Source organism: Prescottella agglutinans (assembly GCF_004011865.1).
Classification (GTDB): domain Bacteria; phylum Actinomycetota; class Actinomycetes; order Mycobacteriales; family Mycobacteriaceae; genus Prescottella; species Prescottella agglutinans.
In genome coordinates this window covers 1-57,671 of the sequence record NZ_RKLP01000017.1, presented here as the reverse complement: position 1 = coordinate 57,671, position 57,671 = coordinate 1, and the positions used below count along the sequence as shown (strand labels likewise).

Below are 57,671 nucleotides of genomic sequence, written 5' to 3'. Positions count from 1 at the left end.
GGACCTTGTCGGTCGCGGGGTAGGCCTGGATGACCTTGCCCTTCGCGCCCTTGTCCTTGCCGGAGACGACCAGCACGGTGTCACCCTTGTGCACCTTCATCACAGCACCTCCGGGGCGAGCGAGACGATCTTCATGAAGCGCTTCTCGCGCAGCTCACGACCGACGGGTCCGAAGATACGGGTGCCGCGCGGATCGTTGTCCGCCTTGATGATGACGGCAGCGTTCTCGTCGAACTTGATGTACGAGCCGTCCGGACGACGACGCTCCTTGGTGGTGCGGACGACGACAGCCTTGACGACCTCGCCCTTCTTCACGTTTCCACCCGGGGTTGCGTCCTTGACGGTGGCGACGATGATGTCGCCGATCCCGGCGTAGCGACGAGACGAGCCACCGAGAACGCGGATGCAGAGAATCTCCTTGGCACCCGTGTTGTCGGCGACGCGCAGTCGCGACTCCTGCTGAATCACTAACTTCTCCTTGACCTGGCTTGTTTCGACCCGGCGACTCGCGTGCGAATCGCCAAATCGTGCGCGGCAGATTTCCGACCCGACGCGCGCGGTCCGTACCCGCCGATGGTGGGGCTGCCACTGCTTTCACAGGGCAACCCCACCATCGTACTGGATACACTCTTCGGCTCTTACTTGGCCTTCTCGAGGACCTCGACCAGACGCCAGCGCTTGGTCGCCGACAGCGGTCGGGTCTCCATGAGCTGGACGCGGTCGCCGATGCCGGCGACGCCGTTCTCGTCGTGCGCCTTGACCTTCGAGGTGCGTCGGATGATCTTGCCGTAGAGCGGGTGCTTCACCCGGTCCTCCAGCTCGACCACGATGGTCTTCTCCATCTTGTCCGAGACCACGTAGCCGATGCGGACCTTGCGGCTGCCGCGCTCTTCGGTGCTGTTGGTGCTCACTGCCTTATCCTCACTCATGCCGCGTCACCTGCGTCCGGACCGGAGGCCAGGCCGAGCTCGCGCTCGCGCAGGACGGTGTAGATGCGCGCAATCTCGTGACGGACCGTGCGCAGCCGGCGGTTGTTGTCCAGCTGACCGGTGGCCATCTGGAAACGAAGGTTGAACAGTTCTTCCTTCGACTCGCGGAGCTTGGTGACCAACTCGTCGTCGGTCAGCTCGCGGAGCTCTGCAGCAGGGCTGGTGGTCGCCATCAGAACTGCTCCTCCCTCGTCACGATCCGGCACTTGCACGGGAGCTTGTGCATCGCGCGACGCAGAGCCTCGCGGGCGATCTCCTCGTTCGGGTAGCTCATCTCGAACATGACCCGTCCGGGCTTGATGTTCGCGACCCACCACTCCGGCGAACCCTTACCGGAACCCATGCGGGTCTCGGCAGGCTTCTTCGTGAGCGGGCGATCCGGGAAGATGTTGATCCAGATCTTGCCGCCACGCTTGATGTGGCGAGTCATGGCGATACGAGCGGACTCGATCTGCCGGTTGGTGATGTAGGCCGGCTCGAGAGCCTGGATGCCGTACTCACCGAAGGCCACCTGGGTACCGCCCTTGGCGGCACCCGAACGGCTCGGGTGGTGCTGCTTGCGGTGCTTGACCCGGCGCGGGATCAACATGCGTCAGCCCTCCTTCTGCTCGGTAGAAGCGGGAGCATCGGCGGTTGCGGTCGCAGCGCGACCGGCCTCGGTGCTGGTCGCCGTGGTGCCGGCAGCACCGGAGCGACGCGGACGGCTCGGACGCTCGCGACGCGGGCGCTCGGCCGGCGCAGCAGCAGCCAGCTCACGCTTGCCGCCGACGATGTCGCCCTTGTAGATCCAGACCTTCACGCCGATGCGACCGAAGGTGGTCTTGGCCTCGTACAGGCCGTAGTCGATGTCGGCACGCAGCGTGTGCAGCGGGACACGACCCTCACGGTAGAACTCCGAGCGGCTCATCTCGGCGCCGCCGAGGCGGCCCGAGCACTGCACGCGGATGCCCTTGACGTTCGGCTGACGCATGGCCGACTGGATGGCCTTGCGCATGGCGCGACGGAACGCGACGCGGTTCGAGAGCTGCTCGGCGACACCCTGTGCCACCAGCTGGGCCTCGGCCTCGGCGTTCTTGACCTCGAGGATGTTCAGCTGGACCTGCTTGCCGGTCAGCTTCTCGAGCTCGGCGCGGATGCGATCGGCCTCGGCGCCACGGCGACCGATGACGATGCCCGGACGCGCGGTGTGGATGTCCACACGCACACGGTCACGGGTGCGCTCGATCTCGACCTTCGCGATGCCCGCGCGCTCCATGCCGGTGGCGAGGAGCTTACGGATCGCGACGTCTTCCTTGACGTACTCCGCGTACTGCTTGTCTGCGTACCAGCGCGACTTCCAGTCGGTCGTGATGCCGAGACGGAAGCCGTGCGGGTTGATCTTCTGGCCCACTACTGACCACTTCCCTTCCGGCGGTTACGACCCGAGGCGGAACCCCGGCTGGCCACACTTTCCACGATGACCGTGATGTGGCTCGAACGCTTGCGGATCCGGAAGGCCCGGCCCTGTGCGCGCGGCTGGAACCGCTTGAGGGTCGCACCCTCGTCCACGAACGCCGTCGCGACGACGAGGGTGGCGGGATCCAGGTTCAGGTTGTTCTGCGCGTTGGCAGCGGCGCTGGCGATCACCTTGGCGACCGGCTCGGCCGCGGCCTGCGGTGCGAACTTGAGGATCGCGAGAGCCTCGTCGACCGACTTGCCGCGGACGATGTCCACGACGCGGCGCGCCTTCATCGGCGTCACGCGCACGTGGCGCGCGACCGCCTTCGCGGTGGGGTTCTGGGTTTCAGTACTCATCGACGCTTGCTCTTCCGGTCGTCCTTGATGTGGCCCTTGAACGTCCTGGTCGGTGCAAACTCTCCGAGCTTGTGGCCAACCATCGAATCCGAAACGAACACCGGAACGTGCTTGCGTCCGTCGTGGACGGCAAACGTGTGACCGATGAAGTCCGGAATGATCGTGGAACGACGGCTCCAGGTCTTGATGACCTGCTTGGTGCCCTTCTCGTTCTGCACGTCCACCTTCGCAAGGAGGTGGTCATCGACGAACGGGCCCTTCTTCAGGCTGCGTGGCATCCTTCACTCCCTCCTTGACTAGCGCTTCTTGCCGGTACGGCGACGACGGACGATGAGCTTGTCGCTCGCCTTGTTCTTGCGGGTGCGGCCCTCGGGCTTGCCCCAGGGGCTGACCGGGTGGCGACCACCGGAGGTCTTGCCCTCACCACCACCGTGCGGGTGGTCGACGGGGTTCATGACCACACCACGGACGGTCGGGCGGACGCCCTTCCAGCGCATGCGGCCGGCCTTGCCCCAGTTGATGTTCGACTGCTCGGCGTTGCCGACCTCGCCGACGGTGGCGCGGCAGCGCACGTCGACGCGACGGATCTCACCGGACGGCATACGCAGCGTGGCGTAGGTGCCTTCCTTGCCCAGCAGCTGGATGCTGGCACCGGCGGAGCGGGCCATCTTGGCGCCGCCGCCCGGACGCAGCTCCACCGCGTGGATGGTGGTACCGGTGGGGATGTTGCGCAGCGGCAGGTTGTTACCCGGCTTGATGTCGGCGCCTGCGCCGGACTCGATCGGGGCGCCCTGCACCAGGCCCTTGGGGGCGATGATGTAGCGCTTCTCGCCGTCCGCGTAGTGCAGCAGCGCGATGCGAGCGGTGCGGTTGGGGTCGTACTCGATGTGAGCGACCTTGGCCGGCACGCCGTCCTTGTCGTTGCGACGGAAGTCGATCAACCGGTAGGCGCGCTTGTGACCGCCACCCTTGTGACGGGTGGTGATGCGACCGTGGGCGTTACGACCACCGCGACCGTGCAGCGGGCGAACCAGCGACTTCTCGGGCGTCGACCGAGTGATCTCGGCGAAGTCCGAGACGCTCGAGCCGCGGCGGCCCGGGGTAGTCGGCTTGTACTTACGGATTGCCATGAGTCTTCTCGTCCTCTATATCTCGTCAAGTCCCAGACGCTTACGCGACCGGGCCTCCGAAGATCTCGATGGGCTTGCTGTCGGCCGAGAGGGTCACGAGCGCGCGCTTGGTGTCCTTGCGCTTGCCGTAACCGAAGCGGGTCCGCTTGCGCTTGCCCTGACGGTTGGCGGTGTTGACGCTGGTCACGGTCACACCGAAGATCTTCTCCACGGCGATCTTGATCTGCGTCTTGTTCGAGTCCGGGTGCACCAGGAAGGTGTAGGTGCCTTCCTCGATCAGACCGTAGGACTTCTCCGAGATGACCGGAGCCAGCAAGATGTCGCGAGGGTCGGCGATGGTGCTCACTTGCTCTCCTCCTCATTCTTGGCCGGGCCCGCGATGAAGGTGTTCAGAGCCTCGAGGCTGAACACGACGTCATCGCTGTTGAGCACGTCGTAGGTGTTGAGCTGGTCGGGTGCAATGGGGTGCACGCCTTCCAGGTTCTGGACGCTCTTCCACGCTGCGATGTCCTCGCGGCCGACGACCAGCAGGAACTTCTTGCGGTCGGACAGCTCGCCCAGGAACGACTTCGCCGTCTTGGTGGACGGGACCTGCCCGGCGACCAGCTCGGTGATGACGTGGATGCGCTCGTTGCGGGCCCGGTCGGAGAGGGCGCCACGCAGGGCGGCAGCCTTCATCTTCTTGGGGGTGCGCTGCGAGTAGTCACGCGGCTGCGGGCCGTGGACGGTGCCACCGCCGGCGAACTGCGGCGCACGGGTCGAGCCCTGACGTGCGCGGCCGGTGCCCTTCTGGCGGTACGGCTTCTTGCCACCGCCGCGGACCTCGCCGCGGGTCTTGGTGGAGTGCGTGCCCTGACGTGCCGCAGCGAGCTGCGCGACGACGACCTGGTGCATCAGAGCGATGTTCGCGGTCGCGTCGAAGATCTCGGCGGGGAGATCGACGGTGCCGTTGGTGTTGCCACCGGCAGCCTTGACGTCGAGGGTCAGCTTGGTTGCGGTCTCGGTCATGCCGAAGCACCACCCTTCACTGCGGTCTTGACGATCACGAGGCCACCCTTGCGGCCGGGGATCGCACCCTTGATCAGCAGCAGACCGTTCTCGGCGTCCACCTTGTGGACCGAGAGGTTCTGCGTCGTGATGCGGTCGGAGCCCATGCGGCCCGACATGCGCATGCCCTTGAACACGCGGCCGGGGGTGGCGCAGCCACCGATGGAACCCGGGCGACGGTGGACAGCCTGCGCACCGTGGGAGGCGCCCTGACCGGCGAAGCCGTGACGCTTCATGGTGCCGGCGAAGCCCTTGCCCTTGCTGGTGCCGGTGACGTCGACGTATGCGCCGTCCTCGAAGACCTCGGCGGTGAGCTCCTGGCCGACCTCGTAAGCGGAGGCATCGGCGACGCGAAGCTCGACGACGTGGCGACGCGGGGTGACGCCGGCCTTGGCGAACTGGCCCGAGGTGGGCTTGTTCACCTTGCGCGGGTCGATGGCGCCGAACGCCAGCTGCACGGCGCTGTAGCCGTCACGCTCTTCGGTACGGATCTGGGTGACGACGTTCGGCCCTGCCTTGACGACGGTGACCGGGACGACCCGGTTGTTCTCGTCGAAGACCTGGGTCATGCCGAGCTTGGTGCCCAGGATTCCCTTGATCTGATTAGTCATTTGATATCTCCGCTGCGTCTTCCCAAGCTCACTGGATGTTCACGTCGACGCTTGCCGGAAGGTCGATGCGCATGAGCGCGTCGACCGTCTTCGGCGTCGGGTCGAGGATGTCGATCAGCCGCTTGTGAGTACGCATCTCGAAGTGCTCGCGCGAGTCCTTGTACTTGTGCGGCGAGCGGATGACGCAGTACACGTTCTTCTCGGTGGGCAACGGCACCGGGCCGACCACGCGGGCCCCGGTCCGGGTCACCGTCTCGACGATCTTGCGCGCTGACGCGTCGATCGCCTCATGGTCATAGGCCTTGAGCCTGATGCGGATCTTCTGTCCCGCCACGCTTAGTGTCCTTTTCTTGCCGCGTTTCGTAGAACCCGAACGAGCCGGGGACTACCTCGTCTGCACAGCCCCGAGCTGAAACACGACACGAACAACACTGGCGACCGAGACATCACTCGATCCGCTGCCGCTGTTCATCTGTCATGGTTCTCCGGTCCACGCGGTCGGGCGTGTCGCCTGGCCGCTCATTCCCCGGCCCCGGAAATCCCTTCCCAGGAGCCACGAGAACCGCACCGGATGCGCCCACGAGGGGGCGCAAACGTTGGGTACTGCTTCCGTCTTGCATCGTCGCGACCAGGCATTTCGGCCCGATACTCGACTTTCATCCAGCCCGACTCGGGTCGCAACGGATCGCGTCCCAGTCAAGGCAACCCGATCAGTATGCCGTAGCCGACCCGAGAGTTCAAATCGCACCCCCGGGAACGTTCGAGGTCAGCGGGCGTGCGCACCGCACTTCCGCGACGTAGAACTTACCGAAGAGTAAGGTCGCTGGGATGACTATGCCCGCGACCGCCGCCTACCGAAGCTGGCAGAAGTTGCCCGCCAACAGATTCGGCCGCGCACTGTTCTCCGCCGGCATGTGCCTGCGCGTCCCCTTCTTCGCGACGGTGCTGCCGACCGTCGAGCGCATGGAGCCCGGGCGGTGCGACGTCTCGGCCCCCAAGTGGTGGGGCGTGCACAACCACCTCGGGACCTTCCACGCGATCGCCGCGTGCAATCTCGCCGAGATCGCGATGGGCATGCTCGCCGAGGCGACGGTCCCCTCGACGCACCGCTGGATTCCCAAGGCGATGAACGTGCGTTACCTGGCGAAGGCCGAAACACGCCTGCGCGCGAGCGCGACCCTCGACGCCGTCCCCGACTTCGGTGCGATCACCGCGGGGACGGAACTGACGATCCCCGTCTCGATCACCGACCGTGCGGGCGCCGAGGTGGTCCACGCGGACATCACGGTCTGGGTCACGCCCGCCTGACGCCCGCCGGGCTCACGGGTGGCGACCGACCTCGGCGCGCAGATCTCCGCGCGAGCCACCCGATATATTCGTCCGGATCTGGTTGTTACACGCATCACACCAGCGGGTCCGGTCTCGGACACGCCACTGCCGGTCGCGGATGCAGACGACGGCGGGCACGTGCGTGTCCCGCGAAGGAGTACTCGATGGCCCCGTCCGCCGCCTCTCGTTCTGCATCGGCCCGCTCGCTGGGCCGACGCCCCCAACTGTCCGACGACGTCGCCGTGCACGTCCGGAACCTGATCATGTCGGGCGGGGTGCGACCGGGCGAGTTCATCCGGTTGGACGAGACGGCGGCGGACCTGGGCGTCAGTGTCACACCGGTCCGGGAGGCGCTGCTGACGCTGCGCGGCGAGGGACTCGTCGAACTGGTCCCCCACCGCGGGTATGTCGTCGCACCCCTGAGCCGGGACGACGTGAACGACATCTTCTGGCTGCAGGGGCAGATCGCCGAGGAGCTGGCGATCCGGGCCGTCGAGCGTGTCGACGACGAGGTCGCCGCGGAACTGACTGAGCTCAACGACCGGCTGCGGCGTGCCGTCGACGTCGGGGACGCGGCCAGGATCGAGGAACTCGAGTTCGGCTTCCACCGGTACCTCAACCGGCTGGTGGGGGCGCGCAAGTTGTCGTGGTTCCTGCTGGGCGCCACCCGCTACACGCCGGTGCACTTCTATTCGTCGGATCGGCACTGGGGCGACGGCGCGGTGGCGAGTCACACACGTCTGATCTCCGCGTTGCTCACGCGGGACCACGCGGCGGTCGCCGCGGAGACGAGAGCCCACTTCGACGACGGCGCAAAGCGCCTGGTGCGGCACCTCGAGACGACCGGGATCTGGGATTGATCCGGCGTCGGCACGCACACCGGCACGGGCTCCCCGCGCGACCCGGGCGGCCCCGCGGCTGCGCCTGAAAGGACCGATGCGGCGCCGTCGCCGGGTAACATTTCCCCGAAGCGGAGGGAATACACGTCGACGGATGGACGAGTGGACCCTGAGAGACGGTCACCCATCCAACCCAGGTGAACTAGCGGAGTGTCGATGCCCATATTCCAGGACGCAGCTGTGCTGGTCGACGACGTCCACAAATCCTTCGGCGACGTGAAGGCCTTGCAGGGTGTCAGTTTCGAAGCCAAGCGCGGCACGGTCCTGGGGATCCTCGGGCCCAACGGCGCCGGCAAGACCACGACGGTGAAGGTGCTGTCCACGCTCCTGCGCCCCGACAGCGGGCGCGCGGTGGTCGCGGGGCACGACGTCGTCACCCATGCCGCCGATGTCCGGCGCTCGATCATGATGACCGGCCAATACGCTGCACTCGACGAGACCCTGTCCGGCCGCGAGAACATCGAACTGTTCGGCCGTCTGATGGGCCTGGACCGCGCTTCGGCCAAGCAACGGGCGCAGGCGCTGCTCACCGAGTTCGATCTCCTCGACGCCGGCAAGCGAGCGGTCCGCAACTACTCCGGCGGTATGCGGCGACGGATCGACATCGCGTGCGGACTCGTCGTCCGCCCCGAGGTCGTGTTCCTGGACGAGCCGACGACCGGTCTCGATCCGCGCAGCCGTCAGGGCGTCTGGTCCCTCGTCACCTCGCTGAAGGAACAGGGCATCACGGTGCTGCTGACCACGCAGTATCTCGAGGAGGCCGACCTGCTCAGCGACAACATCATCGTCATCGACCGCGGCACCGTGATCGCGGAGGGCACGGCGGACCAGTTGAAGGCGCGGACCGGCGGCAGCTACTGCGAGGTGGTGCCGCTCGATCCGCAGAAGCTGCCGTGGGCCGTGCATGCGCTCGGCAATCTCGTTCCGCCGGAGGTGCGTGCCGAGGTCGCCGAGGGCGGTGAGGGCATCGATCGCGTCTCGGTCCCGGCACCCGACGGCGCCGCGACGCTGTCGGAGGCGCTGCGCCGGCTGGACGCCGCGGGCATCGAGCTCGCCGACATCGCGCTGCGCCGCCCGTCGCTCGACGACGTCTTCCTGTCTCTGACGGGTCATTCCGCGCCGGAGACCAAGCGATGAGCACCCCGGCGAACAGTGCCGCCAAGGGCCTGTCGGTCTCGGCGGCATCGGAGCGGGCGACCCTGACGGTGCCGGCGAAGCGGGTCGGCTCGCACCGGCGCCCGGATCCCAACGGCTTCCAGCAGTGGCTCGCGCTGACCGGGCGCACGCTCAAGTCGATGGTGAAGACCGGTGAGCTCGCGGTCGCGGTCATCGCACCGCTGATCTTCACGATCGGCTTCTACCTGCCGCTGCGGTTCGTGATGAAGCTGCAGGGCATCGACTACGCGCAGTTCCTGATGCCGATCATCGTGCTGCAGGCGATGGCTTTCACCGCGATCTCGGCGTCACAGTTGGCGTCGGTCGAGGCGCTGCACGGCTTGACCACACGCCTGAAAACGATGCCCGTGGCCGGTCCGGTGCCGCTGATATCGCGCATGACGAGCGGCCTGGTGCGGTCCACGATCACGCTGACGGCGGCTCTCGTGTACGGCTATGTCATCGGATTCCGGTTCAGCGCCGGGGTGGCTCAGGCCGTGCTGTTCTGCGTCTTGGCGCTCGCGATCAGTCTCACGTTGTCTCTCGGCGCCGACGCGATCGGCACGATGGCGAAGTCTCCCGAGGCGACGGCGCAGGCGCTCGCACTGCCCCAGCTGATCCTCGGCATGCTGTCGAGCGGCTTCGTTCCGGAGTCCGGGTTTCCCGAGTGGATCCGCCCGTTCGTGCGCAACCAGCCGATCTCCCAGTTCTCCTACGCCATGCGCGACATGGCGGAGGGCGGAGTGACCGCGTCTTCCCTGTTCCCCGCGGCCGCGTGGTGTGTCGGGCTGATGGTGATCTTCGCTCCCCTGGCCTGGTGGGCAAGCGTGAGGCGCAAATGAGCAACTCCCCGAAGTCCACGATCCCCGGCGCCACGCTGATGTCGGAGCAGGCCGCGGGCGGCATGTTCGCGTTCCCGAGGCCGACCGAGACGTGGCCCGAGTCGTCCGCCAGGGCGTTGTGGACGCACAGCCTCATCCAGAGCAAGCGGTTGCTGATGCGCTGGTCCCGTGATCCGTCCACGATGATCCAGGCGCTGCTGTACCCGGCTCTGACGCTCGTGATGTTCCGGATCGTCATCGGTAACACGGTCACCGCGGCGACGGGGCAGCCCGCCGTCTACGGGCAGGTTCCGATGATCATCCTCATCGGCGCGATGTTCGGCTCGATCGTCAGTGCCGTCGGCTTGCGGGCGGAACGAAAGACGGGCCTGCTGTCACGGTTCTGGACGCTGCCGATCCACCGCGCCGCGGGTCTCGTCGGCCGCATGATGGCGGAGGCCGTGCGCGTCTTCGTCACGACCCTGGTGATCCTGATGGTCGGATTCATGCTCGGGTTCCGTCTGACGCAGGGCATCCTGCCGAGCATCCTGCTGGTGCTCCTGCCGATCGTCTTCGGCATGGGCTTCGCGATGATGGTGACGGCGTTGGCGACGGTCGCCGGCGATGCACCGCTCGTCGAACTGGTCTCCATCAGTTGCACGCTGCTGATGTTCTTCAACTCCGGATTCGTACCGGTGATGGCGTACCCGACGTGGCTGCAACCGATCGTCGCGGCGCAGCCGATGTCGTGTGCGATCGATGCGATGCGGGCACTCGCGCTGGGCGGACCGACCCTGGTGCCGGTGCTGCAGACACTCGCCTGGTCGTTCGGGATGATCGCGGTGTTCCTCTACCCCGCCATCCGTGGGTACCGGCGCGCTGCCGAGACCGGCTGAGCGAGGCTCGTTCCGCGTACTCGTCCGGGGCACGGCGCGCGGGTGCGCCTCGTCGCTGTCGGTATCGATCTGTCACGCCGAATCATCCTGATTTTCACCTTCTCTTTGGGGTAGGTATGCCCCTTTCGTCTGATATCAATCTCAGCGAATCACCTCGTTCCTCCCCTCTTCCAGGAGCACCCCGAATGGTTCTTCGACGCCGCCGTCTGGCGGGTCTCCTCGTGACTGCCGCTGCGGTCCTGTTCGGCGCGGTCGGCCTCCAGCCCGCCGTCGCGACCGCCGATCCGGTGGCGTCTCCTGCCGGGGCACCCGCCGGCGCCAACGACTGGTCCTGCCGCCCCTCCGCGCAGCACCCGCGACCGGTGGTCCTCGTCCACGGCACCGGTATGAGCATGCAGGAGACCTGGGGCACGCTCTCCCCGTTGCTGCGGAGCGAGGGGTACTGCGTGTTCGCCCTGAACTACGGGGTCGCCGCGCAGTCGTGGGGCAGCGGCGACATCCGCAACTCGGCCCGCGAACTGGCCGGATTCGTCGAGACCGTCCGCGCCCGTACCGGCGCCGCTCAGGTCGACATCGTCGGTCACTCCCAGGGCGGCACGATGACCCGGCAGTACCTGCGGTTCGAGGGTGGTGCCGACCCGGTCGATCCGTCGCGCAACAAGGTGCACCGACTCGTGATGCTGGGACCGACCACCCACGGCACCACGTTCAACGGCCAGCAGCGTCTCATCGACGCGTTCACGTCGCTGCGGATCACCGACGAACGCACGAACGAGGTGCTCGCCGGGCTCAGCATCGGGCTCGCCTCGTACCAGCAGCTGATCGGATCCCGGTTCCTCGCCGACCTCAACGCCGGCCGTGAGACGATGCCGGGCGTCGACTACCGGGTCATCGCGTCGAGGACCGATGCGGTCATCACTCCACCCGAGGGGTCGTTCCTCGTTCCCGCCGCCGGGTCGTCGGTCCGCAACGAATGGGTGCAGGACAGCTGCCCGGGCGCGGCGATCTCGCACGTGGGGCTCACCGAGGACCCCCGGGCGACCTTCCTGGTACGGCGTGCGCTCGACCCGAGCACGCCCGGCGCCCCCTGCTGATCGAGCCTTGAAACACCGTGGCCGGTCCTCTCCCGGAGAGGACCGGCCACGGTGTTCGTTCAGCGATTCAGGTAGCGATCGAGTTCGGGTCCGATCACCTCGAGCGCGTCCGGTGAGGTCATCTGCAGGTGTCCGGCCGCCACCGGGACCACTGCGACCGATCCGCGGACGGACTCGCGCCAACCGTCGGCGCCGGCGAGTTCGCCCCCGCTCGCGCGGAAGTACAGCAGGTCCCCGTCGAAGTCGCCCGGGCGGTAGCGATCGAGCAGCGCGAACGAGTGCGAGATGCCCTCGACGATGCGTTCCCATCCGCGGTGGGTGATCCGGTCGAACGGTGCGGGCAGCCTGCGCAGGATGGTCTCGACGCGCTCGGGATCCAACTCCCGGAGCGCGACGTCCCCGCCGGCGAGTTCGGCTGCGAACTCGCCGAGGAGGTCGGCGAGCGACGGATCCTCGTGCTCGACGACGTCCGCCGACGGATCGACCACGTGGCTGTCGAGCATCGCGAGGGTCGGCACCGTCTCCCCCTGGCCGCGCAGCTGTACCGCCATGGCGTGGGCGATCGATCCGCCCAGGGACCAGCCGACCAGGTGGTAGGGGCCGCTCGGCTGGATCCGCCGGATGCGTTCGACGTACAGGGCGGCCCAGTCCTCGATGGTGGCGGGAAGCTCGATGTCCTCGGTCAGCGCGGGCGACTGGACGCCGTAGATCGGGCGGTCCTCGCTCAGGTGCCCCGCGAGTCCGGCGAAGCCCCACGACAATCCGGTGACCGGGTGGATGCAGAACAGCGGCTCCGAGGTTCCCGAGGTCCGCACCGGCAGTACCACGTCGAGACCGGCGGACTCGTCCTCGCCCGCGGCGGAGTGCGCACCGGATTCGATCCGCGCGGCGATGCTCTCGACGGAGGGATCGACGAACATCCACTGGAGCGGCACCGGGACGCCGAGGGCGTCGCGCAGCGCGGACACGACGGTCACCGCGACGAGCGAATTGCCGCCGAGGTCGAAGAAGTCGTCGTCCAGCCCGACCTTGTCGGCCCCGAGCGCCTCCGCGAAGGCACCCGCGACCGCGATCTCGTACGGCGTCACCGGGGCACGGAACTGCCGCGGCTCGACCGCCGGCGCCGGGAGGGCCTTGCGGTCGATCTTGCCGTTCACGTTCAGCGGCAGGGCGTCGAGTTCGACGAACACCGACGGCACCATGTACGACGGCAGGCTCGCCGCGAGGTCCGCCTCGAGCTCGGCGGTGTCGAGGGCCTGCCCGTCCGCCGACACGACGTACGCCACCAGTCGGTCGCCGGACCGGTCGTCGCGGCGCACGGTGACGGCCGCCTCGGCGAGGTCCGCGCGTGACCGCAGCGCGGCCTCGATCTCGCCGAGTTCGATGCGGAACCCACGCAGCTTCACCTGGAAGTCGGCGCGGCCCACGTAGTCGAGGGTGCCGTCGGCGCGCCACGCGACGACGTCACCGGTCCGGTACATCCGGGTGCCGGCGGGTCCGTACGGGTCCGCGACGAAGCGGTCTGCGGTGAGGGCGGCGCGTCCGTGGTAGCCGCGGGCCAGCTGGGCACCGGCCAGGTAGAGCTCGCCGGGGACGCCGACGGGCACCGGGCGCAGGCGGTCGTCGAGCACGAGCAGGCGGCTGTTCCACTCGGGGCCGCCGATGGGGACCGCGGAGCCGTCGACGTCGCCGACGCGCTGTGCGGTCACCGAGACGGCCGCCTCGGTCGGGCCGTAGAGGTTGACCAGTTCGGCGGTGCCGGCGGCGGCGAACCGTGCCGCGGTGTCGGCCGGCAGTACCTCGCCGATCGCCAGCACGCGGCGCAGCGACTCCGGAAGCCGGTCCCCCGATTCGACGAGCAGTGCCTGGAGCATCGACGGCACGACGTGCAGGGTCGTCACCTGCTCGCGTCGCATCAGTGCGTTCAGGTAGCCGGGATCCCGGTGTCCGTCCGCGGCGGCGACGACGAGTCGTCCGCCCGACGTCAGCGCGGACCAGAACTCCCACACCGACAGGTCGAACGTCGCCGCCGTCTTGAGGAGGGCCGCGTCGGACGCGTCCAGGCCGTACTCGGCGCGCTTCCACTCGAGCTGGTTGACGACGGCCGCGTGGCTGACGGCGACGCCCTTCGGCCGCCCCGTCGAGCCGGACGTGAAGATCACGTAGGCGGTGTTGTCGGCGCGCAGCGGGGCGGCGCGTTCGTGGTCCGAGACCGGCCCGGCGTCGAACCGGCTGTAGTCGAAGGTGTCCAGGTGCAGCACGGGGGTGTGTTCGTCGGCCGCGAAACCGTCTCGCGCCGTGGTCAGTACACAGACCGGCTGTGCCGTCTCGAGGATGTGGCCGGTGCGGTCGGCGGGATGGTCCGGGTCGATCGGCACGTAGGCGCCGCCGGCCTTCGCCACCGCGTACATGCCGACGAGCAACTCGACGGACCGGCGCATCGCGAGCGCGACCCGGGTCTCGGGTCCGACGCCCATCGCGATCAGGCAGCGCGCGAGGCGATTGACCCGGGCGTCGAACTCGGCGTAGGTCAGGCGCTCGGCCTCGGCCACCAGCGCCGGCGCGTGCGGTGCCGCGGCGACACTCGCGTCGAACAGGTCGACGAGCGTCACCCCCGCCTGCAGTGGGCGGTCCGTGGCGTTCCACTCGACGAGTGTCCGGTCGCGTTCGGCCGGATCGATCATGTCGAGGTCGCCGACGGGCGTGGACGGGTCGGCGACCACGGCACGCAGGATCCGCACGTACATCTGCGCGATCCTCCGCACGGTCGCCTCGGTGAAGAGGTCGGTCGCGTAGGTGAAGTTGACCGCGAACTCCGCCGGGTTCCCCTGGTCGTCGGTGCTGTCGGCGATCGTCGCGTGCAGGTCGAACTTCGCGAGGTCGAGGTCGACGTCGAGCGGGGCCACCTCGAGTCCGGGAAGTGCGAGCGCGCCGATGCGCATGTTCTGGAAGGAGAACCCGACCTGGAAGATCGGGTGCCGCGAGGTCGAGCGCACGGGGTTGAGGACCTCGACGAGACGCTCGAACGGCACGTCGTCGTTGGCGAAGGCATCGAGGTCGGCGGTGCGTACCCGCGCGAGCAGGTCGGCGAACGGTTCGGCGGGATCGATCCGGGCCCGCAGCGCCAGGGTGTTGACGAACATGCCGACGAGGTCGTCGAGGGCGGCATCACCGCGACCGGCGATGGGCGTGCCGACGACGATGTCGTCGGACCGGGACAGCCGCGCCAACAGCACCGCGAGTGCCGCGTGCATCACCATGAACGGGCTCGCGCCCTGGACCCGACCGAGTTCGACCAGCGCCCGGTGCGTGGCCGCGTCCACGTCGGCCCCCACCGTCGCACCCGCGTACGACTGGTGGGCCGGTCGCGGATGGTCCGTGGGGAGGTCGAGTTGGTCCGGGACTCCGGCCAGTCGCTCCTGCCAGAAGCCGATCTGACGGGACAGCAGCGACTGCGGATCGGTCTCGGCGCCCAGCACGCGGCGCTGCCACAGCGCGTAGTCCGCGTACTGCACGGGCAGCGGCGCCCACTGCGGCGCCGCGCCCGCGGCACGCGCCGTGTACGCCGTGATGACGTCGCGGACCAGCGGGCCCATCGAGGAACCGTCGGCGGCGATGTGGTGGACGGACATCGCGAGGACGTGTTCGGTCGGCGACACCGCGAACAGGCGCACCCGCAGCGGCACGTCGACCGAGACGTCGAACCGGCTCGTCGCGACGTCCACGACACGGGCGGCGACGGCGTCGGCCGGGACGGCGACCGGATCGAGGTCGACGCCCGGCAGCGGCTCTCCGACCGGGAGGATCACCTGGTGCCCGACGCCCGCCCGGTCGGGGTAGACGGTGCGAAGCGATTCGTGGCGCGCGATCAGGTCGAGCACGGCGGCACGCAGTGCGGCCACGTCGAGGTCGCCCGACAACCGGACCGCGATCGGGATGTTGTTCACCGCGGATTCGGGCTCGAGCCGGTTGAGGAACCACATCCGCTGCTGCGCCAGCGACAACGGAATCCGTTCGGGGCGTGCGTCGGCGACGAGCGCCGGACGGGCGTCGCCGCCGGAGGCCTCGGCGACGTGCGCGGCGAGGGCCTCGACGGTGGACGCCTCGAACACCGCGCGCACGGGGATCTGCGCGCCGACGGCCGCGGACAGGCGCGAGACGACCTGCGTCGCGATCAGCGAGTTGCCACCGAGTTCGAAGAAGTCGTCGCCCCGTCCCACCCGCGGGGTGTCGAGGATGTCCGCGAACACGGACGCGACGAGTTCCTCGGTCGCGGTCGCGGGTGCCCGGAACTCCTTGGCCTCGAACACCGGCGCCGGCAGCGCCTGCCGGTCCAGCTTGCCGACCGGGGTGAGCGGGATCTCGTCCAGCACCATGACCGTCGCCGGCACCATGTGCCGCGGCAGGGAACGGCCGACGAACTCGAGCAGTGCCGCGGTGTCGACCTCACGGCCGGCGACGGGGCGCACGTAGGAGACGAGAACCTTGCTGCCCGTGGCGGATTCGTGGGCGACGGTGGCGGCGAAGTCGACGTCGTCGTGGTCGGCGAGGGCGGCGTCGATCTCGCCGAGTTCGATGCGGAAGCCGCGGATCTTGACCTGGAAGTCGGAGCGCCCGACGTACTCGATCTGCTGGTTCGCGTTCCACCGCACCACGTCACCGGTGCGGTACATGCGCTGTCCGGGTTCCCCGAACGGGCACGCGACGAATCGTTCCGCGGTGAGGGCGAACCGGCCGTGGTAGCCGCGGGCGACACCCGGCCCCCACGCGTACAGTTCACCGGCCACACCGACGGGGGCGGGGCGCAGGCGGTCGTCGAGCACCACCAGCGACATGCCCTGGGTGGCGGCACCGATCGTGATGGGCTCGCCGGGCGACAGCGGATCCGAGATCGCCGTCATGATCGTGGTCTCGGTGGGCCCGTAGCCGTTGAAGAAGCGGCGGCCCGGCGCGGCCCACCGCGTCACGAGGTCGGGCGGGCACGCCTCGCCGCCGACCACCACGTCGCAGAAGGTGTCGAGTCCGGTCGGGTCGACGGACGCGAGCGCGGCGGGCGTCACGAATCCGTGGGTGACACGTTGCGTCGCAACGAGTTCGGCGAGGTCGTCGCCGCCGTAGACGGTGGGCGACGCGATCACCATCGTCGATCCGGCGCCGATCGCGAGGAGCAGTTCGAGCACGGAGGCGTCGAAACTCGGCGACGCGAAGTGCAGCGTCCGGGACTGCGGGGTCAGCTGGTATCGGCGGACCTGCTCGGCGCAGAAGTCGCCCAGTCCGGCCTGCGTGACGACGACACCCTTGGGCTTGCCGGTCGAACCGGACGTGTAGATCACGTACGCGGGGTCGGCGTCCGTCAGTGTGCGGGTGCGGTCGGCGAACGTGACCGGGTCCGCGGAGCGTTCGGCGAGGAGGCGGTCGAATTCGTCGCCCAGGACGAGCCATTCGACCGTGTCCGGCAGCGATTCGCGCGCCTCTGCGGTCGTCAGCCCCACCACGACACCGGAATCGGTCACCATGTGGGCGACCCGATCGGCCGGGTAGTTCGGGTCGACCGGCACGAACGCGGCGCCCGACTTCGCGACACCCCAGACCGACGACACCGACTCGATGGAACGGGGCACGGCGACGGCGACGAGATCGCCCGGGCCGACACCCCGTTCGATCAGGACGCGGGCGAGTCGCGAGGACCACACGTCGAGGTCCTCGTACGAGCGGGAACGGTCGCCGCAGACGAGGGCGGTGGCCGACGGATCACGTTCGACGGCGGCGGCCAGGAGCTGAGGCAGCGTCGTCGAGCGGGAACGGCTCCGGCGTGCCGGTCGTTCCCTGCGCTCGGGCCGCGGACGCCTCGCCCGCTTGCCCTCGCTACTGCCCGTGTCCTCTGCGCTCAGCTCCCGACTCCGCTCGCTCATGCGTTCCGAACACCTCGCGTACCGCTCGTCGGCACTTCACAACGCACCACAGTGACTCTTTCCCTCACACCTACATCGCCGGGCAAACAAACCATCATTATCGCCTCACACCGACCACGCCTCCGCGTCGGCAACGACCCGCGCGACGTCCGGGAGCGCCCCGGCGGGTCGTCCACCGGTCAGCACCAGAACCTCGAGATCCTCGAGTTCCTCCACGTCGAGGTCCTGCACGCAGGCGCCCGACAGGAAGGCGTGGGTCACCCATTCGTCGGCCAGAACATCGGTGGCGTTACCGTCCGGTAGCTCGGTGACGACCGTCACGGCACCCGCGGTCGCGGATACGAGCAGTTCCGTCACGGCCCACACGCTGGTCATCGGTTCGCTGCACACGGTCCGCGATTCGTAGGTGATGCCGTACCGCTCGCGGTCGCGCTCGGCGAGCGCGACCGCCTGCCCGTGGGTGAGCGTGAGCGTTCCGTCGGCCGTGACGACTGCCGGATCCTCGGGCGCGAGGCGTCGGATCCGCTCGGCGTATGTGACCGGTCGGCCGGACTGCTCGTCGATGCGGGCACCATCGGTGTCGAGGACGATCCACTCCACCGTGTCGGGCAGCGTCTCGACGTGCGTCGACGTCGTGATGCCGACCTTCATGGACAGATCGGACAGATCCGACCACGCGTCCACGCTCGCGTCCCGGACGTCGACCGGGGTGAGCGCCGCACCGGACTCGAGTACCGCCCACACCGCGACCACCGCGTCGACGGACCGCGGCAGCGCGACCGGGACCCGGTGGCCGGGACCCACGCCCTCGGCGATGAGCACCCGAGCCAGGCGGGAGGCCCGCGCGGCGAGTTCGCTGTAGGCGGTCTCCTCCCCGTCCTCCGAGACGGCCGGCGCCTCGGGATCCGCCTCGACCACCGCCGCCAGCGCCTGCGGCACCGTCGTGTCGCTCGGCGCCACCGCACCGGCCGCATCGGCCGGTGCGCGACCGGACGCCGAGCCGCCGAGCAGCTGAGCGCGCTCCTCGTCGGACGCGATCTCGATGTCGCCCACCACGGTCCGCGGATCGGCGACGACGGCCTCGAGGACGCGCACGAAGCGCTGTCCGATCAGTCGCGCCGTCGCCTCGTCGAACAGGTCGGTGGCGTACGTCAGCAGCGCCTCGAGTTCGCCGGACGGCATCGGAACCAGCGTGAACTGCAGGTCGAACTTCGCCGCCGACTCGACGCCGGGGACGCCGTCGACCGTCAGCCCCGGCAGCTCGAGCGCCGCCTGCTGCTGGTTCTGGAACGACAGCACCGTCTGGAACAGCGGATGCCGGGCCGTCGAGCGTGCCGGCGCGACGGCCTCCACGACACGCTCGAACGGGATGTCCGCGTGGGCGAACGCCGACAGGTCCGTCTCCCGTGCCCGGGCCACGACCTCCGCGAACGTCATCGACGACGTCAGTTCGGTGCGCAGCGCCAGCGTGTTGACGAACATGCCGACCAGGTCGTCGAGGGCGGCCTCGCCGCGACCCGCGATCGGGGTGCCGACGGTGACGTCCCAGGTGCCACCGAGCCGGGCCAACAACACCGCCAACGCGCTGTGCGTGACCATGAACAGCGACGAACCCTGCTCACGCGCAATCGATTCGAGCGCGGTGTGCAGACCCTCCGGGATCGTGAATCCGATCTCGGCGCCCCGCATGGACTGCACCGGCGGACGCGGGCGGTCCGTCGGCAGCTCGAGCAGATCGGGCGCACCGGACAGGGCGCGGACCCAGAACTCGAGCTGTTCGGCGGCCACGGTTCCCGGCTCGTCGGCCGAACCGACGACGTCGTGCTGCCACAGGCTGTAGTCGGCGTACTGCACCGCGAGCGGTGCCCACTGCGGGGCCTGCCCCTGGCTGCGGGCGGCGTACGCCGCCATCAGGTCCCGTGCCATCGGTGCCATCGAGACACCGTCGGCGCTGATGTGGTGGACCACGAACGCGAACACGTGGACTGCGTCCGAGAGCCGGAACAGTGCGGCGCGCAGCGGAACTTCGGCGGTGACGTCGAAGCCGCGGCCGAGCAGTCCGGCCACCCGCGCCTGCACGTCGGCCTCGCCCTCGACGGCCACCGGGTCGAGGTCCACGTCGACGCCGTCGACGGGGAGGATCGCCTGGTACGCACCGTCGGGACCCTCCGGGTAGTACGTGCGCAGCACCTCGTGCCGCGCCAGCACGTCCCGCAGGGCGGCCCGCAGCGCCTCGGTGTCGAGGGTGCCCGTGAGCTGCATCGCGAGTGGGATGTTGTACGCCGCCGACTCCGGATCGAGGCGGCTCAGGAACCACATCCGCTGCTGCGCGAGCGACAGCGGAATCCGCTCCGGACGCGGACCCGCGGTCAACGCCTGCCGCGCTCCCCCACCGATGAGGGACTGGACGTGTCCGGCGACGCCTTCCACGGTCGACACCTCGAACAGCACCCGCACCGGCACCTGCGCGTCCAGCGCCGCACCCAACCGCGACACCACCTGCGTCGCGACCAGCGAATTGCCGCCCAGCGCGAAGAAGTCGTCGTCGCGCCCCACACGGTCGACACCGAGGACCTCCGCGAACACGCCCGCGACGATCTCCTCCACCGGCGACGTCGGCGCCCGGAAGTCCCGAGCCTCGAACACCGGCTCCGGCAACGCCTTCCGGTCCAACTTGCCCGACGCGTTCAGCGGGAACACGTCCAGCACGACGAACACCGCCGGCACCATGTACGACGCCAACGACTTCGCCAACGCGGCCTTCGCGACCTCGGCATCGAACGGCCCGTCGGCCACCACGTAGGCAACCAACTGGTCCGACTTCACCAAGACCACCGACTGTGTGATCGACGGCAGTTCGAGCAGCGCGGACTCGATCTCGCCCAACTCGATCCGCAGACCACGCAGCTTCACCTGGAAGTCCGTGCGCCCGATGTACTCCAGTTCGCCCGACGCGTTCCAGCGCACCAGGTCACCCGTGCGGTACATCCGCTCCCCGGCCTTCCCGAACGGGCTGGCCACGAACCGATCCGCCGTCAGATCACTGCGGCCGACGTACCCGCGCGCCAACTGCGCACCCGCCAGATACAACTCACCCGGAACCCCCACCGGCACCGGTGACAGCCGACCGTCCAGGACGAACAACTGCGTGTTCCACACCGGCGCACCGATCGGCACACTTGCCGCATCGGCCCCGGTCACCTCGTGGAACGTCACATCCACCGCAGCCTCGGTCGGACCGTAGAGATTGTGCAACGCCGCACCCGGCACCACGTCACGCAAGCGCGCCGCCGTCTGCGCCGGCAACGCCTCACCCGACGCGAACACCAGGCGAAGCAAATCGACCCGACGCACCGCAGGTTCGGCCACGAACACCGACAGCATCGACGGCACGAAATGCGCCGTCGTCACCGACTGCTCCACCATCACCCGCGCCAGATACCCCGGATCCCGATGACCGTCCGGGGCGGCGATCACCAGACGCGCACCCACCTGCAACGGCCAGAAGAACTCCCACACCGACACATCGAACGTGAACGGCGTCTTCTGCAACACCACATCGCCAGCCGCCAAACCGTACTCGGCCTGCATCCACACCAAACGATTCACGATCGCCGCATGCTCGACCGCCACACCTTTCGGGCGCCCCGTCGAACCCGACGTGAAGATCACATACGCCGTGTTCGAACCACGCAGCGGTGCACCACGATCCGCATCGGCCACAGGCGCATCCGAGAATCCGGACACGTCTGCCGTGTCGAGTTCGACAACCGGTGCGCCGCCGGGCAGGTCCCCGCCGTCGCGCGAGGTCGTGAGGACCAGTACCGGTTTCGCGGTGTCCAGGATGTAGCCGTTGCGTTCCGCCGGCTGATCCGGATCCACCGGCACGTACCCGCCACCCGCGGTCAGCACCGCATACATGCCCACCAGCAGATCCACCGAACGCCGCATCCCCAGGCCGACAAGGGAATCCGGGCCCACACCGGCCTCGATCAGCAACCGCGCCGTCCGGTTCACGCGGGACGCGAACTCGCCGTACGTCAGCGACTCACCCTCGAACACGAGCGCCGTCGCATCCGGCGTCCGCGCCACCTGCGCCTCGAACAGATCCACCAACGTCGCGTCCGGCACCTCATGCGACGTCGCGTTCCACTCGTCCAGAACGCGCGTGCGCTCCGCGCCCTCCAGCAACTCCACGTCGCCGACCACCACGGCCGGATCCGCCGTCACCGACTCCAGCACGCGCACGAACCGCTCCCCGAACACCCGCATCGTCGACGCGTCGAACAGGTCGGTGGCGTAGGTGAGCGTCACCGCGTAGCCGTCGTCGGCGGCTTCTTGGACCGTCACCTGGAGGTCGAACTTGGCGGTCCCGTCGTCGTGCGCGAACTCGGAGACGGTGAGGTCGCCGAGTGCGAACTCGGCGCGCGCCAGGTTCTGGAACGTCAGCATTACCTGGAACAGCGGATGCCGCCCCTGCGACCGCGCCGGGTCGAGGATCTCGACCAGACGCTCGAACGGCAGGTCGGCATGGCCGAACGCCGCCAGATCGGTCGCGCGCACATCGCCGAGCAGGTCGGCGAACGCGCGGCCGCCGTCCACCTCGGTGCGCAGCACCAACGTGTTGACGAACATGCCGACCAGGTCGTCGAGTGCCGCGTCGCCGCGACCGGCGACCGGGGTGCCGACCGCGATGTCCGACGTCCCGCTCAGCCGCGCCAGCAGCACCGACAGCGCCGCGTGCACCACCATGAACGGCGTCGCGCCGTGCGCCCGCGCGATCCGATCGACAGCGGCCCGCAGATCCGCGCCGATCGGGAACCGGTGTGCGCCGCCGCGGTTCGATGCCACCGCGGGCCGCGCACGGTCGGTGGGCAGATCCAACTGCTCGGGCAGCCCGGCCAGCGAGGTCTTCCAGTACTCGGCCTGGCGGGCGATCACCGACTGCGGATCGTCGTCCGCCCCCAGCGCGGCCCGCTGCCACAGCGTGTAGTCCGCGTACTGCACCGCGAGCGGCGCCCACACCGGGGCGGCGCCGTTGACGCGGGCCGCGTAGGCCGTCATCACGTCCCGTGCGAGGGGTGCGACCGAGAAGCCGTCCGCCGCAATGTGATGCACGACGAGGACGAGGACGTGCTCGGTGGCCGACACCGCGAACACCCGCGCCCGCATCGGCAGGGACCGGGTCAGGTCGAATCCCGTCCCGGCGAGTCCGGCGATCCGGCCGGGAAGGGCGTCCGCGGCCACGGCCTCCAGCGGCAGCAGGTCCCCCGGCCCGTTCGACGCGCGCACGTCCTGATACCCGACGCCGTCGACATCGACGAACACGGTGCGCAGGGACTCGTGCCGGTCGACGACGTCGGCGACCGCGGCCTGCAGCGCCGCGACATCGAGCGCGCCCGTCAGCCGGAGCACGAGCGGAATGTTGTCGACCACCGAGTCGGGATCGAGGCGGTTGAGGAACCACATCCGCTGCTGCGCCAACGACAGCGGGATCCGCTCCGGACGCGGCTGCGGCACCAGCGCGGGCCGACCGTCACCGGAGAGCGCGGTGAGCCGCGCCGCGAGTGCCTCGACGGTCGAGGTCTCGAACAGCTCACGCACGGGCACGCGCACGCCCAGTGCCGCACCGAGTCGGGAGGCGACCCGCGTCGCGACGAGCGAGTTGCCACCGAGATCGAAGAAGTCGTCGTCCAGGCCCACCCGCGGGGCGTCGAGGACGTCCGCGAACACCGACGCGACGAGTTCCTCCGTCGCGGTGCCCGGTGCCCGGAACTCCTTCGTCTCGAACACCGGCGCCGGCAGCGCCTGCCGGTCCAGCTTGCCGACCGGCGTGAGCGGGACCGTGTCAAGGACGATGATCGACGCCGGCACCATGTACGACGGCAGCAGCGACGCGACGTGGGCCGTCAGCACCGCCGGGTCCGCGGCGTCGGCCTGCACGTACGACACCAGCGCCGTCTGCCCGGACGGCAGCGTGTGGCCGACGGTGGTCGCGAACGACACCGCCGGATGGTCGGTGAGCGCCGCGTCGATCTCGCCGAGTTCGATGCGGAAGCCGCGCACCTTCACCTGGAAGTCGGACCGTCCCACGTATTCGATGGACAGGTCTCCGGACGGATCCTCCGCCCACCGGACGACGTCACCGGTGCGGTACATCCGCTCCCCGGCACCGCCGAACGGGTTCGCGACGAAGCGGTCCGCGGTCAGTTCGGCGCGACCGTGGTAGCCACGGGCCAGGGCCTCGCCCGCGAGGTACAGCTCACCCGCGACACCGACCGGGACGGGCCGCAGCCGCGCGTCGAGGATCACCGCGCCGACACCCGGGGTGGGGCCACCGATCGTGATCGGCTTGCCCGCGAAGAGTTCTCCGCGGGTGGAGACGATCGTCGTCTCGGTCGGACCGTACGCGTTGAAGAAGCGGCGCCCGGGTGCCCATCGGCCGAGCAGCTCGGTGGTCGAGGCGTCGCCACCGACCGACAGCAGCCGCAGCTCGTCGAGTCCCTCGGCGTCCATCGACCCGAGCACCGCCGGCGTGATGATCGCGACCGTCACCGCGTGCTCCGCGAGCAGCGCGTGCAACTCGTCGCCGCCGAGGATGGACGGCGGCACCACGACCAGTTCGGCACCGGCGGTCGCCGCCAGTGCCCACTCGAGCACCGACGGGTCGAAGCTCGGCGAGCAGACGTGCAGCACCCGGTCCGCCGCGGTCACCTCGTACAGCTCGGCGGACTGGTTCACCAGGCCCGACAGTCCGCGGTGGGTGACCTCGACGCCCTTCGGCTTGCCGGTCGAACCCGAGGTGTAGATGACGTACGCCACGTGATCGAGGCGCAGCGCCCGAAGTCGGTCGATGTCACGAACCGCGGCCGTCGAGCGACCGGCCGCCGAGGCCGCCTGCTCGAGTGCGGTCAGTGAGGACCACGAGACCGCGTCGGGCAGGGACTCGACCGCGTCCGCGATACCGAGCACCGCCGCCGAGTCGGTCACCATGTGGGCGATCCGGTCGGCGGGGTAGGTCGGGTCCACGGGCACGTAGGCGGCACCGGTCTTCGCGACCGCCCATACGCACAGCACCATCTCCCACGAGCGCGGGAACGACAGCGCCACAACCGTTTCCGGTCCGACACCACGGTCGATCAGTTCGCGGGCGAGGGCACTGGACCGTTCGTCGAGTTCCCGGTAGGTGAGCGTCGTCCCGTCGCAACTCACCGCGGGTGCGGCCGGATCCGACTCGACTCGACCGGTGAGGATCTCGGCCAGGGTGCGCAGCGGCGGCACCGGGCCGCCGTCGACGGAGGTCAGCCGCGCGTGCTCGTCGTCGTCGAGGATCGGGGCGTCGCCGACGGGCGCCGCCGGGTCCGCCGTCAGCGCCGCGAGCAGGCGGACGAATCGCGTCCCGAACGTGCGCACGGTCGGCTCGTCGAACAGGTCCGTCGCATAGGTCAATTCGACCGCCAGGCCCGATCCCGTGGTGTCGTCGGCGACGGTGACCTGCAGGTCGAACTTCGCCAGCGCCACCTCGATGTCGACACCGGAGACGGTGAGTCCCGGCAGCGTCCGCGGCCCGGCATCCAGGCCCCGCTGGAACGCCAGCGCCACCTGGAACAGCGGGTGCCGCGCCTGCGACCGCTCCGGGTCGAGGATCTCGACGAGACGCTCGAACGGCAGGTCCGCGTGCTCGAACGCGTCGAGGTCGACGGACCGGACGGACCCGAGCAGGTCGGCGAACGACCGGGCGCCGTCGACCTCGGTCCGCAGCACCAGCGTGTTGACGAACATGCCGACCACGTCGTCGAGCGCGGCCTCGCCGCGGCCCGCGACCGGGGTGCCGACCGCGATGTCGGAGGTGCCGCTCAGCCGCGCCAGCAGCACCGACAGCGCCGCGTGCACCACCATGAACGGCGTCGCACCGTGTGCGCGCGCCACCGCGTCGATCGCGCCGTGCAACTCGGTGTCGATCGAGAAGCGGTACGACGCACCACGATTGGATGCCACGACCGGACGCGGGCGATCCGACGGTAGGTCCAGCTGCTCGGGCAGACCGGCGAGCGCCGACGTCCAGAATTCGGCCTGCCGGGCGATCAGCGACTCCGGGTCGTCTTCGTTGCCGAGGGTCGCCCGCTGCCACAGCGCGTAGTCGGCGTACTGCACCGCGAGCGGCGCCCAGCCCGGCGCCTCCCCCGCCGTGCGGGCCGCGTAGGCGACGATCACGTCGCGGGTCAGCGGTCCCATCGAGAAGCCGTCCGCCGCGATGTGGTGCACCACGATGACGAGGACGTGCTGGTCCGGTGCGACCCGGAACAACTCGGCGCGCACCGGTACGTCGGCGGAGAGGTCGAAGCCGGCGGTGGCGAGGGCCCCGATCCGCGAGACCAGTTCGGTCTCGGACACCGCCACCGGCGTGAGGTCCGGCGCGACGGTGTCGGCGGGCAGGATCACCTGCGTGCCCACCCCGTCGACGTCCGGGAACACCGTGCGCAGCGACTCGTGCCGTCCGAGGACGTCGCCGAGCGCGCCACGCAGCGCCGCGGTGTCGAGATCCCCGGTGAGCCGGATGGCGACCGGGACGTTGTTGACCGCCGAGTCCGGATCCAGCCGGCTCAGGAACCACATGCGCTGCTGCGCGAGCGACAGCGGGATCCGGGCCGGGCGGTCCTGCGGGACCAGCGGCGTCCGGCCACCGGATCCGAGCCGCGCGACCCGTGCCGCCAGCGCCTCCACCGTGGGCGCCTCGAACAGCACCCGGACCGGCACCTGCGCGTCCAGCGCCGCGCCCAGCCGGGCGGCGACCTGCGTCGCGACCAGCGAGTTGCCGCCGAGCGCGAAGAAGTCGTCATCCAGGCCCACCCGGTCGACGCCGAGGACGCCGCCGAACACGCCCGCGACGATCTCCTCCACCGGCGACGTCGGTGCCCGGAACTCGCGGGCCTCGAGCACCGGCTCGGGCAGCGCGCGCCGATCCACCTTGCCCGACGCGTTCAGCGGGAACGCGTCCAGCACGACGAACGTCGACGGGACCATGTACGACGGCAGCGACCGCGACAGCTCGGCCGTGACCGCGGCCGTGTCCAGCCCTTGGTCGGCCACCACGTACGCGACCAACCGATCGGACCTGGCCAGCACCGCGGCCTGCCGGATCGGCTCCTGGGCCAGCAGCGCCGATTCGATCTCGCCGAGTTCGATCCGCAGACCCCGCAGCTTCACCTGGAAGTCGGTGCGGCCGAGGTACTCCAGCTCGCCCGACGCGCCCCAGCGCACCAGGTCGCCGGTGCGGTACATCCGCTCGCCGGCGGCACCGAACGGGTCGGCCACGAACCGCTCCGCCGTCAGATCCGCGCGGTGGACGTACCCCCGCGCGACCTGCGCACCCGCGAGGTAGAGCTCGCCCGGAACGCCGGCCGGCACCGGACGCAACCGCGAATCCAGCACGTAGGCAGCGGTGTTCCACACCGGGGCACCGATCGGTACGCCGGCGACGTCCGACGCCCCCACCTCGTGCCGGGTCGCCTGCACGGTCACCTCGGTCGGCCCGTAGACGTTGTGCACCGACGCGCCGGTCACCCGGTGCAGCCGCGACACGGTGCGCGGCGACAACGCTTCACCACCGCAGAACACCCGGGTGAGCGACGCCGCCGCGGCCGCGTCCAGATGGTCGATCGTCGCGTCCAGGACGGACGGCACGAACTGGGCCACCGTCACCGCCTGCTCGCGGATCGCCCGGGCCAGGGCGGCCGGATCCCGATGCGCATCCCGCGACGCCACCGCCACGCTCGCACCGGTCTGCAACGGCCAGAACAACTCCCACACCGACGCGTCGAACGTGAACGGTGTCTTCAGCAGCACCCGGTCGACCGCGCCGAGCGCGTACTCGGCCTGCATCCACGACGACAGATTCACGACCGCCGCGTGGGGCACGGTCACGCCCTTCGGCCGCCCGGTCGAGCCCGACGTGAACAGCACGTACGCCGCCGAGGCGGCCCGCAGCGGCGCCGACCGGTCGGCGTCGGCGATCGGCGCCTCCGAGTATGCGGACAAGTCGAGCGTGTCCACGTCGACCACCGGGACCCCGCCGGCCTCGACGCCCGCGTCGCCGGTCGTGCTCAGCACCAGCACCGGGCGCGCGGCCTCGAGCACGTACCCGGTCCGCTCGGCGGGCTGGTCCGGATCGAGCGGAACGTAACCGCCACCGGCGGCCAGCACCGCGTGAACCGCGACGAGCAGATCCACCGAGCGCCCCATCGCGACCGCCACCAGCGATTCGGGGCCCACTCCGAGGTCGATCAGGTGACGGGCGAGACGCCGCACCCGGGCGGCGAATTCGCCGTAGGTCAGTGTCTCCGCCGCGGACACCACGGCCGTCGCGTCCGGCGTCCGGACGACCTGCTGCTCGAACAGATCCACCAGCGTCGCATCCGACACCGCATGTGCGGTCGCGTTCCACTCGCCCAGAACCTGCGTCCGCTCCGCGCCGTCCAACAACTCCACGTCGCCGACCACGACGTCCGGATCCGCCGTCACCGATTCCAGGACCCGCACGAAACGCTCGCCGAACGAACGCATCGTGGGCTCGTCGAACAGATCCGTGGCGTAGGTCAGGTCCACGGACAGCCCGTCCGACGCCGCCTCCGACAGGGTCACCTGCAGGTCGAACTTCGCGACGGCGGAGTCGAGGTCCACCCCGGACACGGTCAGGCGCGGAAGCTCGAGGGCGGCCTGCCCGAGGTTCTGCAGGGTCAGCATCACCTGGAACAGGGGGTGGCGCGACTGCGAACGCTCGACGTCGAGGATCTCGACGAGTCGCTCGAACGGCAGGTCGGCGTGATCGAACGCGGCGAGGTCCGAGGCCCGAACGTCGGTGAGCAACTGGGTGAACGTGCGATCCGATCGGACGTCGGCCCGCAGCACCAGGGTGCCGACGAACATACCGATCAGGTCGTCGAGCGCCGCCTCGCCGCGGCCCGCGACCGGCGTGCCGACCGCGATGTCCGAGGTACCGCTCAACCGCGCCAGCAGCACCGACAGCGCCGCGTGCACCACCATGAACGGCGTGGCACCGTGTGCCGCCGCAACCGAGTCGATCGCTGCGCGCAGCTCGGATCCGATCGTGAAACGGTGCGAGGCACCGCGGTTGGAGGCTGCCGCGGGACGGGGACGGTCGGACGGCAGGTCGAGCTGACCGGGCAGACCGTCCAGCGCCGTCGTCCAGTACCCGATCTGCCGGGAGATCGCCGACTCGGGATCGTCCTCGGAACCGAGGACGTCGCGCTGCCACAGCGTGTAGTCGGCGTACTGCACCGCGAGCGGCGTCCAGGCCGGGAGGTGACCGTTCGTCCGCGCCGCGTACGCCGTCACGACGTCGCGGGTCAGGGGGCCCATCGAGAATCCGTCGGCCGCGATGTGGTGCACCACGAGGACGAGCACGTGCTCGGTGGGCGACACGGCCAACAGGCGCACCCGTACGGGGATGTCGGTGGTCAGGTCGAAGCCGGCGGTGACCATCTGCTCGATGTGCGCCGGCAACTCGGACTCGGCGATCGGTTCCGCCGACACCGCCGCCGCGATCTCGGACACCGGCCGGATCGACTGGTAGCCGATGCCGTCGACCTCCGGGAACACGGTGCGCAGCGACTCGTGCCTCTCGAGGACGTCACCGATCGCCGCCGAGAGGGATTCGACGTCGAGCGCTCCGGACAGCCGGATCCCGAGCGGGATGTTGTTCACCGCCGACTCCGGTTCGAACCGGTTCAGGAACCACATGCGCTGCTGTGCGAGCGAGAGCGGGATCCGGTCGGGACGGGGACCGGCGGCGAGGGCCTTCGCCCTACCCGCGGTCGAAGCGGAGACCCGGGCCGCGAGGGCTTCGACGGTCGAGGCGTCGAAAAGCACGCGAACCGGAATCGTGGTGCCGAGGGCCGCGCCGAGACGCGCCGCCACCTGCGTGGCCAGGAGCGAGTTGCCTCCGAGCGCGAAGAAGTCGTCGCCGCGTCCCACCTGTGGGGCGTCGAGGACCTCCGCGAACACCGACGCGACCGCCTGCTCGGCGGGCGTGGCGGGCGCCTGGAACTCCGCCGTCTCGAACTCCGGTTCCGGCAACGCCTTCCGGTCGAGCTTGCCGCTGCCCGAGAGCGGGAGGCGCTCCAGCACCAGCACTGCCGCCGGCACCATGTACGACGTGAGCGAGCGGGCCGCGAACTCCTTCAGTTCGGCGGCGTCGACCGATCGGCCGTCGGCCGCGGCGACGTACGCCACCAACTGCTCACGGATCACCAGGACCGCCACCTGGGCCACGGCCTCGTGGGCGGACAGGACCGACTCGATCTCGCCGAGTTCGATGCGGAAGCCGCGCAGCTTCACCTGGTCGTCGGCGCGGCCGACGTACTCGATCACCCGGTCGGCGCTCGCGCGGACGACGTCGCCGGTGCGGTACAGGCGGGAGCCGGGCTCCCCGAACGGGTTCGCCACGAACCGTTCCGCGGTGAGCGCGGGACGACCGAGATAGCCGCGCGCCACACCGGTGCCGGCGAGATAGAGCTCACCGGGCACGCCGGCGGGTACGGGCCGCAGGCGGGAATCGAGCACGTACGCGGTGGCCCCGCGGATCGCGCGACCGATCGTGACGGCCTCGCCCGGCACCAGCGCGTCGGAGATGTTGGAGGCCACGGTCGCCTCGGTGGGGCCGTACGCGTTGAACATCCGCCGGCCACCGGTCGCCCAGCGGGCCACCAGATCAGCCGAGCACGCCTCGCCGCCGACGACGACCGCACCCAGCGCGTCCAGACCGGCCGGATCCACCGACGCCAGCGCCGCCGGCGTCACGAACGCGTGCGTCACGCGCTGCGTCGCCAGCAGATCGGCCAGCTCGACACCGCCGTAGATCGACGTGGGCGCGACCACCATCGTCGCCCCCGCACCGAACGCCATCAACAGCTCGAGGATCGACGCGTCGAAGCTCGGCGACGCGAAATGCAGAGTCCGCGAACCCGACTCGACGCCGTACCGCTCCACCTGCTCGGCCGCGAACGCCGCCAGACCGGCGTGCGTCACCACCACGCCCTTCGGCACACCCGTCGACCCCGACGTGTAGATGACGTAGGCGGGATCGGCGACGCGCAGCGGGCGCACCCGGTCCGCGTCGGTCACCGGCGCGGACGACGCCGAGGCGATCTCCGCCGCCGTCGACTGGTCGTCGAGCACGAGCCACGGCAGCGCGGCCGGCAGGCCCGGCGCGTGCTCGGCGAGCGTGACGCCGAGGACCGCGCGCGAGTCCGAGACCATGTGCGCCACCCGGTCCGCCGGGTAGTGCGGGTCGACGGGCACGAACGCGGCACCGGTCTTCGCGACGGCCCACACGGCGACGACGGATTCGATCGAGCGGGTCAGCGCGATCGCGACCACGTCCTCGGGTCCGGCGCCCCGCGCGATCAGGGCCCGCGCCAGCCGGGACGAGCGCTCGTCCAGTTCGCGGTAGGTCACCGTCTCGTCGGCCGCGACGAGCGCGACCGACGACGGATCCGTGCTCGCGGCGGCCGCGAGGATCTGCGGCAGCAGCACCGGTTCCGGGCCGGTGCCGTCGGTCGCGGCGGTCAGCGCGGACGACTCGGTCGCGTCGAGGACGTCGATGTCGCCGACGACCACGTCGGCGTCGGCGGCCACGGCCGCCAGCACCCGCACGAAGCGGTCGGCGAACGTGCGCATCGTCGACTCGTCGAACAGGTCGGTCGCGTACGTGAGGTCCACATCCAGACCGCTTGCCCCCGAATCGGACTCGGCCAGGGTGACGGCCAGGTCGAACTTGGCGACGGCGGCATCGAAGTCGACGCCCGCGACGGTCAGGTCGCCCAGCACGAGCTCGGTGCGGTCCATGTTCTGGAACGACAGCACCACCTGGAACAGCGGGTGCCGTGCCTGGGAGCGCGCGGGGCCCAGCACCTCGACCAGGCGCTCGAAGGGCACGTCGGCGTGGGCGAACGCCTCGAGGTCGGAGGCGCGGACCGCCGCCAGCAGGTCGGCGAACGACCGCTCGGCCGGCACCTCGGCGCGCAGGACGAGGGTGTTCACGAACATGCCGATCAGGTCGTCGAGCGCGGCCTCACCACGGCCCGCGACCGGGGTGCCGATCACGATGTCCGACGTGCCGCTCAGCCGGGCCAGCAGCACCGACAGCGCCGCGTGAACCACCATGAACGTGGTCGCGCCGTGCTCGCGCGCGACGGCATCGAGCCGAGACGACAGGTCCGCGTCGATCGAGAACCGGTACGACGCACCGGCGTTCGTCGCCACCGTCGGCCGCGGGCGATCCGCGGGCAGGTCGAGACGGTCGGGCAGGTCGGCGAGCGCGCCGCGCCAGTAGTCCACCTGGCGAGCGATGAGCGATTCCGGGTCGTCCTCGCTGCCGAGGATCTCGCGCTGCCACAGCGCGAAGTCGGCGTACTGCACCGCGAGCGGCGCCCACGTCGGGGCGGCACCGGCCGAGCGGGCCGCGTACGCAGTGACGATGTCGCGGGTGAGCGGGCCCATCGAGAAGCCGTCGGCGCTGATGTGGTGGACGACGACCACGAGCACGTGCTCGGTGGGCGCGACCGCGAGCAGGCGCACCCGCAGCGGCACCTCGGCGGTGACGTCGAATCCGCTCGAGATGGTCTCGGCGACAGCGGCGGCGACGTCCGACTCGTCCACCGGCACCGCGTCGAGTTCCACGGCGGCCGCATCGGCCGGGAGGATCACCTGGTGCGCCGAACCGTCGTGCTCGGGGAAGACGGTCCGCAGTGCCTCGTGGCGCTCGACGACGTCGGCGACGGCGCCGCGCAGCGCGTCGACGTCCAGGGCGCCCGACAGGCGGATCGCGACGACGATGTTGTTGACCGCGGACGCGGTGTCGAACCGGTTGAGGAACCACATCCGCTGCTGCGCGAGCGACAGCGGAACCGTCTCGGGGCGGGCCTGCGCGACCAGCGGCGCGCGGGTGTCCCCACCCGCCGCGACGAGGGCGTCGACCAGCGACGCCAGCTGTGCGACGGTCGGTGCGTCGAAGAAGTCGCGGACGTCGATACGGATGCCGAGGTCGGCACTGACGCGGGCCAGGACGCGGGTGGCACTGAGCGAGTTGCCGCCGAGCGCGAAGTAGTCGTCGTCGACGCCGATGCGCTCGGCGCCGAGGACCTCCGCGAAGGTCGCCGCGAGCCTTTCCTCGGTCGGCGTGCTCGGGGCCCGGTACTCGCGGGCGAGCGACGAGAAGTCCGGCGCGGGAAGTGCCTTGCGGTCGAGCTTGCCGCTGGCGTTCAGCGGGAACTCGGCCAGCGCGACGAACAGCGACGGAATCATGTACTCCGGCAAGCGGGCACCCACCGCGGCCGCGAGTTCGTCGCGGTCGACCGGCGCGCCGCCGTCGGTGACGACGTACGCCACCAGGTGGTCGCCGAGGTCGGGGTCCGAGTGGACGATCACGACGGACTGCGACACCGCGTCGTGGTCGAGCAGTGCCGACTCGATTTCCCCGAGTTCGATGCGCAGACCGCGCAGCTTCACCTGGAAGTCGGTGCGGCCCACGTACTCCAGCTCGCCGGAGGCCCCGATCTTCACGAGGTCACCGGTGCGGTACATGCGGTCACCGGGCGCGCCGTACGGGTCGGCGACGAACCGGTCGGCGGTCAGGTCCGGTCGCTGCAGGTAGCCGCGCGCCAACTGGACGCCCGCAAGGTACAGCTCGCCCTCGGAACCGACCGGAGTGCGGCGCAGGCCCTCGTCGAGGACGTACAGGTCGGTGTCGGCGACGGCGCGACCGATCGGCACCGTCGCGGTGTCGGCGGCGGTCGCCTCGTGGTAGGTGACGTCGACGGCAGCCTCGGTGGGGCCGTACAGGTTGTGCAGCGCCGCACCCGAGATCTCCCGGAACCGCGCGGCGGTCTGCGGCGGCAGGGCCTCACCGGACGCGAACACGTTGCGCAGGGTGGTGACGGTGCTTGCGGTCGGCTCGCCAACGAACACCGACAGCATCGACGGCACGAAGTGCGCAACGGTCACACCACGATCGACCATGATCCGCGCGAGGTACGCCGGATCGCGGTGCCCGTCCGGGGCGGCGATCACCAGGCGCGCACCGGCCTGCAACGGCCAGAAGAACTCCCACACCGACACGTCGAACGTGAACGGCGTCTTCTGCAGCACCACGTCGGCGGCGGTCATCGGGTACATGCTCTGCCGCCACCGCAGGTTGGCGACGATCGCACGGTGCCCCACCGCCACGCCCTTGGGGCGGCCGGTGGAGCCGGATGTGAAGATCACGTAGGCGACGTTGTCCTCCGACAGCGGCGCGAGTCGGTCGTCGTCGGTGACCGGGTCGGCCGAGAGTCCGTCGAGGTCCAGGGTGTCGATCGAGAGAACGGGCGTCGCGGTATCGACCGTCAGCCCGTCCCGGGTGGTCGTGAGGATCACGGTCGGGCAGGCGATGTCGAGCACGTAGCCGAGACGATCGGCCGGGTGGTCGGGGTCGAGCGGGACGTACGCGCCGCCGGCCTTGATGATCGCGTACATCCCGACCAGGAGGTCGAACGAACGGCGGATGCCGAGGCCCACCATCGAATCCGGGCCGACGCCGAGCGAGATCAGGTGCCGGGCGAGGCGGTTGGCGCGGGCGTCGAACTCGGCGTAGGTCAGGGACTCGCCGTCGAACTCGAGAGCCACCGCGTCGGGAGTCGCGGCAACCTGGAGATCGAAGAGCGACGCGAGCGTGTCGGCGGTCGGCGCAGGTGCGGACGCACCGTCGCCGAGGACCTCGGCGGCGTCCGCGAACAGGCGATCGAGCACACCCGACAGTCCCCCGTGCTCGGCCGACTCGAGCAGGCCCGGAACCAGGTTGGAGAGCACGACGGGCACCAGCGAGTCGATCCCGAGCACGCCGCCCATCGCGGCGTCGAGCGTCTCGATCTCGGACTTCAGCTGCACGTAGGTGACCGTCGAGTCGCCGAGTACGAGTGCGACTCGCTCGGGCTCGACCGAGGCCACCCCGGCGAGCAACCGGGGCAGGTCCTCCACCGTCATCGCGCCGACTCCAGCGTTGTTCGCCGCCATGTGTTTTCGTCCTCCCGACATCTACCTCGACTGAGACCGCGTGATTCGGGGGAGCCGATTCTCGACTCCCCCGGTTCATCCGAACGCGATCACTCGATTCCGCCCTCGACGGCCGCCGCACCGTCAGCCAGCGCCGCGGCGTCCTCGATCATCTTGCCGATCACCGCGCCGTAGCCGTCGGCACCGAGCGCCGGCAGGATTCCCGGAAGCAGACCCGACAACGCCACCGTCATCAGCGCCTCCGGCTTCAGGGCGCCGCCCGTGGCCTTCGCCGTCGTGTCGATCTTCACGTGCAGTTCGCCGAACGTGACGTCGGTGCCGCCGTGCGAGACGGCCACCGTGTCGGGCGCGACCTGGGCGGCGCCCGCAACCAGTGCGGGAAGGTCCTCGACCGTCAGTTCCTTCTTCGGCGCCAGTGCCTCGCGCTCGGCGTCGGTCGTCACGTCGACGGCCCGCAGCACGATCGCCGGGTTGTCGGTCACCGCGTCGAGGATCCGCACGAACCGCTCCGCGAACGTGGCCACGGTGTCCCGGTCGAACAGGTCGGTCGCGTACGTGAACATCGCCCGGAACCCGGTGAGGGCCCCGTCGGCACCGAACTGCTCCACCGCGGTGAGCTGCAGGTCGAACTTGGCCTGGTCGTCGCCCAGGTCGAGCGCCGACACCTCGAGGCCCGGCAGCGCGAACGTGCCGGTGTCCATGTTCTGGAACGTCAGCATCACCTGGAAGAGCGGGGTGTAGGCGCTGGACCGCCGGACCCCGGCCGCCTCCACCACCTGCTCGAACGGCACGTCGGCGTTGCCGAACGCGGCGAGGTCCTGGGTCCGCGCGTGCGCCAGCAGGTCCGCGAACGTCGCCGCCGGCTCGACGCGGGTGCGCAGCGCCAGCGTGTTGACGAACATGCCGATCAGGTCGTCGAGCGCAGCCTCACCGCGGCCGGCGACCGGCGTGCCGATCGTGACGTCGTTCGAGCCGCCCAACCGGGACAGCAGCACCGCCAGCGCCGCATGGAACACCATGAACGTCGTCGCGCCCTGCTCACGAGCCGTGTTCTCCACGCGCGCAGCGAGTTCCGCATCGATGCCGATGTCGACCGAGGCGCCGGCCATCGACGGCCGGGACGGGCGCGGTCGGTCCGTCGGCAGCGCCGACAACTCGGGTGCGTCCTGCAGTTCGTCCGCCCAGTACGCGATCTGACGCGACACCGCCGCGGACGGGTCGGACTCGTCGCCGAGCACCTCCCGCTGCCACAGGCTGTAGTCGGCGTACTGCACGGTCAGCGGCTGCCACTGCGGCGCACCGCCGTCGACCCGCGCCACGTACGCGAGCATCACGTCCCGGATCAGCGGGCCCATCGAGAAGCCGTCCGCACTGATGTGGTGCGCCACGAACACGAGCACGCGCTCACCGGCGCCCAGGTCGAACAACGCCGCACGCACCGGCACCTCGGTGGTGACGTCGAAGCCGCGTCCGACGAACTCGGTGAGCCGGTCCACGATCTCGGTCTCGGTGACCGCGATCGGATCCAACCGCGGCACCGCCTGCTCGGCCGGAACCACCTGCTGGGCAGGTCCGTCGGCGGTGTCCGGGTACATCGTGCGCAGCACCTCGTGCCGCGCGATCACGTCGGCGACGGCGTCCCGCAGGACGTCGACGTCGAGTGCTCCGGACAGTCGGACGGCGACCGGAATGTTGTAGGCGGCCGACGCCGGATCCACCCGGTTGAGCGTCCACATCCGCTGCTGCGCGAGCGACAGCGGAATCCGGTCGGGGCGCGTCCGCGCCGTGAGCGGGGCCCGTGCGCCGCGGCCCACGAGCGGCGTCACCGCGGCGACGACCCCGGCCACCGTGGAGTCCTCGAACACGACGCGCACCGGCACCTGCGTGTCGAGCGCGGCGCCGAGTCGGGCCACCAACTGCGTCGCGACCAGCGAGTTGCCGCCGAGCGCGAAGAAGTCGTCGTCGAGGCCGACCCGCTCCACCCCGAGCACGTCCGCGAACGCACCGGTCACGATCTCCTCGAGCGGAGTGGTCGCGGCCCGGAAGTCCCGGGCCTCGAACACCGGCGCGGGGAGCGCCTTGCGGTCGAGCTTGCCGTTCGCGTTGAGCGGCAACGCCTCGAGCACCACGAACGCCGACGGCACCATGTACGACGGCAACGTCCGCGACAGTTCCGATCGAACGTGCTCGGTGTCGAGGTCCGGGGCGGCAGCGGGCACCAGGTAGGCGACCAGACGGTCACCGGTGCGGTCGTCGCTGTGCGCGGTGACCGCCGCGGCCGCCACGACCGGCAACTCCCGCAGCGCGGCCTCGATCTCGCCGAGTTCGATGCGGAAGCCACGAACCTTGACCTGGAAGTCCGCGCGCTCGACGTACTCGAGTTCGCCCGCGGTCGACCATCGGACCACGTCGCCCGTGCGGTACATCCGCTCGCCGCCGGCCCACGGGTTCGCGACGAACCGGTCGGCGGTCAGGTCGGACCGGCCGAAGTAGCCGCGCGCCAACTGCTCGCCGGCGAGGTACAGCTCGCCGGTCACACCCGCGGGCACCGGGCTCAACCGCGAGTCCAGCACGTACACCTGGGTGTTCCACTCGGGGACGCCGATCGGGACCACGGTGGTGTCGGCGGCGGTCACCTCGTGGTGGGTCACCGACACCGCGGCCTCGGTGGGGCCGTACAGGTTGTGCAGGGTCGCGGTGTTCCGCTCCCGGAACGCCTGCGCCGTCGCCGCCGGCAGCGCCTCGCCGATCGCGAAGATGTGCCGCAACGACGGGGGCAACACCCCGTCCGCGGTGGTCAGCAGCATCGACAGCATCGACGGCACCACGTGGAACGCGGTCACCTGTTCGGTGCGCAGCACCTCCAGCAGGTAGCCGGGATCGCGGTGCCCGTCCGGTGCCGCGATGACGAGGCGGCCACCGCACGTGGCCATCGACCAGAATTCCCACACCGACAGGTCGAACGTGGCCGCGGTCTTGAGCAGTGCCGCGTCCGACGCACCCAGGTCGTATTCGTCCCGCATCCAACGCAACTGGTTGACGATCGCACCGTGCGGGACGGCGACGCCCTTGGGTCGGCCCGTCGAACCGGACGTGAAGATCACGTACGCGGTGTTCCGGGAATCCAGTGGCCGCAGTCGATCGGTGTCGGCGATCGGCGCTCCCGAGTACGCACCGAGGTCGACCGTGTCGACCTCGACGACCGGCCACTCCACGACGGCGGTGCCGTCGCGTGACGTGGTCAGCACGCACACCGGCTGCGCCGCGTCCAGGATGTAACCGGTCCGTTCGGCAGGCTGGTCCGGGTCCACCGGCACGTAGGCGCCACCGGTCTTCGCGACCGCGTACATGGCGACCAGCAGGTCGACGGATCGACGGATCGCCAGGGCCACGGATGATTCCGGACCGACACCGCGCCCGATCAGGTGCCGCGCGAGACGGTTCACGCGCGCGTCGAACTCGGCGTAGGTGAGGCGCTCGGCGCCCGACACCAGGGCGACGGCGTCGGGTGTCGCCGCGACCTGGGCGTCGAAGAGATCGACCAGCGTCGCCGCCTCGGCCGGGCGGACGGTCGCGTTCCAGTCCGTCAGCAACTGCGCACGCTCGTCGGCACCGAGCAGGTCGACATCACCCACCGGCAGCGTCGGCTTGACCACGACGGTGGCGAGCAGTCGGCCGAAGCGATCCGCGAAGGAACGGACGGTCGCCTCGTCGAACAGGTCGGTCGCGTACGTCATGGACGCCTTCATGCCGACCGGATCACCGCTGTCGTCGTAGCGGTCCTCGACGATGAGGTGCAGATCGAACTGCGCCACACCCGATTCCACCTCGGCCACGTCCACGGTGAGCCCCGGCAGTTCGAGGCTGCCGCGATCGTGGTTCTGGAACGAGAAGCCCACCTGGAACAGCGGGTGGCGGGCGGTGGACCGAGCCGGGTTGAGGACCTCGACCAGTCGCTCGAACGGAACGTCCGCGTTCGCGAACGCCTGCAGGTCGCCCTCGCGAACGTCCGCGAGGGTGTCCACGAACGAACGCCCACCGTCGATCCGCGTCCGGAACACGAGCGTGTTGACGAACATGCCGACGAGATCGTCGAGCGCGGACTCGCCACGGCCGGCGATCGGGGTACCGACCGCGATGTCGTCGGTACCCGAGAGCCGCGACAGCAGCACCGCGAACGCCGAGTGCACCGCCATGAACAGCGTCGCGTTCCGGGTGCGGGCGAGGTCGCGCAGACCGCGATGGGTCGGGGCGTCGATCTCGAACTCGACCAGCCCGCCGCGGAACGTCTGCACCGCGGGACGGGGGTGATCGGTCGGCAGGCTCAGCTGATCCGGCAGCTCCGCCAGGCGCTGCGTCCAGTACGAGAGCTGCTGCGCCGAAAGCGATTCCGGATCGGCCTCGTCGCCGAGGACCTCGCGCTGCCAGAGCGCGTAGTCGGCGTACTGCACGGCCAGCGGCGCCCACGTCGGGGCGGCACCGGACGAGCGCGCGGCGTACGCGGTCATGACGTCCCGCGTCAGCGGTGCGAGGGACGCACCGTCCGCGCTGATGTGGTGCACCACCATGCCGAGCACGTACTCGCCGGGAGCCGTGCGGTACAACTCCACCTGGATCGGGACGTCGGTCGTCACGTCGAAGCGGGTCGACGCGAGTGCGCGCAGCCGCTCGGGCACGTCGCTCGGGTCGACGTCGATCGCCTCGAGCGCGAGCACCGCCCGGTCGGCGGGCAGGATCACCTGCTGCGGGCCGTCGTCCGTTGCCGGGAACACCGTGCGCAGCGACTCGTGCCGGGCCGTCACGTCGGCGACGGCCTGTTCCAGCGCCGCCACGTCGAGGTCACCGGACAGTCGCAGTGCCATCGGGATGTTGTAGGCGGTCGATTCGGTGTCGAACCGGTTGAGGAACCACATCCGCTGCTGCGCGAGCGACAGCGGAATCCGCTCCGGGCGGGTCCGTGCGACCAGCGCCTCACGGCCGCCGCCGGACTGCTCCGCCAGCCGCGCCGCCAGCGTCTCCACCGTGGACGCCTCGAACAACTCCCGCACCGGGACCCGTGCGTCGAGCGCGGCCCCCAGCCGGGAGACCACCTGCGTCGCGACCAACGAGTTGCCGCCGAGCGCGAAGAAGTCGTCGTCGAGACCGACCCGGTCGAGATCGAGGACCTCGGCGAACACACCCGCGACGATCTCCTCCAGCGGTGTCCTCGGCGCCCGGAACTCGCGGGTCTCGAACACCGGCTCCGGCAGGCCCTTCCGGTCGAGCTTGCCGGACGCGTTCAGCGGGAAGGCGTCGAGGACGACGAACGTCGACGGCACCATGTACGACGCCAGCGACCGCGACAGCGCGGCCTTGACCTCGGCGACGTCGAGCGATGCGTCGGCCACCACGTAGGCGACCAGCTGATCGCTGTGGACCAGCACCACGGACTGGGTGATCCCCGGCCGAGCCAGCAGCGCGGTCTCGATCTCGCCCAGTTCGATGCGCAGACCGCGCAGCTTGACCTGGAAGTCGGTGCGACCCAGGTACTCCAACTCGCCGTGGGCAGTCCACCTGACGAGGTCACCGGTGCGGTACATCCGCTCGCCGGCGGCCCCGAACGGGTTCGCCACGAAGCGGTCCGCCGTGAGGTCACCGCGGCCGAAGTAGCCGCGCGCCAACTGGGTTCCCGCCAGGTACAGCTCACCGGCGACGCCGGCCGGCACCGGACGCAGGCGCCCGTCGAGCACGTGCGCCCGGCTGTTCCAGACCGGCGATCCCATCGGGACACTCGAACCGGTGGTGCCCGCGACCGGGCGCGCGGTGGCATGCACCGCGAACTCGGTCGGGCCGTACAGGTTGTGCAACGCCGCGCCGTTCACTGCCGCGAACGCCTCGGCCGCCGCCGTCGGGAACGCCTCACCGGCCACCAGCACCGCACGCAGCGTCCCGCAGTCGCCGTCGTTCAGTTCGGCGGTGAACGCCGAGAGCATCGACGGCACGAACGACGTCGTCGTCACCGCCTGCTCTTCGATCACGCGCTTCAGATAGGCCGGGTCGCGATGTCCATCGGGGGCCGCGATCACCAGGCGGCCACCGACCGCGAGCGTGCCGAACAACTCCCACAGCGACACGTCGAACGTGAACGGCGACTTCTGCAGCACCACATCGGCGGCGGACAGCGCGTATTCGGCGCACAGCCAGCCGATCTGGTTGACGATCGCCGCATGCGCGACGGCCACACCCTTGGGGCGGCCCGTCGACCCGGACGTGAAGATCACGTACGCCGCGTTGTCGGGACGCAGCGGCGAGCGCCGGTCGGCGTCGGTGACGGGAGCATCCGGGAAAGGCGTCAGGTCGACGTCGTCGAGCGACACGATGCGCCGGGCGACCGGCAGATCCGCGCTGTCGCGCGTGGTGCTCAGCAACAGAACCGGATTCGCCGTCTCCAGGATGTGGGCGTTGCGGTCGGCCGGCTGATCCGGATCCACCGGCACGTACCCGCCACCGGCGGCCAGCACCGCGTACATGCCCACCAGCAAGTCCAGCGACCGACGCATGCCGAGGCCGACGAGCGCATCCGGGCCTACACCCTCCGCGATCAGGAACCGGGCCGTGCGGTGCACCCGGGCCGCGAACTCCGCGTAGGTCAGCGACTGCCCCTCGAACGCCAGCGCCGTGGCGTCGGGCGTACGGACGGCCTGCGCCTCGAACAGATCCACCAGGGTCGAACCCTCGACGGTGTGCTCGGTCGCGTTCCAACCGTCGAGGACACGCGCCCGCTCGGCGCCGTCGAGCAGGTCGATGTCGCCGACGACCGCCGACGCGTCCGCGGTGACCGCCTCGAGGACCCGCACGAACCGCTCGCCGAACACCCGCATCGACGACTCGTCGAACATGTCCGTCGCATACGTGAGTTCGACCGTGTAGCCGCGCTCCGTCGGTTCGACGGTCACCTGCAGGTCGAACTTCGCGACTGCCGCGTCGAAGTCGACGGCGGCGACCTTCAGGCCGGCCATCTCGAGCGACGCGCGATCGAGGTTCTGGAAGGCCAGCATCACCTGGAACAGCGGGTGCCGCGCCTGCGACCGCTCCGGGTCCAGGATCTCGACGAGACGCTCGAACGGGAGGTCGGCGTGCTCGAACGCGGCCAGGTCGGTCGACCGGACCTGCGCGAGCAGGTCGGCGAACGACTGGCCGCCGTCGATCGCGGTCCGCAGCACGAGCGTGCCGACGAACATGCCGATCAGGTCGTCGAGGGCGGCCTCACCGCGACCCGCGACCGGGGTGCCGATCGCGACGTCGGAGGTGCCGCCGAGCCGGGCCAACAGCACCGACAGCGCCGCGTGCACCACCATGAACGGGGTGGCGCCCCGGGCACGGGCCACCGACTCGATCGCGTCGTGCAGGTCCGGTCCGATCGGGAACCGATAGGACGCACCATGATTCGTGGCGACCACCGGTCGCGGGCGATCCGACGGAAGATCCAACTGCTCGGGCAGGTCGGCGAGCTGCTCGGTCCAGTACGAGACCTGCCGGGAGATCACCGACTCCGGGTCGTCCTCGCTGCCGAGGACTTCCCGCTGCCACACCGCGTAGTCGGCGTACTGCACATCGAGCGGCAGCCAGCCCGGAACCTCACCGGCCGCGCGCGCCGCATAGGCGAGCATGACGTCGTTGGTCAGCGGGCCCATCGAGAATCCGTCGGCCGCGATGTGGTGCACTACGAGGACGAGCACGTGCTCGTCGTTCGCCAGCCGGAACAGCTTGGCGCGCAGCGGAACATCCGACGTGAGGTCGAACCCGGCCGACGCCAGCTCCTCGATCCGGGCGACGAGTTCGGTGTCGGTCGCAGACTCGGCGACGAGTTCGAACGCCACCTCCCCTGCCGGCAGGATCGTCTGTGCGCCCAGGCCGTCCACGTCCGGGAACACCGTGCGCAGCGACTCGTGGCGGGCGACGACGTCGCGGACCGCGGCGTCGAGCGCGCCGACGTCCAGCGCGCCGGTGAGCCGGATCGCAACCGGGATGTTGTTCACGGCCGAATCGGGCTCGAACCTGTTGAGGAACCACATGCGCTGCTGCGCGAGCGACAACGGAATCCGATCGGGGCGCGGCGCGGCCGCGAGCGCCTTCCGGGCACCCGCCCCCGCCAACTGTTGAACCTTCGAGGCCATTGCCTCGACGGTCGATGCCTCGAACAGGACCCGCACCGGCACCTGCGCGTCCAGCGCCGCACCCAGACGTGCCACGACCTGCGTCGCGACCAGCGAATTGCCGCCCAGCGCGAAGAAGTCGTCGTCGCGCCCCACACGGTCGACACCGAGGACCTCCGCGAACACGCCCGCGACGATCTCCTCCACCGGCGACGTCGGCGCCCGGAAGTCCCGAGCCTCGAACACCGGCTCCGGCAACGCCTTCCGGTCCAACTTGCCCGACGCGTTCAGCGGGAACACGTCCAGCACGACGAACACCGCCGGCACCATGTACGACGCCAACGACTTCGCCAACGCGGCCTTCGCGACCTCGGCATCGAACGGCCCGTCGGCCACCACGTAGGCAACCAACTGGTCCGACTTCACCAAGACCACCGACTGTGTGATCGACGGCAGTTCGAGCAGCGCGGACTCGATCTCGCCCAACTCGATCCGCAGACCACGCAGCTTCACCTGGAAGTCGGTGCGCCCGATGTACTCCAGTTCGCCCGACGCGTTCCAGCGCACCAGGTCACCCGTGCGGTACATCCGACCCCCGGCCTCCCCGAACGGGCTGGCCACGAACCTGTCCGCCGTCAGATCCGCACGCGAGACGTACCCGCGCGCCAACTGCACACCCGCCAGATACAACTCACCCGGAACCCCCACCGGCACCGGACGCAGCCGACCGTCGAGCACGAACAACTGCGTGTTCCACACCGGCGCACCGATCGGCACGCTCGCCGCATCGGCCCCGGTCACCTCGTGGAACGTCACATCCACCGCAGCCTCGGTCGGACCGTAGAGATTGTGCAACGCCGCACCCGAGATCGCCCGGAACCGCTCCGCGGTCTGCACCGGCAATGCCTCACCCGACGCGAAGACGTTCCGCAGGGTGGCCACGTTCCTCGCGGTCGACTGTGCCGGATCCCCCGTCGCTCCGCTCGCCAGGTACGCCACGAACACCGACAGCATCGACGGCACGAAATGCGCCGTCGTCACCGACTGCTCCACCATCACCCGCGCCAGATACGCCGGATCCCGATGACCGTCCGGGGCGGCGATCACCAGACGCGCACCCACCTGCAACGGCCAGAAGAACTCCCACACCGACACATCGAACGTGAACGGCGTCTTCTGCAACACCACATCGTCAGCCGACAAACCGTACTCGGCCTGCATCCACACCAGACGATTCACGATCGCCGCATGCTCGACCGCCACACCCTTCGGGCGCCCCGTCGAACCCGACGTGAAGATCACATACGCCGTGTTCGAACCACGCAGCGGTGCGCTCCGGTCGGCATCGGCCACAGGCGCATCCGAGAACCCGGTGACATCCGCCTCGTCGAGATTCACGACGGAGACAGACCTCTCCCCCGCAACCTCGAAGCCGTCTCGCGACGTGGACAGCACCAGGGTCGGCGCCGCAGTGTCCAGGATGTAGCCGTTGCGCTCCGCCGGCTGATCCGGATCCACCGGCACGTACCCGCCACCCGCGGTCAGCACCGCGTACATGCCCACCAGCAGATCCACCGAACGCCGCATCCCCAGGCCGACAAGGGAATCCGGGCCCACACCGACCTCGATCAGCAACCGCGCCGTCCGGTTCACGCGGGACGCGAACTCGCCGTACGTCAGCGACTCACCCTCGAACACGAGCGCCGTCGCGTCCGGCGTCCGCGCCACCTGCGCCTCGAACAGATCCACCAGCGTCGTGCCCTCGACGGCGTGACGGGTGTCGTTCCAGCGCTCGAGGACCAGCGCACGCTCGGACGCATCCACCAGGTCCATGTCGCCGACCGCGGTCGACGGGTCCGTGGTCGCGGCCTCGAGGACGCGCACGAACCGCTCCCCGAACACCCGCATCGTCGACGCGTCGAACAGGTCGGTGGCGTAGGTCAGTTCGACGGAAAGCCCCGCCGCCGAGCCGGACTCCTCGATCGATTCGGCCACCGTCACCTGGAGGTCGAACTTCGCGGTCGCGGCGTCGACGTCGATCGCGGACACCGACAGCCCCTGCAGTTCGAGCGCCAGCGGGCCCAGGTTCTGGAACGTCAGCATCACCTGGAACAGCGGATGCCGCGCCTGCGACCGCTCCGGGTCCAGGACCTCGACGAGACGCTCGAACGGGACGTCCGCGTGCGCGAACGCGGCGAGGTCGGTCTCCCGCGTCCGGGCCAGCAGATCCTCGAACGAGCTACCGCCGTCCACGTCGGTCCGCAGGACCAGGGTGCCGACGAACATGCCGATGACGTCGTCGAGTGCGCGCTCACCGCGGCCGGCGATGGGGGTGCCGACCGCGATGTCCGACGTTCCGCTCAGCCGCGCGAGCAGCACCGACAGCGCCGCGTGCACCACCATGAACGGCGTGGTGTTCGTCCGCTGCGCCAGCGCTGCGATCGCCTGGTGCGTCTGCGCGTCGACCGTGAAGCGATGGGTCGCACCGCGGCCGGAGGCGATCACGGGCCGCGGGCGGTCCGCCGGCAGATCGAGCTGCTCGGGCAGACCGGAGAGCGATTCGGCCCAGTACGAGATCTGCTGGGAGATCAGCGAGTCCGGGTCGTCCTCGCTGCCGAGCAGGTCCCGCTGCCACAGCGCGAAGTCGGCGTACTGCACCGCGAGCGGCGCCCACGCCGGGACGCTCCCCGCACAGCGTGCGGTGTACGCGACCATGATGTCTCGCGTGAGCGGCCCCATCGAGAAACCGTCGGCCGCGATGTGGTGGACGACCAGTGCGAGCACGTGCTCGGTGGGACTCAGCTCGAACAGCGCCGCGCGCAGCGGCACGTCGCACGTCACGTCGAACGCCGACCGCGCGAGATCGTCCAGCGCGGTGGCGAGTTCGTCCGCGGCGACCGGCACGGGCTCGAGCACGATCCCGACCCGGGACGGCGGGAGAACCACCTGGCTGCCGACGCCGTCGACCTCCGGGTACACGGTGCGCAGGGACTCGTGGCGGGCGATCACGTCGGCCACCGCCGCCTTCATCGCGGTGCGGTCGAGCAGCCCGGACAGCCGGACGGCGACGGGGATGTTGTTGCCGGCCGACGACGTGTCGAAGCGGTTCAGGAACCACATGCGCTGCTGCGCGTACGAGAGCGGCACGACATCCGGTCGGGTGCGCGCGACCAGTCGGGTCCGGCCACCGCTGCCGGCGACCTGCTCGATCCGGGCCGCGAGACCGTGGACGCTGGAGGCCTCGAACAGCACGCGAACCGGGACGGCGGTCTCGAGTGCCTCACCGAGGCGGGCCACCGCCCGCGTCGCGACGAGCGAGTTGCCGCCGAGCTCGAAGAAGTCGTCGTCGCGTCCCACGCGGGCGACTCCGAGAAGGTCGGCGAACACCTCGGCGACGATCTCCTCGATCGGCGTCTCCGGGGCCCGGAACTCGCGGACGTCGAACTCGGGTTCGGGCAGCGCCTGACGGTTGAGCTTGCCGCTCCCGCTGATCGGCAGTTCGTCGAGCACGACGACGGCCGCGGGGACCATGTACGACGGCAGCGCCCGCCCCACCGCGTCCTTCACCGCGGCCGGGTCGATCGAGGCACCCGGCGCGGCAACGAGATACGCGACGAGCTGCTCGTGCTTGACCACGACCACCGCCTGCGCGACGGCGTCCAGCCGGTGCAGGACGGCCTCGATCTCGCCGAGTTCGATGCGGAAGCCGCGCAGCTTCACCTGATCGTCGGCGCGGCCGACGTACTCGATCACCCGGTCCGCGCTCGTCCGCACGACGTCGCCGGTGCGATACAGGCGCGAGCCGGGCGCCCCGAACGGGTTCGCCACGAACCGCTCGGCGGTGAGCCCGGCGCGCTCGTGGTATCCCCGGGCCAGGCCGGGCCCCTCGAGGTACAGCTCACCCACGACCCCGGCCGGAACCGGACGCAGGCGCGCGTCGAGCACGTAGGTATTCGCCCCGCGGATCGCGCGGCCGATCGTCACTGGCTCGCCCGGCACCAGCGGGTCCGAGATGTTCGACGCCACGGTCGCCTCGGTCGGCCCGTACGCGTTGAACATCCGCCGGCCCCCGGTCGCCCAGCGGGCCACCAGATCCGCCGAACACGCCTCGCCACCGACGACGACCACACCCAGCGCGTCCAGCCCGGACGGATCCACCGACGCCAACGCCGCCGGCGTCACGAACGCGTGCGTCACGCGACGGGCCGCCAGCAGTTCCGTGAGCTCCTGCCCGCCGTAGATCGACGTGGGCGCGACCACCATCGTCGCCCCCGCACCGAACGCCATCAGCAACTCGAGGATCGACGCGTCGAAGCTCGGCGACGCGAAATGCAGAGTCCGCGAACCGGACTCGATACCGTACCGCTCCACCTGCTCGGCCGCGAACGCCGCCAGACCGGAGTGCGTCACCACCACGCCCTTCGGCACACCCGTCGATCCCGACGTGTAGATGACGTAGGCGGGGTGGCTCGGGGTGAGGATCCGTACCCGATCGGCGTTCGACGGCCGTGCCACCGATTGCTCGTCGAGCGCGGCGGAGACCGCGGCGTCGTCGAGGACCAACCAGGGAATACCGTCCGGGAGGCCGTCGGCGTGCTCGGCGGTGGTCACACCCAGCACGGCGCCCGAGTCGGAAACCATGTGCGCCACCCGGTCACCCGGGTAGTTCGGGTCGACCGGCACGAACGCGGCACCGGACTTGGCGACCGCCCACACCGCGGTCACCGATTCGACGGACCGGGTCAGGGCCACCGCGATGACATCCTCGGGGCCCGCGCCGCGAGACACCAACAGCCGCGCCAGGCGGGTGGACCGCTCGTCGAGTTCGCGGTAGGTGATCTCCTCGGCCCCGGAGACCAGCGCGAGCGCATCGGGGTCGATGTCCGCCGCGGCCGCCAACAGATCCGGCAGCAGCCTCGGCTCGGGCGCGGCGGGTCCGGTCGGGCGGGTCAGCTGCGCAGCCTCGTCGGCGCCGAGCAGGTCGATGTCGCCGATGACGGTGTCGGGCGAGGCGACGACCGCCGCGAGCACGCGGAGGAATCGGTCCGCGAACGCCCGCACGGTCGACTCGTCGAACAGGTCTGTCGCGTAGGTGAACTCGCCCGCCATCCCGTCGGCGAGACCGCTCTCGCCGATCGATTCCCGGAACGTGAACTGCAGATCGAACTTCGCGACGTCGGCATCCAGATCGACCTTGTCGATCGTGAGACCGGGCAGGTCGAGATGGGTCGTGCCCAGGTTCTCGAACGAGAGCATCACCTGGATCAGCGGGTGCCGGGCCGTCGAACGCGCGGGGTTGAGGATCTCGACGAGCCGCTCGAACGGGATGTCGGAGTGCGCGAACGCCCCCAGCGCGACGTCCCGCGCGTGCGACAACAGATCGGCGAACCGCATGCCACCGTCGACGTGGGTGCGCAGCACGAGCGTGTTGACGAACATGCCGACCAGGTCGTCGAGCGCCTGCTCGCCGCGTCCGGCCACCGGAGTGCCGATGGCGACGTCGTCGGTGGCGGCCGAGCGTGAGAGCAGGACCGACAGCGCGGCGTGCACGACCATGAACAGCGAAGCGTTGCGTTCGTGCGCGATCGCGATCAGCGCGCGGTGCACGTCCGCCGGCACGGTGAAGTCGATCTTCGCGCCGCGGTAGGACTGCCGTGCCGGACGCGGACGGTCCGTGGGCAGGTCGAGCTGGTCGGGCAGTCCGTCGAGGTGGGCGGACCAGTAGCGCGCCTGCTTCGCGACGATCGAGTCTTCGTCGTCCTCCGAACCGAGGATCTGCTGTTGCCACAGCGCGTAGTCCGCGTACTGGACGGGCAGGGCCTCCCACACCGGCTGCCCCCACCGGATCCGCGCCTCGTACGACGCCATGACGTCGCGGGCGAGCGGACCCATCGACCACCCGTCGGCACTGATGTGGTGGACGACGATCGCGAGCACGTGTTCGAACGGGTCGATCCGGAACAGGGTGGCCCGTACCGGAGCCTCCGTCGTGACGTCGAACCCGGTCGAGGCGAAAACCGCCATCGCACGGTCCAGTTCGTCGGCGTGGACGTCGACCGGGGTGAGGTTCGGGACGACACGCACGGCGTCGATCACCACCTGGTGCGGGCCGTCCGGCGAGTCGGGGAAGACCGTCCGCAGGGACTCGTGCCGGTCCAGCATGTCCACCAGCGCGACCTGCAGGGCGACGACGTCGAGATCGCCCGTCAACCGGAGGCCGAACGAGAGGTTGTAGGTCGCGGACTCGGGTTCGAGGCGGTTGAGGAACCACATCCGCTGCTGCGCCAACGACAGCGGAACCCGGGCCGGGCGCTCCTGCGCGACGAGCGGGGCGCGACGATCCGCGCCCGCGTGCTGTTCCACCCGCACCGCCAACTGCTCGACGGTGGACGACTCGAACAGCACTCGCACCGGCACCGACGTGTCCAGGGCCGCCCCGAGGCGGGCGACCACTTGCGTCGCGATCAGCGAGTTGCCGCCGAGCGCGAAGAACTCGTCGTCCAACCCGACGCTCTCGGCTCCGAGGACGTCCGCGAGGACGTCGGCCACGATCTCCTCGACCGGGGTCCGTGGGGCCCGGAACGACTTCGCCTCGAACACGGGCGCGGGCAGCGCACGCCGGTCGATCTTGCCCGACGTCGTCCGCGGCAACGCGTCGATCGGCAGGAACATCGTCGGCACCATGTACGACGGCAGCCGCGACGAGAGGTGATCCCGCAGATCCGCCGGATCGAACGGGTCGACGCCTTCGGTCGACGGGACGACGTAGGCGACCAACTGGTCACCGGCACGCGTGTCGTGGTGCAGTGCCACCACGGCCTGGGACACCGAGACGTGCTCGCGGACGGCCGTTTCCACTTCGCCGAGTTCGATGCGCAGACCGCGCAGCTTCACCTGGAAGTCGCTGCGCCCCACGTACTCGAGTTCGCCCGCGCCGCGGGGACCGACGATCCACCGCACGAGGTCGCCGGTGCGGTACATCCGTTCGCCCGGCGTCCACGGGTCGGCGACGAATCGATCCGACGTGAGATCGGGTCGGCCGCGGTACCCGCGCGCCAACTGGGAACCGGACACGTACAGTTCCCCGACCACGCCGGCCGGGACCGGGTTCAACCGGGAATCGAGGACGCGGACCCTGCTGTTCCAGACCGGAACACCGATCGGCACGGCTGCCGACTCGGTCTCGGTGACGGTGCGGCGGGTGACCTGGACCGCCGTCTCGGTGGGGCCGTACAGGTTGTGGATCGCGGCGTCGGAGATGCTCCGGACCCGGGAAACCACTGCGGCGGTGAGTGGTTCGCCGCCACAGAACACGTGTGCCAGCGAGATGCAGCCCTGCCGCTCGAGGTGGTCCGCGACCGCGTCGAGCACGGTCGGAACGAACTGCACCACCGTGATCGCCTGCTCCGCGAGGATCCTCGCGAGGTAGGCGGGGTCGCGGTGACCGTCCGGCGCGGCCACGACGATGCGGGCGCCCGCCTCCAACGGCCAGAACAGTTCCCACACCGACGCGTCGAACGTGACCGGGGTCTTGAACAGCACCGAATCGTCGGCACCCAGGACGTACTCGTCCTGCATCGACAGCAACTGGTTGACCACGGCCGCGTGCGAAACCGTGACGCCCTTGGGACGACCGGTCGACCCGGACGTGAAGAGGACGTAGGCGGCGTTGGCGGGGCGCAGCGGGCCCCGCCGGGTGTCGTCGGTCAACGGCGCGGGCGACACCGCGCACAGATCCAGGGTGTCGACGTCGACCCGGAGCAGGTGCTCCGGCAGTTCGACGTAGTCGCCGGCCGACGTCAGGACACACGCGGGCCCCGCGGTGTCGAGAATGTGCGCGTTGCGCTCGATGGGCTGCTGCGGATCGATCGGCACGTACGCGCCGCCGGCAGCGAGCACCGCGTGCAGGGCCGTGAGCAGTTCGGGCGAACGCTCCATCGCGACCGCGACCACGGTCTCGGGCCCCACACCCAGGCCGACCAGGTACCGCGCGAGGCGGTTGACGCGGGCCGCGAACTCCCCGTACGTCCACGAACCCGACGCGAAGACCACGGCGGGCGCCGACGGCGTCCTCGCGGCCTGCCGTTCGAACAGTTCGGGCAGCGTCACGGCCGGGACGTCGTGGGCGGTCCGGTTCCACTCGTCGACGACCTGCCACCGCTCCGTCTCGTCCAGCAGGCAGACGTCACCCACGGTCAGCGTGGTGTCGGTGACGATCGCGTCCAGGATGCGCACGAACCGCTCGGCGAACGTGGCCACGGTCGCCTCGTCGAACAGGTCGGTGGCGTACTCGAGGACGGCGCCGATCGCCGCGGGTGCACCGGACTCGTCGAACCCCTCCGAGATCTGCAGCTGGAGATCGAATTTCGAGATCGGTACGTCGAGTTCGGCGGCGCCGGCACGGACCCCCGCGAAGCTCAGGTCGCGCACACCGGTGACCTCGGCCGACAGCATCGCCTGGAACAGCGGGTGGCGTGCCGGCGACCGGGTCGGTTCGAGGGCCTCGACCAGCCACTCGAACGGGACGTCCGCGTTGCCGTATGCCTCGAGATCGGTCTCCTTGACCGCGTCGAGGAGGTCGACGAACGCGACGTCCGGGTCCACCTGTGTCCGGAGCACGAGCGTGTTGACGAACATGCCGATCAACCCGTCGAGCGCCTCGTCACCGCGACCCGCGACGGGAGTGCCGATCGCGATGTCCGACGTCCCGCTGAGCCGCGACAACAGCACCGCGTACGCGGCGTGCACGACCATGAACAACGTCGCGCCGTGCTCGCGGGCGATGTCCAGCAGGCGCGCGTGCGTTTCGGCGGAGATGTCGAAACGCAACTTGGCGCCGGCGTTGGACGCGACCGCGGGGCGGGGCCGATCGGCCGGCAGGTCCAGCTGGTCCGGCAGCCCGGAGAGCGCACGGGTCCAGTACGCGATCTGCTGTCCGGCAATCGAATTCGAGTCGGCCTCGGAGCCCAGCATCTCGTGCTGCCACACCGCGTAGTCGGCGTACTGCACGGGCAGCGGCGCCCACGCCGGGGCCGCGCCCTCGGCGCGCGCGGCGTACGCGATCATGAGGTCGCGGGCGAGCGGGCCGAACGACGATCCGTCGGCCGCGATGTGGTGCAGGACCATCGCGACCACGTACTCGCCGTCCGACAGTCGCAGCAACTCGATCCGGAACGGGGGCTCCGTCGTCACGTCGAAGCCGCGGGACGCGAGGCGGAGCAGGGTCGGCTCGAGATCCTCCGGCGCGGTCGCAACCGGTTCGAGGTCACGCACGACGTCGCGTGCGGGAAGGATGATCTGCTGGGCGACGCCGTCGACCTCCGGGTAGACCGTGCGCAGCGACTCGTGGCGCTCGACCACGTCGGCGAAGGCGGCCGAGAACGCCTGCGGGTCGACCGACCCGGACAACCGGACCGCGAACGGCAGGTTGTACACCGCGGTCGTGGCGTCGAAGCGGTTGAGGAACCACATCCGCTGCTGGGCGAGCGAGAGCGGGATCCGGTCGGGACGCGGGACGGAGCCCAGCGCGGGCGCCCCGGTGCCGCGCGCCCCGGTCGCGCCGGCGCGGGCGGCCAGCGCGGCGACGGTGGACGCCTCGAACAGCTCACGCACGCCGAGTCGGACACCGAGGGCGGCGCCGACGCGCGTGACGACCTGCGTCGCGACGAGGGAGTTGCCGCCGAGTTCGAAGAAGTCGTCGTCGAGTCCGACCTTCTCGATCCCGAGGACCTCGGCGTACACCGCGGCCACGGTCTTCTCGGCATCGCTGCGGGGAGCCCGGAACTCCTTGTTGCTCGAGAACATCGGCTCCGGAAGGGCCTTGCGGTCCAGCTTGCCACTGGTGTTGAGCGGGAAGGCGTCCAGCACCGTCACCGACGCCGGCACCATGTACGCCGGCAGCGACCGGCCGGCGAACTCGGCCAGATCCGACGGAAGGATCGTCCGCCCCGGCGCGGGCACGACGTAGGCCACCAACTGGTCGCCGGTCGCGGTCGGGACCACGAGCACCACGGTCTGCGACACATCGTCGTGCGCCAGCAGCACCGTCTCGATCTCGCCCAGCTCGATCCGCTGGCCGCGGAACTTCACCTGGAAGTCGGTGCGGCCGATGTAGTCGAGGGTGCCGTCGGCCCGCCACCGGACGAGGTCGCCGGTGCGGTACATGCGCTCACCCGGGTGGCCGATGCCGTCGACCCCGCCGAACGGGTTGGCGACGAAGCGATCCGACGTGATGTCGGGGCGGCCGACATAGCCGCGGGCCAGCTGATCGCCCGCGAGGTACAGCTCACCCGGCTGCCCGATCGGCGCGGGGCGCAGCCGATGGTCGAGCACGTAGGCGCGGGTGTTCCACTCGGCGATGCCGATCGGCACCGTCGCGGTGTCCTGCGGACCGGACTCGTAGTAGGTCACCGACACCGCAGCCTCGGTGGGGCCGTACAGGTTGTGCAGGCCGGCACCGCAGAGCTGCCGGAACTCGGCGGCGGTCTCCGGCGGCAGGGCCTCACCGATGACGAAGACGTCCCGCAGCGAATCACACGATCCGGCAGGAGCATTCGACACGAACACGGTCAGCATCGACGGCACGAAGTCGGTGACGGTCACCGAGTGCTCGGCGATCTTGTTCGCCACGTACACCGGGTCGCGGTGCCCGTCGGGGGTGGCCACGACCATCGAGGCACCGACGCGCAGCGGCATGAAGAAGCCCCACAGCGACACGTCGAACGTGGTCGCGGTCTTCTGCAGGTAGACGTCCGACCCCGCCATCGGATACTCGTGGAGCATCCACTCGAGCTGGTTGTCGATCGCGGCGTGCGAGACGGCGACGCCCTTGGGCCGACCCGTGGAACCCGACGTGTAGATCACGTATGCGGTGTTCTCGGGGTGCAGCGGCGCGAGCCTGTCCGCATCCGTGACGGGGCGGGTGTCCGACGCCGGGAGGTCGAGCGTGTCGATCTCGATCGACACGGTGCCCTCTGGCAAGTCCACCGCGTCCCGCGCAGTGGTGAGAACGCAGGCAGGACCGGCGGATTCGAGGATGTACGCGGTGCGGTCGGCCGGGTGGTCCGGGTCGATCGGCACCCAGGCGCCGCCGGACTTCACGATCGCGTACAGGCCGACGATCAGGTCGAGCGAACGCCGGATGGACAGTCCGACAAGCGATTCGGGACCGACACCCATTCCGATGAGCGTGCGGGCGAGAGCGTTCGCACGCGCGTCGAGCTCCGTGTACGTCAGGGCCGCGCCCTCGAACACGAGCGCCGTCGCATTTGGCGTGCGCGCCACCTGCTCGTCGAACGCCTCGGCGAGGTTGCGCGGACGAAACTCGTGCGCCGTGCGGACCCAGTCGCCGAGCACCGTGCGGCGCTCGAGTTCGGTTCCGAGCGGGATGCCCCACACCGGCCGGTCGGACGCCGACGCGACGTAGCGATCGAGGAACTCGACGAAGCGATCGTGGTTGCGCCGGGCCTCGTCGTCGCCGTACAGGTTGGGGTTGGACTCGAAGTCGACGTGCGTACTCGTGCCCGCGATGCCCTGGTAGACGTTGACGCCGAGGTCCTCGATCAAACCGGTCGAGAGGATGTGCTGCTCACCGACCATGTCCCCGAACCGCAGTTCCGTGTGGAACAACATGATGTTCACCCACGGACCGAAGAACGACGCCTGCCCGGCCGCGCCGGTGACGTCGCGTCGGATGTCCTCGTGGCGGTAACGCTGGTGGCGCAGGGCGCCCGAGACCTCGGTGGCGACCCGGCCGAGCAGTTCCGACACCGTGGTGTCCGGGGAGACCGTCAGGCGCAGCGGCACGACGTTCGACGTCATGCCGCCCGAGCGCCGCAGCACGGCCGTGGTCCGGCCCGTGACGGGCAGGCTGAGGACGACGTCCTCGCGCCCGGTCATCTGCGCGAGATACGCCGCGAACGCCGCGATGACGACGGTCGCGACCGTGGTGTCCTCCCGGTCGAGGAAGGCGCCCATCCGTCCGGCGGTCCCCGCCGACAGCGCGGCGCTGTCGATTCGGCTCAGCGGCGCCGGGGGTGCGGCACGTCCGGCGAGGCTCGTCGTCTCCTCGATCCCGGTCAACCGTCCGAGCCAGTACTCGCGGTCCGCGACGAAGCGGGTGGACGCCCGGTAGGTGCGATCGGCGTCGTACACCTTCTCGAGCGGCGACGACTTGCTGGGCGACGGCCCGGACCCGTCCGCCTCGGCGGTGTACAACTCGGCCACCCGGTTGACGAAGGTCGTCGCGCCGAAGCCGTCCAGCACGACGTGGTGCGCACGGTTGTACCAGAAGTAGACGTCGTCCTCGACGTGCAACACCGCGGCGACGACCAGGCGGTCCCGCAGCAGATCGACCGGTTCGCTGTAGTCGGCGCGCATCCAGGCCAGTGCCGCCGCCCGCGGGTCGTTCTCGCCGCGCAGGTCGACGTACTCGGGCGTATCGTCGAGCGAGGTGTCCACCACCTGGTGGGGCTCGGCGTCGATCTCGAGCAACCGGACGTACGCAGATCCGGTCTCCCCCGACGCGCGGGTGGTGGCCCGGTGCAGTCGGGCGATGTCGAGGTCGCCGTGGAGTTCGACGTACTGCGCGATGTTGGCCGGCACAGACGGGTCGACGTGTTGCGCGAACCACATGCCGAGCTGTGCCTGGGAGAGCGGGAACGGTCGCGACGCCTCTTCGTGCGTGTCGCCCCCGAACGAGCTGTCACCCTCTAGTCCACCGACGCCTAGCGAGTCCAAACCCTAGCCTTTCTACCCACCGTCACACGCCCCCGCGCGCGTCGAAGGATCGACCCGCGGCGGACACCGAGCACATCTGTCCAGCCGAGCCCGCCGCAGGACCGGAACAAACAACCGGAACGGCCCGCGCCCGGGTGTATATCTACTGATCTGACCTGGTTCGTTACAGCAGGCAGCACCGGCTGATGCCGGTCACCGGTTTGAAGGAGAATCGGTCAACCACGAGGACCGTGATCGAACACACTCGCCGCACCCCGGCCTGTCCGAGGCGGTCACGTGCGGCGGTCGATCACCGATTTTCCTGGGCTGAGCACCCGCAACAATCTACAGGGTCGCCCCGCCAGAACCCATTCACGGCCGGTGCGGCGGGCACTCACCCGGTGACGTCGAGCGCCGCGATCACCCTGGTCGGACGCACCCTCACCACGAGCTCACCGGGGACGCCGTTGCGGCGGCCGAACTCCTCCGCCCGCTCGTCCCCCATGTACCGGCGCCCGATCGCGGTCGCCACCCGCAACAGCTCGCCGGGATCCGTGGACAGCACCGCGTCGCCCTGAATCTGCACGAATGCGTACGGGGGTTCTTCGAGGTCGACGCACATCACCACGCGGGGATCGCGCGCGAGATACCGCCCCTTCGCCGTCCCGGCGCCGGTGTTGAACACCACCTCGTCGCCCTCGACCACGAACCAGATCGGCGCCACCAGCGGCCGACCGTCCCCGGAGAGGTAGCCGAGCTTGCCCGTCCGGGTCCCGTGTGTGAGGAATTCCCGGACCTTCTCGTCACCCAGACTGCTCACAGACCGCACAGTACGCCCGTCGTCCGGTGCCTGCCGGACTCGCGGAACATCGCCTCAGGAGAGGATCTCGACGAGCGTCGTCTCCGAGTCGCCGACCATGTACTTCTCGATCCCGTCCAGGTTCTTCTGCCAGAAGCTCTGCGCCTCGACCGCGTCTCCGCTGCGCAGGTAGGCCAGCAGTTTCGTGTAGGCGCGCTGCGCGGCGCGGGCCGCGGGCCGGTCGTGGTCGTCGCCGTGCGAGGCGATGAACAGCGAGTTGTGGGCGTCGATGATGTGCGCGAGCATCCCGGCGAGCACCGAGAGGGTCTCGTTGCCGGCCAGGTCGACCAGGCTCTGGTGCAGTTGGACGTCGTGGTGCGCGAACGCGGCCGCGTCGCCGACCAGGTCGGCGCCCCGCGCGATCGACTCGGCGAGCACGTCGAGTTGTTCGGCGTGACCGGGTCCGGCCAGCACTCCGACCGCGGACACCTCGAGCGAGGCGCGAGCACGGTAGACGTCGACCAGCGGCGTCCCCTTGTACTGCAACAGCAGGCCGGTGTACCGGGCCGCGACCGACGGGTCGGGCGCCATGACCCGGGCACCGCCGCGCGCACCGCGGAGGACCGTGATGATCGACTCGGATTCGAGGATCCGGAACGCCTCGCGCAGCGTGGGCCGGGACACCCCGAACTGTTCCATCAGCACCGACTCGTTCGGGAGCGGGTCCCCGGCACCGAGTTCGCCGGTGATGATCCGGCGACGCAGATTCGCGGCGACGAGCTCACCCGCCTTGGGCACCCGCACCACAGTCGACTTCGATCCGACCGTCACGTTGTCCTTCTCCTCGGCCTCGGTCCCGACGCGTACCCGGACTCGCCACCCGGGCTCGATACCGAAGAAGGGTACAAGGGTTTAGTTATTTCCTCCCCTTCCGACGGACCAATGGGTGTCGACCGTCACCCCGCGAGGCGAACGGTTGCTACCGATCGGTAGCCCGAGCCCCCACGGAGATGGTGCCGGCCGACGCATCCAGCGCCGGCCGGCACCATTGTCGGTCAGGCCGCCGGCGCGTCCTTCAGGTCGACTACCAGCTCGGCGCCGGTCGCGGCCCGCACCTGCTCGACGGTGACGTCGGGCGCGAGTTCACGCAGCACCAGTCCCGTGTCGGTGACGTCGATGACGGCCAGGTTGGTGATGATCCGCTGCACCACCGCCTGCCCGGTCAACGGAAGCGAGCACCGCTCGACGATCTTCGCGCCGCCATCACGGTCCG

The 57,671-nt window shown here is 70.1% G+C and carries 24 protein-coding genes and 1 pseudogene (1 of these 25 running past the window's edge); 6 read left to right on the top strand and 19 right to left on the bottom strand.

From position 1 onward, the window contains the following. The 13 genes from rplX to rpsJ all read right to left on the bottom strand — a co-directional run. A protein-coding gene (gene rplX, locus EGT67_RS24725; RefSeq protein WP_127918761.1) for a 50S ribosomal protein L24 crosses the window boundary here: on the bottom strand, positions 1 to 100 show its beginning. 218 nt of this gene lie to the left of the window's left edge; only the first 100 of its 318 coding nucleotides appear in the window; the start codon lies at positions 98 to 100; its stop codon lies off the left edge, out of view. Continuing rightward, positions 100 to 468 carry a 50S ribosomal protein L14 gene (gene rplN / locus EGT67_RS24720; RefSeq protein ID WP_127918760.1) on the bottom strand — a complete coding sequence of 123 codons (369 nt, stop codon included), beginning with the start codon at positions 466 to 468 and terminating at the stop codon, positions 100 to 102. Before rplN ends, rplX begins: the two co-directional genes overlap by 1 nt. A gap of 170 nt (positions 469 to 638) precedes the next feature. Then, positions 639 to 929 (bottom strand): 30S ribosomal protein S17, encoded by a 291-nt coding sequence (gene rpsQ, locus EGT67_RS24715; protein WP_127918759.1) that lies wholly within the window; start codon positions 927 to 929, stop codon positions 639 to 641. Next, complete coding sequence (rpmC, locus tag EGT67_RS24710; RefSeq protein WP_127918758.1) at positions 926 to 1,162, bottom strand: 50S ribosomal protein L29; 237 nt, start codon at positions 1,160 to 1,162, stop codon at positions 926 to 928. The genes rpsQ and rpmC overlap by 4 nt, the downstream gene beginning before the upstream one ends. Beyond that, complete coding sequence (gene rplP, locus EGT67_RS24705; protein WP_005518375.1) at positions 1,162 to 1,578, bottom strand: 50S ribosomal protein L16; 417 nt, start codon at positions 1,576 to 1,578, stop codon at positions 1,162 to 1,164. Before rplP ends, rpmC begins: the two co-directional genes overlap by 1 nt. A 3-nt stretch (positions 1,579 to 1,581) precedes the next feature. Then, a complete protein-coding gene (gene rpsC / locus EGT67_RS24700) occupies positions 1,582 to 2,379 on the bottom strand; it encodes a 30S ribosomal protein S3 (protein ID WP_127918757.1) in 798 nt (265 codons plus the stop codon). Beyond that, complete coding sequence (rplV, locus tag EGT67_RS24695) at positions 2,379 to 2,783, bottom strand: 50S ribosomal protein L22 (RefSeq protein ID WP_127918756.1); 405 nt, start codon at positions 2,781 to 2,783, stop codon at positions 2,379 to 2,381. Before rplV ends, rpsC begins: the two co-directional genes overlap by 1 nt. After that, positions 2,780 to 3,061: a 30S ribosomal protein S19 gene (gene rpsS / locus EGT67_RS24690; protein ID WP_005518370.1), complete on the bottom strand. Its 282-nt coding sequence runs from the start codon at positions 3,059 to 3,061 to the stop codon at positions 2,780 to 2,782. Before rpsS ends, rplV begins: the two co-directional genes overlap by 4 nt. Before the next feature lie 18 nt (positions 3,062 to 3,079). Continuing rightward, on the bottom strand, positions 3,080 to 3,913 hold the full coding sequence (gene rplB / locus EGT67_RS24685; protein ID WP_127918755.1) for a 50S ribosomal protein L2: 834 nt from the start codon (positions 3,911 to 3,913) through the stop codon (positions 3,080 to 3,082). 40 nt (positions 3,914 to 3,953) lie between these two features. Beyond that, positions 3,954 to 4,259 carry a 50S ribosomal protein L23 gene (gene rplW / locus EGT67_RS24680; RefSeq protein WP_005239632.1) on the bottom strand — a complete coding sequence of 102 codons (306 nt, stop codon included), beginning with the start codon at positions 4,257 to 4,259 and terminating at the stop codon, positions 3,954 to 3,956. Further along, entirely contained in the window at positions 4,256 to 4,921 is a 666-nt protein-coding gene (gene rplD, locus EGT67_RS24675) for a 50S ribosomal protein L4 (protein WP_127918754.1), read from the bottom strand. Before rplD ends, rplW begins: the two co-directional genes overlap by 4 nt. Then, the gene (rplC, locus tag EGT67_RS24670; protein WP_127918753.1) at positions 4,918 to 5,571 is read right to left on the bottom strand and encodes a 50S ribosomal protein L3; all 654 of its coding nucleotides are present in this window, start codon (positions 5,569 to 5,571) and stop codon (positions 4,918 to 4,920) included. The genes rplD and rplC overlap by 4 nt, the downstream gene beginning before the upstream one ends. Positions 5,572 to 5,599: 28 nt before the next feature. Further along, a complete protein-coding gene (gene rpsJ / locus EGT67_RS24665) occupies positions 5,600 to 5,905 on the bottom strand; it encodes a 30S ribosomal protein S10 (protein ID WP_003938093.1) in 306 nt (101 codons plus the stop codon). Positions 5,906 to 6,399: 494 nt separating this feature from the next. Here rpsJ and EGT67_RS24660 point away from each other — a divergent pair, with 494 nt between their 5' ends. The 6 genes from EGT67_RS24660 (at position 6,400) to EGT67_RS24635 (ending at position 11,765) form a co-directional block, all read left to right on the top strand. After that, positions 6,400 to 6,879 carry a hotdog fold domain-containing protein gene (locus EGT67_RS24660; RefSeq protein ID WP_127918752.1) on the top strand — a complete coding sequence of 160 codons (480 nt, stop codon included), beginning with the start codon at positions 6,400 to 6,402 and terminating at the stop codon, positions 6,877 to 6,879. Positions 6,880 to 7,064: 185 nt separating this feature from the next. Then, positions 7,065 to 7,760 carry a GntR family transcriptional regulator gene (locus EGT67_RS24655; protein WP_127918751.1) on the top strand — a complete coding sequence of 232 codons (696 nt, stop codon included), beginning with the start codon at positions 7,065 to 7,067 and terminating at the stop codon, positions 7,758 to 7,760. Between the two features lie 195 nt (positions 7,761 to 7,955). Then, on the top strand, positions 7,956 to 8,936 hold the full coding sequence (locus tag EGT67_RS24650) for an ATP-binding cassette domain-containing protein (RefSeq protein WP_127918750.1): 981 nt from the start codon (positions 7,956 to 7,958) through the stop codon (positions 8,934 to 8,936). Beyond that, positions 8,933 to 9,796, top strand: a complete 864-nt coding sequence (locus EGT67_RS24645; RefSeq protein ID WP_127918749.1) for an ABC transporter permease — start codon at positions 8,933 to 8,935, stop codon at positions 9,794 to 9,796. The genes EGT67_RS24650 and EGT67_RS24645 overlap by 4 nt, the downstream gene beginning before the upstream one ends. Beyond that, entirely contained in the window at positions 9,793 to 10,671 is an 879-nt protein-coding gene (locus EGT67_RS24640; RefSeq protein ID WP_127918748.1) for an ABC transporter permease, read from the top strand. The genes EGT67_RS24645 and EGT67_RS24640 overlap by 4 nt, the downstream gene beginning before the upstream one ends. Positions 10,672 to 10,856: 185 nt before the next feature. Next, complete coding sequence (locus EGT67_RS24635; protein ID WP_127918747.1) at positions 10,857 to 11,765, top strand: esterase/lipase family protein; 909 nt, start codon at positions 10,857 to 10,859, stop codon at positions 11,763 to 11,765. 59 nt (positions 11,766 to 11,824) lie between these two features. On the opposite strand, the gene EGT67_RS24630 is transcribed toward EGT67_RS24635, so the two are convergent. From EGT67_RS24630 to EGT67_RS24605, 6 genes and pseudogenes are all read right to left on the bottom strand, one after another. After that, complete coding sequence (locus EGT67_RS24630; RefSeq protein WP_127918746.1) at positions 11,825 to 17,677, bottom strand: amino acid adenylation domain-containing protein; 5,853 nt, start codon at positions 17,675 to 17,677, stop codon at positions 11,825 to 11,827. Between the two features lie 105 nt (positions 17,678 to 17,782). Beyond that, positions 17,783 to 34,747, bottom strand: coding sequence for a non-ribosomal peptide synthase/polyketide synthase (locus EGT67_RS24625; protein WP_127918745.1), 16,965 nt, complete (start codon positions 34,745 to 34,747; stop codon positions 17,783 to 17,785). Between the two features lie 89 nt (positions 34,748 to 34,836). After that, a complete protein-coding gene (locus EGT67_RS24620) occupies positions 34,837 to 55,620 on the bottom strand; it encodes a non-ribosomal peptide synthase/polyketide synthase (protein ID WP_127918744.1) in 20,784 nt (6,927 codons plus the stop codon). A 373-nt stretch (positions 55,621 to 55,993) separates the two neighbouring features. Next, positions 55,994 to 56,419 (bottom strand): PPOX class F420-dependent oxidoreductase, encoded by a 426-nt coding sequence (locus EGT67_RS24615; RefSeq protein WP_127918743.1) that lies wholly within the window; start codon positions 56,417 to 56,419, stop codon positions 55,994 to 55,996. Between the two features lie 54 nt (positions 56,420 to 56,473). Continuing rightward, positions 56,474 to 57,229: a FadR/GntR family transcriptional regulator gene (locus tag EGT67_RS24610; RefSeq protein WP_127918742.1), complete on the bottom strand. Its 756-nt coding sequence runs from the start codon at positions 57,227 to 57,229 to the stop codon at positions 56,474 to 56,476. A gap of 224 nt (positions 57,230 to 57,453) precedes the next feature. Continuing rightward, positions 57,454 to 57,671: pseudogene (locus EGT67_RS24605) on the bottom strand (succinyl-CoA--3-ketoacid-CoA transferase); the annotation flags it as partial.

Coding starts and splice junctions, on each gene's coding strand:
- rpsQ (WP_127918759.1), bottom strand. CDS start 929: ATGAGTGAGGATAAGGCAGTGAGCACCAACAGCACCGAAGAGCGCGGC.
- rpmC (WP_127918758.1), bottom strand. CDS start 1,162: ATGGCGACCACCAGCCCTGCTGCAGAGCTCCGCGAGCTGACCGACGAC.
- rplP (WP_005518375.1), bottom strand. CDS start 1,578: ATGTTGATCCCGCGCCGGGTCAAGCACCGCAAGCAGCACCACCCGAGC.
- rplV (WP_127918756.1), bottom strand. CDS start 2,783: ATGAGTACTGAAACCCAGAACCCCACCGCGAAGGCGGTCGCGCGCCAC.
- rpsS (WP_005518370.1), bottom strand. CDS start 3,061: ATGCCACGCAGCCTGAAGAAGGGCCCGTTCGTCGATGACCACCTCCTT.
- rplB (WP_127918755.1), bottom strand. CDS start 3,913: ATGGCAATCCGTAAGTACAAGCCGACTACCCCGGGCCGCCGCGGCTCG.
- rplD (WP_127918754.1), bottom strand. CDS start 4,921: ATGACCGAGACCGCAACCAAGCTGACCCTCGACGTCAAGGCTGCCGGT.
- rplC (WP_127918753.1), bottom strand. CDS start 5,571: ATGACTAATCAGATCAAGGGAATCCTGGGCACCAAGCTCGGCATGACC.
- EGT67_RS24660 (WP_127918752.1), top strand. CDS start 6,400: ATGACTATGCCCGCGACCGCCGCCTACCGAAGCTGGCAGAAGTTGCCC.
- EGT67_RS24655 (WP_127918751.1), top strand. CDS start 7,065: ATGGCCCCGTCCGCCGCCTCTCGTTCTGCATCGGCCCGCTCGCTGGGC.
- EGT67_RS24650 (WP_127918750.1), top strand. CDS start 7,956: ATGCCCATATTCCAGGACGCAGCTGTGCTGGTCGACGACGTCCACAAA.
- EGT67_RS24645 (WP_127918749.1), top strand. CDS start 8,933: ATGAGCACCCCGGCGAACAGTGCCGCCAAGGGCCTGTCGGTCTCGGCG.
- EGT67_RS24640 (WP_127918748.1), top strand. CDS start 9,793: ATGAGCAACTCCCCGAAGTCCACGATCCCCGGCGCCACGCTGATGTCG.
- EGT67_RS24635 (WP_127918747.1), top strand. CDS start 10,857: ATGGTTCTTCGACGCCGCCGTCTGGCGGGTCTCCTCGTGACTGCCGCT.
- EGT67_RS24630 (WP_127918746.1), bottom strand. CDS start 17,677: ATGAGCGAGCGGAGTCGGGAGCTGAGCGCAGAGGACACGGGCAGTAGC.
- EGT67_RS24625 (WP_127918745.1), bottom strand. CDS start 34,747: ATGGCGGCGAACAACGCTGGAGTCGGCGCGATGACGGTGGAGGACCTG.